Source organism: Pseudomonas sp. SJZ079, from assembly GCF_007993865.1.
Classification (GTDB): domain Bacteria; phylum Pseudomonadota; class Gammaproteobacteria; order Pseudomonadales; family Pseudomonadaceae; genus Aquipseudomonas.
The window spans coordinates 56,759-114,429 of the sequence record NZ_VIUH01000010.1; the positions used below are offsets into that span (position 1 = coordinate 56,759).

At 60.0% G+C, this 57,671-nt stretch carries 46 protein-coding genes and 1 pseudogene (2 of these 47 running past the window's edge); 32 read left to right on the forward strand and 15 right to left on the reverse strand.

What is annotated here, in order from left to right; genetic code table 11:
- The 4 genes and pseudogenes from FBY03_RS11305 to FBY03_RS23050 all read left to right on the forward strand — a co-directional run.
- A protein-coding gene (locus FBY03_RS11305) for a Fe2+-dependent dioxygenase (RefSeq protein ID WP_147172433.1) crosses the window boundary here: on the forward strand, positions 1-464 show its 3' portion. Its footprint begins 193 nt before the window's first position; only the last 464 of its 657 coding nucleotides appear in the window; its start codon lies beyond the left edge, outside the window; the stop codon is at positions 462-464.
- Between the two features lie 75 nt (positions 465-539).
- Positions 540-2,375, forward strand: a complete 1,836-nt coding sequence (locus FBY03_RS11310; protein WP_147172434.1) for a hypothetical protein — start codon at positions 540-542, stop codon at positions 2,373-2,375.
- A gap of 190 nt (positions 2,376-2,565) precedes the next feature.
- A pseudogene (locus FBY03_RS11315) lies at positions 2,566-2,718 on the forward strand (ZIP family metal transporter); the annotation flags it as partial.
- 285 nt (positions 2,719-3,003) lie between these two features.
- Positions 3,004-3,144, forward strand: coding sequence for a hypothetical protein (locus FBY03_RS23050; RefSeq protein WP_178090640.1), 141 nt, complete (start codon positions 3,004-3,006; stop codon positions 3,142-3,144).
- A 259-nt stretch (positions 3,145-3,403) separates the two neighbouring features.
- Here the strand turns inward: FBY03_RS23050 and FBY03_RS11320 are convergent, their stop codons facing one another.
- The 3 genes from FBY03_RS11320 to metH all read right to left on the reverse strand — a co-directional run bounded on the left by FBY03_RS11320 (position 3,404) and on the right by metH (position 8,464).
- Positions 3,404-3,844 carry a YtoQ family protein gene (locus FBY03_RS11320; RefSeq protein ID WP_147172435.1) on the reverse strand — a complete coding sequence of 147 codons (441 nt, stop codon included), beginning with the start codon at positions 3,842-3,844 and terminating at the stop codon, positions 3,404-3,406.
- Between the two features lie 90 nt (positions 3,845-3,934).
- Entirely contained in the window at positions 3,935-4,300 is a 366-nt protein-coding gene (locus FBY03_RS11325) for a RidA family protein (protein ID WP_147172436.1), read from the reverse strand.
- 447 nt (positions 4,301-4,747) lie between these two features.
- The gene (gene metH / locus FBY03_RS11330; RefSeq protein ID WP_147172437.1) at positions 4,748-8,464 is read right to left on the reverse strand and encodes a methionine synthase; all 3,717 of its coding nucleotides are present in this window, start codon (positions 8,462-8,464) and stop codon (positions 4,748-4,750) included.
- A 169-nt stretch (positions 8,465-8,633) separates the two neighbouring features.
- Between metH and FBY03_RS11335 the strand changes: the two genes are divergently transcribed.
- Positions 8,634-10,913, forward strand: coding sequence for a fatty acid cis/trans isomerase (locus tag FBY03_RS11335; RefSeq protein ID WP_147172438.1), 2,280 nt, complete (start codon positions 8,634-8,636; stop codon positions 10,911-10,913).
- A gap of 64 nt (positions 10,914-10,977) precedes the next feature.
- Here FBY03_RS11335 and FBY03_RS11340 read toward each other — a convergent pair whose 3' ends face one another.
- Both FBY03_RS11340 and FBY03_RS11345 read right to left on the reverse strand, forming a co-directional pair.
- Positions 10,978-11,394: a universal stress protein gene (locus tag FBY03_RS11340; RefSeq protein ID WP_147172439.1), complete on the reverse strand. Its 417-nt coding sequence runs from the start codon at positions 11,392-11,394 to the stop codon at positions 10,978-10,980.
- Positions 11,395-11,572: 178 nt separating this feature from the next.
- Positions 11,573-12,325 (reverse strand): DUF1223 domain-containing protein, encoded by a 753-nt coding sequence (locus tag FBY03_RS11345; protein WP_147172440.1) that lies wholly within the window; start codon positions 12,323-12,325, stop codon positions 11,573-11,575.
- Positions 12,326-12,467: 142 nt separating this feature from the next.
- On the opposite strand from FBY03_RS11345, the gene nfuA reads away from it, so the two are divergent.
- The gene (nfuA, locus tag FBY03_RS11350; RefSeq protein ID WP_147172441.1) at positions 12,468-13,052 is read left to right on the forward strand and encodes a Fe-S biogenesis protein NfuA; all 585 of its coding nucleotides are present in this window, start codon (positions 12,468-12,470) and stop codon (positions 13,050-13,052) included.
- Positions 13,053-13,139: 87 nt separating this feature from the next.
- Here the strand turns inward: nfuA and FBY03_RS11355 are convergent, their stop codons facing one another.
- Positions 13,140-14,729 carry an ABC-F family ATPase gene (locus tag FBY03_RS11355; RefSeq protein ID WP_147172442.1) on the reverse strand — a complete coding sequence of 530 codons (1,590 nt, stop codon included), beginning with the start codon at positions 14,727-14,729 and terminating at the stop codon, positions 13,140-13,142.
- A gap of 248 nt (positions 14,730-14,977) precedes the next feature.
- The gene (locus tag FBY03_RS11360; RefSeq protein WP_147172443.1) at positions 14,978-15,256 is read right to left on the reverse strand and encodes a peptidylprolyl isomerase; all 279 of its coding nucleotides are present in this window, start codon (positions 15,254-15,256) and stop codon (positions 14,978-14,980) included.
- Positions 15,257-15,402: 146 nt separating this feature from the next.
- On the opposite strand from FBY03_RS11360, the gene FBY03_RS11365 reads away from it, so the two are divergent.
- The 3 genes from FBY03_RS11365 (at position 15,403) to FBY03_RS11375 (ending at position 18,819) form a co-directional block, all read left to right on the forward strand.
- The gene (locus tag FBY03_RS11365) at positions 15,403-16,617 is read left to right on the forward strand and encodes a PilT/PilU family type 4a pilus ATPase (protein WP_178090642.1); all 1,215 of its coding nucleotides are present in this window, start codon (positions 15,403-15,405) and stop codon (positions 16,615-16,617) included.
- 127 nt (positions 16,618-16,744) lie between these two features.
- A complete protein-coding gene (locus tag FBY03_RS11370; RefSeq protein ID WP_147172444.1) occupies positions 16,745-18,121 on the forward strand; it encodes a GntP family permease in 1,377 nt (458 codons plus the stop codon).
- A 416-nt stretch (positions 18,122-18,537) separates the two neighbouring features.
- Complete coding sequence (locus FBY03_RS11375; protein WP_025165823.1) at positions 18,538-18,819, forward strand: GNAT family N-acetyltransferase; 282 nt, start codon at positions 18,538-18,540, stop codon at positions 18,817-18,819.
- Positions 18,820-19,141: 322 nt separating this feature from the next.
- Here FBY03_RS11375 and FBY03_RS11380 read toward each other — a convergent pair whose 3' ends face one another.
- Both FBY03_RS11380 and FBY03_RS11385 read right to left on the reverse strand, forming a co-directional pair.
- On the reverse strand, positions 19,142-20,218 hold the full coding sequence (locus FBY03_RS11380; protein ID WP_147172445.1) for a 3-deoxy-7-phosphoheptulonate synthase: 1,077 nt from the start codon (positions 20,216-20,218) through the stop codon (positions 19,142-19,144).
- Between the two features lie 172 nt (positions 20,219-20,390).
- A complete protein-coding gene (locus FBY03_RS11385) occupies positions 20,391-20,810 on the reverse strand; it encodes a PilZ domain-containing protein (protein ID WP_147172446.1) in 420 nt (139 codons plus the stop codon).
- Between FBY03_RS11385 and FBY03_RS11390 the strand changes: the two genes are divergently transcribed.
- From FBY03_RS11390 to cysB, 5 genes are all read left to right on the forward strand, one after another.
- Complete coding sequence (locus FBY03_RS11390; RefSeq protein WP_147172447.1) at positions 20,809-21,195, forward strand: co-chaperone YbbN; 387 nt, start codon at positions 20,809-20,811, stop codon at positions 21,193-21,195. The genes FBY03_RS11385 and FBY03_RS11390 overlap by 2 nt on opposite strands.
- The gene (locus FBY03_RS11395) at positions 21,195-22,154 is read left to right on the forward strand and encodes a putative 2-dehydropantoate 2-reductase (protein ID WP_147172448.1); all 960 of its coding nucleotides are present in this window, start codon (positions 21,195-21,197) and stop codon (positions 22,152-22,154) included. Before FBY03_RS11390 ends, FBY03_RS11395 begins: the two co-directional genes overlap by 1 nt.
- 7 nt (positions 22,155-22,161) lie before the next feature.
- Entirely contained in the window at positions 22,162-23,067 is a 906-nt protein-coding gene (locus tag FBY03_RS11400) for a 5'-nucleotidase (RefSeq protein WP_147172449.1), read from the forward strand.
- 117 nt (positions 23,068-23,184) lie between these two features.
- Entirely contained in the window at positions 23,185-23,685 is a 501-nt protein-coding gene (locus FBY03_RS11405) for a universal stress protein (protein WP_147172450.1), read from the forward strand.
- A 117-nt stretch (positions 23,686-23,802) separates the two neighbouring features.
- Positions 23,803-24,777 (forward strand): HTH-type transcriptional regulator CysB, encoded by a 975-nt coding sequence (cysB, locus tag FBY03_RS11410; RefSeq protein WP_147172451.1) that lies wholly within the window; start codon positions 23,803-23,805, stop codon positions 24,775-24,777.
- A gap of 197 nt (positions 24,778-24,974) precedes the next feature.
- Here cysB and FBY03_RS11415 read toward each other — a convergent pair whose 3' ends face one another.
- On the reverse strand, positions 24,975-25,709 hold the full coding sequence (locus FBY03_RS11415; protein WP_218570773.1) for a phosphoadenylyl-sulfate reductase: 735 nt from the start codon (positions 25,707-25,709) through the stop codon (positions 24,975-24,977).
- Positions 25,710-25,898: 189 nt separating this feature from the next.
- Here FBY03_RS11415 and thrH point away from each other — a divergent pair, with 189 nt between their 5' ends.
- Positions 25,899-26,516 carry a bifunctional phosphoserine phosphatase/homoserine phosphotransferase ThrH gene (gene thrH / locus FBY03_RS11420; RefSeq protein WP_147172453.1) on the forward strand — a complete coding sequence of 206 codons (618 nt, stop codon included), beginning with the start codon at positions 25,899-25,901 and terminating at the stop codon, positions 26,514-26,516.
- Positions 26,517-26,557: 41 nt separating this feature from the next.
- Here thrH and pabB read toward each other — a convergent pair whose 3' ends face one another.
- Positions 26,558-27,907 (reverse strand): aminodeoxychorismate synthase component I, encoded by a 1,350-nt coding sequence (gene pabB, locus FBY03_RS11425; protein ID WP_147172454.1) that lies wholly within the window; start codon positions 27,905-27,907, stop codon positions 26,558-26,560.
- 167 nt (positions 27,908-28,074) lie between these two features.
- Between pabB and FBY03_RS11430 the strand changes: the two genes are divergently transcribed.
- The 3 genes from FBY03_RS11430 (at position 28,075) to FBY03_RS11440 (ending at position 37,025) form a co-directional block, all read left to right on the forward strand.
- Positions 28,075-30,789, forward strand: coding sequence for a LuxR C-terminal-related transcriptional regulator (locus tag FBY03_RS11430; RefSeq protein ID WP_147172455.1), 2,715 nt, complete (start codon positions 28,075-28,077; stop codon positions 30,787-30,789).
- Positions 30,786-33,509, forward strand: a complete 2,724-nt coding sequence (locus FBY03_RS11435) for a LuxR C-terminal-related transcriptional regulator (protein ID WP_147172456.1) — start codon at positions 30,786-30,788, stop codon at positions 33,507-33,509. Before FBY03_RS11430 ends, FBY03_RS11435 begins: the two co-directional genes overlap by 4 nt.
- A 288-nt stretch (positions 33,510-33,797) precedes the next feature.
- The gene (locus FBY03_RS11440) at positions 33,798-37,025 is read left to right on the forward strand and encodes a DUF1631 family protein (RefSeq protein WP_147172457.1); all 3,228 of its coding nucleotides are present in this window, start codon (positions 33,798-33,800) and stop codon (positions 37,023-37,025) included.
- A 91-nt stretch (positions 37,026-37,116) separates the two neighbouring features.
- Here FBY03_RS11440 and FBY03_RS11445 read toward each other — a convergent pair whose 3' ends face one another.
- From FBY03_RS11445 to FBY03_RS11455, 3 genes are read right to left on the reverse strand one after another with little or no spacing between them, the layout of a single operon-like run.
- Positions 37,117-38,100 carry an alpha-L-glutamate ligase-like protein gene (locus tag FBY03_RS11445; protein WP_147172458.1) on the reverse strand — a complete coding sequence of 328 codons (984 nt, stop codon included), beginning with the start codon at positions 38,098-38,100 and terminating at the stop codon, positions 37,117-37,119.
- Between the two features lie 2 nt (positions 38,101-38,102).
- Positions 38,103-39,629, reverse strand: a complete 1,527-nt coding sequence (locus FBY03_RS11450) for an inactive transglutaminase family protein (RefSeq protein WP_147172459.1) — start codon at positions 39,627-39,629, stop codon at positions 38,103-38,105.
- 5 nt (positions 39,630-39,634) lie between these two features.
- On the reverse strand, positions 39,635-40,171 hold the full coding sequence (locus tag FBY03_RS11455) for an ATP-dependent zinc protease (RefSeq protein ID WP_147172460.1): 537 nt from the start codon (positions 40,169-40,171) through the stop codon (positions 39,635-39,637).
- 305 nt (positions 40,172-40,476) lie between these two features.
- Here FBY03_RS11455 and FBY03_RS11460 point away from each other — a divergent pair, with 305 nt between their 5' ends.
- The 6 genes from FBY03_RS11460 (at position 40,477) to prpD (ending at position 49,010) form a co-directional block, all read left to right on the forward strand.
- Entirely contained in the window at positions 40,477-41,199 is a 723-nt protein-coding gene (locus FBY03_RS11460; protein ID WP_147172507.1) for a GntR family transcriptional regulator, read from the forward strand.
- Positions 41,196-42,092 (forward strand): methylisocitrate lyase, encoded by an 897-nt coding sequence (gene prpB / locus FBY03_RS11465; protein ID WP_147172461.1) that lies wholly within the window; start codon positions 41,196-41,198, stop codon positions 42,090-42,092. Before FBY03_RS11460 ends, prpB begins: the two co-directional genes overlap by 4 nt.
- Positions 42,093-42,165: 73 nt before the next feature.
- Entirely contained in the window at positions 42,166-43,329 is a 1,164-nt protein-coding gene (prpC, locus tag FBY03_RS11470; protein WP_147172462.1) for a 2-methylcitrate synthase, read from the forward strand.
- Between the two features lie 11 nt (positions 43,330-43,340).
- Positions 43,341-45,950, forward strand: a complete 2,610-nt coding sequence (acnD, locus tag FBY03_RS11475; RefSeq protein WP_147172508.1) for a Fe/S-dependent 2-methylisocitrate dehydratase AcnD — start codon at positions 43,341-43,343, stop codon at positions 45,948-45,950.
- 194 nt (positions 45,951-46,144) lie between these two features.
- Positions 46,145-47,332, forward strand: coding sequence for a 2-methylaconitate cis-trans isomerase PrpF (gene prpF, locus FBY03_RS11480; RefSeq protein WP_147172463.1), 1,188 nt, complete (start codon positions 46,145-46,147; stop codon positions 47,330-47,332).
- A 193-nt stretch (positions 47,333-47,525) separates the two neighbouring features.
- Positions 47,526-49,010 (forward strand): 2-methylcitrate dehydratase, encoded by a 1,485-nt coding sequence (gene prpD / locus FBY03_RS11485; protein WP_147172464.1) that lies wholly within the window; start codon positions 47,526-47,528, stop codon positions 49,008-49,010.
- Positions 49,011-49,104: 94 nt separating this feature from the next.
- Here the strand turns inward: prpD and FBY03_RS11490 are convergent, their stop codons facing one another.
- Positions 49,105-49,923, reverse strand: coding sequence for a pyruvate, water dikinase regulatory protein (locus FBY03_RS11490; RefSeq protein ID WP_147172465.1), 819 nt, complete (start codon positions 49,921-49,923; stop codon positions 49,105-49,107).
- A gap of 178 nt (positions 49,924-50,101) precedes the next feature.
- On the opposite strand from FBY03_RS11490, the gene ppsA reads away from it, so the two are divergent.
- The 8 genes from ppsA to sigX all read left to right on the forward strand — a co-directional run.
- Entirely contained in the window at positions 50,102-52,474 is a 2,373-nt protein-coding gene (gene ppsA, locus FBY03_RS11495; protein ID WP_147172466.1) for a phosphoenolpyruvate synthase, read from the forward strand.
- Between the two features lie 139 nt (positions 52,475-52,613).
- The gene (locus tag FBY03_RS11500; RefSeq protein ID WP_147172467.1) at positions 52,614-53,633 is read left to right on the forward strand and encodes an alpha/beta fold hydrolase; all 1,020 of its coding nucleotides are present in this window, start codon (positions 52,614-52,616) and stop codon (positions 53,631-53,633) included.
- Positions 53,634-53,684: 51 nt separating this feature from the next.
- Complete coding sequence (locus FBY03_RS11505; RefSeq protein WP_147172468.1) at positions 53,685-53,984, forward strand: Rieske (2Fe-2S) protein; 300 nt, start codon at positions 53,685-53,687, stop codon at positions 53,982-53,984.
- 35 nt (positions 53,985-54,019) lie between these two features.
- Complete coding sequence (rraA, locus tag FBY03_RS11510; protein WP_147172469.1) at positions 54,020-54,508, forward strand: ribonuclease E activity regulator RraA; 489 nt, start codon at positions 54,020-54,022, stop codon at positions 54,506-54,508.
- 418 nt (positions 54,509-54,926) lie between these two features.
- On the forward strand, positions 54,927-55,922 hold the full coding sequence (locus tag FBY03_RS11515; protein WP_147172470.1) for a zinc transporter ZntB: 996 nt from the start codon (positions 54,927-54,929) through the stop codon (positions 55,920-55,922).
- Between the two features lie 53 nt (positions 55,923-55,975).
- Positions 55,976-56,221 (forward strand): hypothetical protein, encoded by a 246-nt coding sequence (locus FBY03_RS11520; protein WP_025165795.1) that lies wholly within the window; start codon positions 55,976-55,978, stop codon positions 56,219-56,221.
- 1 nt (position 56,222) lies between these two features.
- Positions 56,223-57,047 (forward strand): mechanosensitive ion channel domain-containing protein, encoded by an 825-nt coding sequence (locus FBY03_RS11525; RefSeq protein WP_147172471.1) that lies wholly within the window; start codon positions 56,223-56,225, stop codon positions 57,045-57,047.
- Positions 57,048-57,138: 91 nt separating this feature from the next.
- A protein-coding gene (sigX, locus tag FBY03_RS11530; RefSeq protein ID WP_147172472.1) for an RNA polymerase sigma factor SigX crosses the window boundary here: on the forward strand, positions 57,139-57,671 show its 5' portion. 58 nt of this gene lie beyond the right edge of the window; the window shows 533 of its 591 coding nt (coding positions 1-533); its start codon is at positions 57,139-57,141; its stop codon lies beyond the right edge, outside the window.

Here is a 57,671-nt window from a genome sequence, read left to right on the forward strand (position 1 = left end):
CGCACCCTGTTGTGCAGGCCTTCGCCATTCCTCGCCACATAGGGAGGCCAATCATCAATCGCTATGAGACGGGCATGGAATACGGCCTGCATTCCGATGGCGCCTACATTCATGACGTGCGCACCGATGTGGCCTTCACCCTGTTTCTCGATGAACCGGACTCTTACCAGGGGGGCGAGTTGGTCATCGCGACAACCGCGCAGACTTTTACCTTCAAGCTACCGGCGGGAAGCATGGTGCTTTATTCCGCCGGCGAACTGCACCGGGTAACGCCCGTGACCAGCGGGGGGCGTAACGCCGTAGTCGGTTGGGTGCAGAGCCGCATACGCGATGCTCACCAGCGCGAGATCATTGCCAAGCTCAGCCTTGTGCCTAGAGTCCTGAGTCAGGATGAAAAATATACGGAATTGGCGACCCAGTCAGGCCAGTGCATCCAGGACCTGATACGCATGTGGGGCGACTAATCGGCTTTCGAGCTCAACCCCTGTCTGGCTGGGTAGCCACTTTCTCATCGTTGTTAACCGGAACAGATGCCGCGCATGACACTGACCACTTTATCTGCAGCCGGCTTCCGTGGCCGCTTGCGCCAGCCTGAACAAACTCTGAAGTTGCAGCTCAGCCACTGCCCGGCGCTGATCGACTGGGTAGGGTTGGATGTCTGGTTGCGTGACAAGCTGGGGCTTGCGCTGCAATCGCAGCCGCAGGCTATGCCTTTCGCTGTAGGGCAGAGTTCGCTCAGCGCGGTTGACGCCTTGCTCTGGCGGATACTGCAAGTGGCGGCGGAGTTGCAGCGTGCGGCGCGCATCCCGGTCTTCGAGCCCGGGCGGATTCTCGCCCTGCAAGCAGATGAGACGCGGCCGGGCAGTTGGCAGTGTGAAGTGAGTGTCGCCCATATCGACTATGTGCCTGCGCAATCGACTCGTCTGGTCTACGACGCAGCCGTACTGCTGGTCCTGGGAGTGGCGGCTGACCCCGAAAGCTTCGCCACGGCCGAGCCGCTCTACCAGCAACTGGAGCTCAAGGTGCTGCAACCGCTGCGTTCTGTGATGCAGGTAGGGATGTCGGCCTTGCCGCTATTGGCCTGCGCCCATGAGCGCGGCATACCCTGGCGTCACCTTGGGGCCGGCGTGTTTCAGTTGGGCTGGGGTGCGCGTCGCGTGCAGATTCTGCACAGCAAGGTCGACTCCGATTCAGCATTAGGTGTCGCTGTGGCGCAGAACAAATGGGTGGCCTCCGAGTGGATGCGCCGCGCCGGCCTGCCTGCGCCGTTGCACCGGTTGGTCGGCAATGAAATGGAGGCCGTTGCAGCGCAGTCAACGTTCGGCTGGCCACTGGTAGTAAAACCGGCGGATCGTGACCGGGGCGAAGGGGTGACGGTGGATATCACCAGCGAAGCGGCACTTCGTAGTGCCTTTCGCCAGGCGAGTGGGCTGTCCTCACAGGTGCTGGTCGAGCGCCAGGTTAGCGGGGTGTGCCATCGTCTGCTGGTGGTGCGTGGGGAGGTTCTATACGCGGTGAAGCGACTGCCAATCGCCGTGCAAGGGGATGGGCAGCGTACGATCAGTGAACTGATTGCAGCCGCCAACGCCGTACAGCTGGCCTTGCCAAGTTGGGCGCGGGCGCCCCTTTATCCAAGCGATGATTTGGCCCTTGCCTGCTTGCAGCAGGCGGGCTGGAGTCTGGATAGCGTGCCACCAACGGGTATCTGGGCTGCGTTGCGGCGGATCGAGTCCACGCAGTGGGGTGGGCTGGATGAGGACTACTCGGCGAGCCTGCACCCTGACAATGCGGCTATTGCCTGTCAGGCGGCAGCAGTCTTCGGCCTCGACGTCGCGGGTGTCGACATTATCTCGCCCGACATCACTCGCGCCTGGCACGAAAACGGGGCCATTATCAACGAGGTCAATTCGGCGCCCGTACTGGGTCAAAGTGACAGTTCAAGGCGGAGCCTACCGCACGTGTTGACGCGCTTGCTGCCAGCCCAGGGGCGCATCAGTATCGAAGTCTGCGTCGGCGCCAGCCAGGCGCTGCAGATGGCGAGAGAGCGTCAGCAGACCTGGCGGGAGCAGGGCGTCGCCTGCTACCTGACGAGTCACTGCGTCACTATCGACGCTTGCGGAAGTGTGGTGCCCATGGCGCAGGATGGGCTTTCTGCCCGCTGTACAGCTCTCCTGGCGAATAAGGCGGTGGCTGCGCTGGTGCTGGTGGTGCAGACGGATGAGGTGCTCGACTATGGTTTGCCTGTGGACAGAGTGAATAGGTTCATGACTAGTGGTGAGCCATTGGCCACGTGGAATCAGGGTGAATCCACAGACGAAACGGCGCACATCGATGAGGTGCTGGCGTTCTTGAACAATCTATGCGACGAATCTTAGGTATTCAGTAATGCTCCGCACCATACCCGGCTGCAGGAAGTGGAGAGCCCGAGCATAGTCCCCTGAGTGATGCCAATCCGCACTTTCAGCTACTCTGACGGCCCTTGCGCGGCGCAGTAGCGTGCCTGCAGGTGACCGAAGTACCAGCCTCTGACGGCGACTGGGAGCATGGTGTAGAGCTCGATCCCTGGTCAGTCTGGGGCTTGCGGCCGGGGCGATGCTGTTTGTGGTCTTGCACGAAATCATTCCGGAAACCCACCGAAACGGCCATCAAACCCCCGCGACCCTGGGCTTGATGGGCGGTTTTGCGGTGATGATGTTCCTCGATACGGCGTCGGGTTGAATCTGGCTTGCCCCAAGACGCAGCCGTCACGGTAGCGCAATTGATCGGCGGTCGAGCAGTAGGTCAGGGCCGAACCGCATGAAGCCAGAGGTTCCAGGTTCCTTCCGCTGCAGGGCGTACTTGGTAAGCCCATTCAATGGTTGACGCCAGAAGGTGAAGCGGGCGCCCCCCCCTATATCTCTGCATTGCGTTGCGCAAATGCGAAAGTTCCGAAAATGTTCGTATGGTGAAACGGGCGGGTTGGTTATCATCTGCGTAACAACTTCTGAATGGGCGACCCAGGTTATGAAACCGAATTACCAGTTTGAAAAACGCCAAAGAGATCTGGAGAAAAAGAAAAAGAAGGCAGAAAAAGCAGAGAAGAAAACTGCTGCCGCCGAGGTGCCAGTGGTTGATGAAACCGTTGTCGTGCCTGAGGACAAGTAAACGCCGGGCGCCACTGGTTCGTTACTTTGTTCCGGCTGCAGGCCAGTCGTCAAAGGGCCCCGGGTCTTCTGTTCTGAGCCGCTCGGGTTCCCTTAGCTCCAGGTTGATGATTCTCGTAGGTTGGTGGTGAGCACCGCGATACCCAACAGATTTATGGCTGAGTGCCACTGACGGGTATTGCTGCGCTCGAACCATCCTACGGACTACTCGCTCGATTCAGCAGCTCAACTCGTGCGGCTCACCTGGGCGCGGAATCCGCTCAGTGCTGGCTGGTAACGTATTTCAGTACCTCGACCACCTGTTCAGGTGTTTGCGCCCAAGCCATCGCCGAGCCATCGACCTCTTTGAGCGGGTGGATGATGTCCTCGGCATGCAGGGTGATATACGGTTTGCCTAACGCCGCGCAGTAGCCGGCATCGAAGGCCGCATTCCACTGCTTGTATTGGTCGCCGAAACGGATGACGGCCACATCGCACTTCTCCAGTAGCGTCTTGGTGCGGATTGCATTTACCTTCGAGGACTTGTGATCGCGCCAGAACGGCTGGCTTTCCTTGCCCAGCACATCGCCGGCTGCATCGCTGGTCTCATGGTCGGTGACGGCCGAGGTGAGAGTGATCGGCAAGTCCAGCGCCTGTGCGCCGCGCATGATCTGTTGGCGCCAATCGGTATGGATTTCACCGGATAAGTACACGGCAAACATACGGGTGTCCTCTTTCTAGTGGTTGCTAATGGATTGATTTAAATAACCTCTACACCTTTAGTTCCGGGCAGAGAGTTTTCGTAGGATGAATTACTCTGTGAAGCCATCGCCAGCCGCAGCGACAAAGGTCATCTCGACTAAGTAATCGGGATTGGCCAGTTCTGCTTTGACACATGCACGACTGGGCGCTGTGCCTTCCTCAAACCAAGCGTCCCAGAGCTCGTTCAGCGCCGCCAGGTTGGCAAAGTCGGTGAGGTAAATGGTCGCCGATAAAATTCGCGTCTTGTCGCTGTTGATTTTTGCCAGGGACCGCTCGGCTTGAGCAAAAATCTGTTCAACTTGCCCCCTGATATCGGCTTTAGTGTCGGAGTCGGCAATTTCTACAAAGTGCGCGATACCGTTGAATACGGTGATATCAGACCAGCGTTTGGTTGGGTTGATACGATGGATTTTCATAAACATGACTCCTTTGATTATGTCGTTTGCCGTTAGCCTCTGCCGAGAAGCGTCGGTTGGCGAAATTTAGTTATATAAGATATTTAATTTACATATGGCAGCAGGGCTGGAAGGGCGTTTCTTAGCGCTTGGGCGAAGCGTCCATATACCGCTTGTTGTATGACAATTGCCCGCCGTTCCTGTCACTCAAGGGAACTCTTCTGCTTAAAGTAACGGGCGCATACGATCTTTTTAATATACGGTCGAGCTCTCACATTATTCATGAGCCGCCAGAACCAATGGCGTGGAACGTCATCAGGGCGTTGTACCGCACGCGCGGTAAGTCCTTTTCCTGCTGCCGGCGATGAGTAGCGGTCAACGACTATGCCTTTGCGCCGCGGCCCGTTCAACCCATAGTGAAACGACAAGGCCCGCATGCGCGGGCCTTGTCGTTTGGCAGGACTTAACTCAGTTGTCGTAGCCCAGATTCGGCGCCAGCCAGCGTTCGCTGACCGCCAGGTCTTGGCCCTTACGCTTGGTGTAGCTGTCGACCTGGTCCTTGTCGATTTTGCCGACTGCGAAGTACTGCGCCTGTGGGTGGGCGAAGTACCAGCCGCTGACCGAGGCGGCGGGGAACATGGCGTAGTGGTCGGTGAGGAACACGCCGCTGCGACCTGGCTTGCCTTCCTCGGCGGCCGGGTCGAGCAGGTCGAACAGGGTGCCTTTCTCGGTGTGATCCGGGCAGGCCGGGTAGCCAGGGGCAGGGCGGATGCCTTTGTACTGCTCCTTGATCAGCTCTTCGTTGCTCAGGGCTTCGTCCTTGTCATAACCCCAGTAGTTCGTACGCACCTGTTGGTGCAGCCATTCGGCGCAGGCCTCGGCGAGGCGGTCGGCCAGGGCCTTGACCATGATCGAGTTGTAGTCGTCGCCGGCGTTCTGGTAGGCCTTGGCCACTTCCTCGGCGCCGATGCCTGCGGTGGTGATGAAGCCGCCGACGTAGTCGGTCAGGCCGCTGCTTTTGGGTGCGACGAAGTCGGCCAGGGAGAAGTTCGGCTTGCCGTCGGGCTTGATGGTCTGCTGGCGCAGGTGGTGCAGCTTGGCCAGCGGCTGGCCGTCGGCGTCGTACAGCTGCAGGTCGTCGTCCTGCACCTGGTTGGCCGGCCAGAAGCCGAGCACGGCGCGGGCGCTGATGAGTTTTTCATCGATCAGCTTGGCGAGCATTTCCTGGGCATCGTTGAACAGCGAGGTCGCCGCTTCGCCGACCACTTCGTCGGTGAGGATGCGCGGGTATTTGCCAGCCAGGTCCCAGGAGATAAAGAAGGGCGTCCAGTCGATGAATTCGGCCAACACCTTGAGGTCGATATCCTCCAGCACCTTGGTCCCGGTAAAGGTCGGCACCGGCGGCTGGTAACTGGCCCAGTCGAATTTCGGCTTCTTGGCGACGGAGGCGGCGTAGCTCAAACGCTCGGTGCGGGCGCTGCGGTTGGCGGTGCGCTCACGCACTTCGATGTAGTCCAGGCGGGTCTTCTCGACGAAGCCGGCTTTCAGTTCCTTGGACAGCAGCTGGGTGGCCACGCCGACCGCGCGCGAGGCGTCGGTGACGTAGACCACCGCATCGTTCTGGTATTTCGGCTCGATCTTCACCGCGGTGTGGGCTTTCGAGGTGGTGGCGCCGCCGATCATCAACGGCAGGTTGAAACCCTGGCGCTGCATCTCGCGGGCAACATGCACCATTTCATCCAGCGACGGGGTGATCAGGCCGGACAGGCCGATGATGTCGCACTTCTCGGCGATAGCGGTCTGCAGGATCTTCTCGGCCGGCACCATCACGCCGAGGTCGACGATGTCGTAGCCGTTACAGCCCAGCACCACGCCGACGATATTCTTGCCGATGTCATGCACATCGCCCTTGACCGTGGCCATGAGGATTTTGCCCTTGGCCTCCGGCTTGTCGCCTTTCTCGGCTTCGATAAAGGGGATCAGGTGGGCAACGGCCTGCTTCATCACCCGGGCGGACTTGACCACCTGGGGCAGGAACATCTTGCCCGAGCCGAACAGGTCGCCGACCACGTTCATTCCAGCCATCAGCGGGCCTTCGATGACCTCAATGGGCCGCGCACACTGCTGACGGCATTCCTCGGTGTCTTCGACGATGTTGGTGGTGATGCCTTTGACCAGAGCGTGCTTGAGTCGCTCGACCACATCCCAGCCGCGCCACTCCTCGGTTTCGGCTTCCTTGACGCTGCCGTCGCCCTTGAATTCGTCGGCGATGGCCAGTAGTGCGTCTGTGCCGTTGGCGGTGCGGTTGAGCACCACATCCTCGACCGCGTCGCGCAGCTTTTTCGGAATCTCGTCGTAGATTTCCAGTTGGCCGGCGTTGACGATGCCCATGGTCAGGCCGTTCTGGATCGCGTAGTAGAGGAACACCGAGTGGATCGCCTCACGCACCGGGTTGTTGCCGCGGAAGGAGAACGACACGTTGGATACGCCGCCCGAGGTCAGGGCGTGGGGCAGGTTATCGCGGATATAGGCGCAGGCTTCGATGAAGTCCACGGCGTAGTTGTTGTGTTCCTCGATGCCGGTGGCGATGGCGAAGATGTTCGGGTCGAAGATGATGTCTTCCGGCGGGAAACCGACTTCGTCGACCAGGATGTCGTAGCTGCGCTGGCAGATCTCGCGCTTGCGCGCTGCGGTGTCGGCCTGGCCGGCTTCGTCGAAGGCCATCACCACCACGGCGGCGCCGTAGCGCTTGCACAGCTTGGCATGGTGCTTGAACTGCTCGACCCCTTCCTTCATCGAGATCGAGTTGACGATGCCCTTGCCCTGGATGCACTTGAGGCCGGCTTCGATCACCTCCCACTTGGAGGAGTCGATCATGATCGGCACGCGGGAAATGTCCGGCTCGCCGGCGATCAGATTCAAGAAGGTGACCATGGCCTTCTGCGAATCCAGCATGCCCTCGTCCATGTTGATGTCGATCACCTGGGCACCGGCTTCGACCTGTTGCAGGGCGACTTCCAGGGCTTCGGTGTAGTTGTCCTCGCGGATCAGCCGGGCGAACTTGGCCGAACCGGTGATGTTGGTGCGCTCGCCGACGTTGATGAACAACGAGTTGCGGTCGATGGTGAAGGGCTCCAGGCCGGACAGGCGGCAGGCCTTGGGGATGTCCGGAATGGCGCGCGGCGGGTACTTGGCCACGGCCTCGGCGATCGCCTGGATATGCGCTGGGGTGGTGCCGCAGCAACCTCCGACTATGTTGAGGAAGCCCGAGGCGGCGAACTCTTCGACCACCTCGGCCATCTCCGCCGGAGTTTCGTCGTACTCGCCGAAGGCGTTCGGCAGGCCGGCGTTGGGGTGGGCAGAAACGTGGGTCTCGGCCTTGCCCGACAGTTCTTCCAGGTACGGGCGCAGGTCCTTGGCGCCGAGGGCGCAGTTGAGACCCACGGAAATCGGCTTGGCGTGGCGCACCGAGTTCCAGAACGCCTCGGTGGTCTGCCCGGACAGGGTACGGCCGGAGGCGTCGGTGATGGTGCCGGAGATCATGATCGGCAATTCGACGCCGAGCTGCTCGAAGACTTCCTGCACGGCGAAGATCGCCGCCTTGGCGTTGAGCGTATCGAAGATGGTCTCGATCAGGATCAGGTCCGCGCCGCCCTCGATCAGGCCACGGGTCGCCTCGGTGTAGTTCTCCACCAGCACGTCGAAGGTGACGTTGCGGTAGCCGGGGTTGTTGACGTCCGGGGAGATCGAGCAGGTGCGGCTGGTCGGGCCCAGTACGCCGGCGACGAAGCGCGGACGATCGGGAGTCTCGGCGGTCTTGGCGTCGGCCACCTGGCGCGCCTGGCGTGCGCCTTCGACGTTCAGCTCATAGGCCAGCTCTTCCATGCCGTAGTCGGCCTGGGATACGCGGGTGGCGTTGAAGGTGTTGGTCTCGAGGATGTCGGCGCCGGCATCCAGGTAGGCCTTCTCGATGGCGCCGATCACATCCGGGCGGCTGAGAATCAGCAGGTCGTTGTTGCCTTTGACATCACTCGGCCAGTCGGCGAAGCGCGCGCCGCGGTAATCCTCTTCCTCCAGCCGGTAGCTCTGGATCATGGTGCCCATGCCACCATCGAGGATCAGAATACGTTCCTGAAGGGCTTGCTGGAGAGCATGGAGGCGGGCACTGCGATCGGAAAGCGACATGGACGGAACTACCTGAGCAAAGCTGAAACAGAGAGTGGGCCATGATAACAAAGCTGCGTGGATTTGTAGCAGGTAGGGTGTTTACATGAATTTGTCTCATGTTGCTGCGGTTCGCTTTCGTCCATGCTCGCCAGTTAGACTTCAGGCTTACTTATCAGGACAAAGGCTCATGCCGCATCGCGCATTGCTTGGCGCTTGCTTGTTGTTGATCGGCCCGCTGCTGGCGGCCGAGCCGGTGTCCTACAGTCGCGAGATACAGCCGATCTTTACCCAGCATTGCGTGGCCTGTCATGCCTGCTATGACTCGCCTTGCCAGCTCAACCTGGGCAGTGGCGAAGGCGTCGAGCGTGGCGCCAACAAACTGCCTGTGTACGACGGCATCCGCACCGAGGCGCAGGCGACCACGCGCCTGTTTCTCGATGCCCATGGCGCAGCTGCCTGGCGCCGCAAGGACTTTTTCTCGGTGCTGGATCGGCCGGGCGGCCAGGCGGCGTTGATGGCACGCATGCTCGAACTGGGCCATGACACACCGCTGGCCGCCAATGCCAAGCTGCCGGACGACCTGGCTGTCGGTATCCGCCGCAGTAACCAATGTCCGCTGCCGGAAGAGTTCGACGCTTATGCGAAGAAGACCCCGCAAGCCGGCATGCCCTTCGCCGTCACCGGTCTGAGTGAGCAGGCCTACCAGACCCTGCAGCGCTGGCTGGCCGAGGGCGCGCCGGTGGATCAGCCCGCGTTGCAGGCGAGTGCGGTCGAGGCCCAACAAGTCGCCGCCTGGGAACACATGTTAAATGCCCCGGGGGCTCGTCAGGCGCTGGTTTCACGCTGGTTGTTCGAGCACCTGTTTCTTGCGCACTTCTACTTCAAGGGCGGCGAGCCTGGGCACTTCTTCCAGTTACAGCGCTCGCGCACGCCGAGTGGCCAGGCGGTCGACCCAATTGCCACGCGCAGGCCCAACGACGACCCCGGCACCGAGTTCTATTACCGCCTGGCGCCTGTTCAGGGCGTCATCGTGCACAAGACCCACATCACCTATCCGCTCAGCGAGCGCAAGCTGGCACGGGTCTACGAGTTGTTCTTCGCGGATAATTGGCAAGTTGATGCGGTGCCGGGCTATGGCGCTCATCGCCGTGCCAACCCCTTCGAGACCTTTGCCACGATTCCGCCGCAGGCGCGCTACCAGTTCATGTTGGATGACGCCGAATACTTCGTGCGCACCTTTATTCGTGGGCCAGTGTGCCGTGGGCAGATCGCTACCGACGTGATTCGCGACAACTTCTGGGTGCTGTTCCAGGACCCGCAACATGATCTCTATCTAAAGGATGCCGAGTACCGTGCCGAGGCCACGCCACTGCTGGCCATGCCGGGGCAGTTCGATGATATTGGTGACCTGCTTGGCCTCTGGCTCAGCTACCGCGACAAGCGCAACGACTACGAGGCGCTGCGCATGCACAGCTATGCCGAGGCGCCAGCGCCGAGTTGGTCGCATATCTGGGCCGGCAACGACAATGCGCTGCTGTCGATCTTCCGCCAACACGACAGCGCCTCGGTACGCAAAGGCTTGATCGGTGAGATCCCGCAGACCCTCTGGTGGATGGACTACCCGCTGCTGGAGCGTACCTACTACCAACTGGTGGTGAATTTCGATGTGTACGGCAATGTGTCCCATCAGGCGCAAACTCGCCTGTATTTCGACCTGATCCGCAACGGCGCCGAGCAGAACTTTCTGCGCCTGATGCCGGCCGACTCGCGCCAGGCCATACTCGATGACTGGTACCAGAACAGCGGCAAGCTGAAGATGTGGCTGGATTACCAGGGCATCGACCGCGACAGTCCGAGCGCGCTGAAGCTGGCCGGGCCAGACCCGAAGCGCAGTTTTGTCGAGGCGTTGCTGGCGCGCTATGCCGCGCTCAATGCACGGCCCGATCCGATCAACCGTTGCCGCGGCGCTCAGTGTCAGCGCGATGGCCTGGCCCCCGAGCTGCAAATAGCCGAACAGGCATTGAGTCGCCTGGCCAATAAGCCGGCGGGCGCGCTCAAGGTGATCGAGCAGTTGCCTGAGGCCACGCTGCTACGCGTCGAACTGGCCGATGGCCGGCGTGAGGTCTACAGCCTGCTGCGTAATCGCGCGCACAGCAACGTGGCCTTTATGCTCGGTGAGGCGCTGCGCTATCAGCCGGAGTTGGACACCCTGACGGTCTACCCGGGGGTATTGAGCAGTTACCCTAACTTCATCTTCAGCCTTGCCGCAGCCGAGGTGCCCGAGTTTGTCGACAGGCTGGGCCGGGCGCGCGACGCCAAGGCTTTCGAGAAAATCGTCGAGCGTTGGGGGATCCGTCGCAGCCATCCCGAGTTTTGGCGCTACTTCCACGACCTGTCCGCCTACATCCGCGAGACCGAACCCAGCGAGGCCGGTGTGCTGGATATGAACCGCTACGAGAACCTCTAGAGGTCGACGTTGCTTGCAGCAGCATTGGCTGGGTCGTGTGGTGGCGTCTAGCAGGCCCGTCCGTTTAGCGCACGACCAGCACAGAGGCTGCGGAGTTGGCGGCGAAAGCCCCGGCATTGGAGGCGAACAGGTGTTCGGCCAGACCGGGTACATGGGAGGCCATCACCACCAGGTCCGCAGCGTGCTCCTTCGCCGCTTTCAGCAGAGTATCGTCCAGGTCTATAGCCGGGTCATGGCTGAAATAGGCGGCGGTGCTGGCTTTTTTCAGGCCGTACTTGTCAGCCTGGGCCATACCGAACTGCTGCAATTTTGCGGTGAATTCGCTCGGGTTATGCGCAACCTCGCTGGGCGTGTTGCTCGATACACCGATGTAGCAGACCGGTATGTCATACAGCTTGGCCAGGTCTGCGCCGATTTTCAGGGCCTTTTCCAGGCGCTCGACATGGGCCAGATCAACAGGAATCATGATTTGCTGGTACATCAGGACGCCTCCTTGTATCGGATGGTCGGCGGGGCTAAAGCCTCGGTTCTCCTGAAAGTATTGCAGAGCTTCGCGCGACCTGTGGCGGCGCTCGGGTTTCGCTGACAGCTGGCTGAAGACTAGGTTTGCCGCGTAAACGACTATTGCTACCGGTTGGAATTACCGCCAGTTGTCTGCTTCAGTCTTCGGCGGCGACTGTTGGCAACCATCCGCCTACCGCCTGATAGGGCTGCGGCTGACCTGGGCTGCTCAGCCAGGCGACCAGTGCCTGGCGCTCACCGCGCGAGTCGGCCTGCAAGTGCGTCTGCCACTGATTGGCCGAGCTGGTGCCGATTTGCTGCAGGCTTAGTACGACGAAGTCATGTTCGAGGATGCGCCCGGCATTTTCGCCACGGGTCACGTCGCTGCGCAGGCCGAAGCCGAGGCGGGCGACATAGGCAGTCATGCCCGCGGGCAGGGGCTGATTGGCTGCGAAAGACAGGCTCAGGCTGTTGCCGTCCAGTTGCAGGGTCAGTTTGCCCACCGCAGGGGTGCTCGGCAGCTTGAGCGGCTCTCGTTGAAACCAACCGCGCCACTCGCGCCCGGCCAGGATGAATCCAGGGGTGTACACCGCACGACTGGCGCCGATCTGGTTGTACGCGCGCTGGCGTGCACTGTAGCCAGGGTTGGCGAAGGGGTCCGGCCAGCCCAGGCTGTCCCAGTAGTCGACATGGAAGGCGAGGGGAATGAGACCTGTCCACAGCGCGGGGTGGTTCTTCAGCCCAGACATCCAGCGTTCGGCAGGCGGGCATGAGCTGCAGCCTTGCGAGGTGAAGAGCTCGAGCACCGGGGTGGCCGTGACGCTGCTGCTGACGCTCATGCTGCTCTGCGCCTGGGCTAGCGGGCTGCCAAGCAACAGCGCTGCGATCCAAGCCGACACCATGACTTTCATCTGCAGCCACTCCTCAGGTACCTACGCAGTGGACTCGCTATGCCGACACTTGTTACACGCCGCTTTACTTGAGTGAAACACTCAAGCTTTATCGCAGCGGTGAGGTTGGCGTACACTTGGCCAATGTTTGCGAGGAGTTGCCATGAGCACAATCACCATTACCGACGCTGCCCACGACTATCTGGCTGATCTGCTGAGCAAGCAGAACACCAGCGGCATCGGCATTCGCGTTTTCATCACCCAGCCGGGCACCCAGTACGCCGAGACCTGCATCGCCTACTGCAAGCCGGGCGAGCAGAAGCCCGAAGACACCCCGTTGGCCCTGGCCAGTTTTACCGCTTATATCGACGCGGTCAGCGAGCCGTTTCTGGACGACGCGGTAGTCGACTACGCCACCGACCGCATGGGCGGTCAGCTGACTATCAAGGCGCCGAATGCCAAGGTGCCGATGGTCAACGAAGACAGCCCGCTCAACGAGCGTATCAGCTACTACCTGCAGACCGAGATCAATCCCGGGCTGGCCAGCCACGGCGGTGAGGTCAGCCTGATCGACGTGGTCGATGACGGTATCGCGGTACTCAAGTTCGGCGGCGGCTGCCAGGGCTGTGGCCAGGTCGACCTGACCCTCAAGGAAGGCATCGAGAAAACCTTGCTGGAGCGCATCCCCGAGCTGAAAGGCGTGCGCGACGTGACCGATCACACCAACAAGGAAAATGCCTACTACTGAGGCAGGTGAACTGAAACGAAAAAAGCCGACGCATGCGTCGGCTTTTTCGTTCTGTTGGCCCTATGTCAGGCCACTGCTAGCGGTGTTTCAGACCACCACGCCCTGGCTACGCAGGTAGTCGTCGTAAGAGCCGCTGAAGTCGATCACGCCGCTGGCGGACAGCTCGATGATGCGGGTAGCGAGCGAGGAGACAAACTCGCGGTCATGGCTGACAAAGATCAGCGTGCCCGGATAGTTCTCCAACGCCAGGTTGAGCGCCTCGATGGATTCCATGTCCAAGTGGTTGGTCGGTTCGTCCATGATCAGCACGTTGGGCTTCTGCAGGATCAGCTTGCCGAACAGCATGCGCCCTTGCTCGCCACCGGAAATCACCTTGACCGACTTGAGGATTTCGTCGTTGGAAAACAGCATGCGCCCCAGGGTGCCGCGTACCAGCTGCTCGCCGCCTTGGGTCCAGCGGCCCATCCATTCGAACAGGGTGGCTTCGTCTTCGAAGTCCGACGCGTGGTCCTGGGCGTAGTAGCCGATTTCTGCGGCGTCGGTCCATTTAACCGTACCTGCGTCCGGGCTCAGTTCATTGACCAGGGTGCGCAGCAGGGTGGTCTTGCCGATGCCGTTGGGGCCGATGATCGCCACGCGCTCGCCGGCTTCCACGTTGAAGCTGAAGTCCTTGAACAGCGGCTTGCCGTCGAAGCCTTTGGCCATGCCTTCGACGATAACGGCCTGACGGTGCAGCTTCTTGGTTTGCTCGAAGCGGATAAACGGGCTGACCCGGCTGGATGGCTTGACTTCGGCCAGCTGGATCTTGTCGATCTGCTTGGCGCGCGAGGTGGCCTGCTTGGCCTTTGAGGCGTTGGCCGAGAAGCGGCTGACGAACGATTGCAGTTCGCTGATCTGCGCCTTCTTCTTGGCGTTGTCCGAGAGCAGCTGCTCGCGTGACTGGGTGGCGACCGTCATGTACTCGTCATAGTTGCCCGGGAACAGGCGCAGTTCGCCGTAATCCAGGTCAGCCATGTGGGTGCAGACGCTGTTGAGGAAGTGTCTATCGTGGGAAATGATGATCATCAGGCTGTTGCGCTGAGTCAGCACGTTTTCCAGCCAGCGGATGGTGTTGATGTCCAGGTGGTTGGTCGGCTCATCCAGCAGCAGCACTTCCGGATCGGAGAACAACGCCTGGGCCAGCAATACGCGTAGTTTCCAGCCGGGGGAGACTTCGCTCATCGGGCCGAAATGCTGCTCGATACCAATACCCAGGCCGAGCAGCAGTTCACCGGCGCGGGATTCGGCCGTGTAACCGTCCATTTCCGCGAACTCGGTTTCCAGCTCGGCCACCGCCATGCCGTCTTCCTCGGTCATCTCCGGCAGCGAGTAGATGCGGTCGCGCTCGGCTTTAACCTTCCACAGTTCTTCATGGCCCATGATCACGGTGTCGATCACGTTGAATTCTTCGTAGGCGAACTGATCCTGGCGCAACTTACCCAGGCGCACGTTCGGCTCCAGCATCACCTGCCCGCCGGAGGGCTCCAGGTCGTCGCCGAGGATCTTCATGAAGGTCGACTTGCCGCAGCCGTTAGCGCCGATCAGGCCATAACGGTTGCCGGCGCCAAACTTGACGGAAACGTTCTCGAACAGCGGCTTGGCGCCGAACTGCATGGTGATGTTAGCGGTAGAAATCAAGACGGATATCCCGGAACGCAGAGGCGCTTTCGCGCAAAAGGGCGCGATTGTAGCGGTTTAGCGGGCGCAAGGGCAGTTCCCGAGATGGGCGGACGTGTACCGGTGCTTTTAAAGCGTGAGTTGAGCACCCGACGCCAAAGAGTGGAGCCAGATGAAACAGATAAAGACGCGGATGACTATTATCGGCAAGCCGCCCGACTAAAGCGGGAGATGGCGCTGCAGGCTGGCCGAGCGCAGTAATGATGGGCTCAGTCGCGGTAGAACACCTGCACCAAGTGATAGCCGAACTTGCTTTTTACCGGGCCATGTACCTCGCGTAGCGGCTTCTTGAAGATTACCTGGTCGATTACTCCCACCATCTGCCCAGGCCGCACCTCGCCCAGGTCGCCGCCGCGCTTAACGGATGGGCAGGTGGAAAACTTGCGCGCCAGCACGTCGAAGGCTTCGCCAGCGGCGATACGTTTCTTCAAGGCAGCGGCTTCGGCTTCGGTTTTCACCAGAATATGGCGTGCCATTGCTTTGGCCATGGGCGGTTCCTCACAGGAGCGGGACGCGCATTGTGCCAGTATTAGCGCACTCGTTGAAAACTCGCGGACTACTGCGGTCAACTACTGCACGCTGACAGTAAGATTGGCCTAACGTCATACACCATTGTCTTACGGGATTATGCTCGATGGATATTCAACCCATGCTGAAAGTCCTGGCCAGCCAGGACGGTTCCGATCTTTACCTGTCTACCGGTGCACCGCCCTGCGCCAAGTTCAATGGCGTGCTCAAGGCCCTCAGCGCCGAGCCGCTTAAAGCCGGCGAGGTGGCAGCCGTCGCCGAGGCGATCATGGATAGCGCGCAGCGCGAAGAGTTCGAGCGGGAGCTGGAGATGAATCTGGCGATATCCGTGGCGGGCGTTGGGCGCTTTCGTATCAATATCTTCAAGCAACGCAATGAGGTCTCCATTGTCGCGCGCAACATCAAGCTGGATATCCCCAAGTTCGAAGATTTGAAACTGCCCGAAGTGCTACTCAAGACGGTGATGGAAAAACGCGGTCTGGTGTTGTTCGTCGGCGGCACCGGCTCGGGCAAGTCCACCTCTCTGGCTGCCTTGATCGACTACCGTAACCGCAACAGCGGTGGCCATATCATCACCATTGAAGACCCGGTGGAGTACGTGCATCGGCACAAGAAATCGATCATCAATCAGCGTGAGGTGGGGGTGGACACCCGCAGTTTTCACGCTGCATTGAAAAACACCCTGCGTCAGGCGCCGGACGTGATTTTGATCGGCGAAATCCGCGACCGCGAGACCATGGAACACGCCCTGGCCTTCGCCGACACCGGCCACCTGGCGATCTCCACGTTGCACGCCAATAACGCCAACCAGGCATTGGACCGCATCATCAACTTCTTCCCGGAAGACCGCCGGCCGCAGTTGCTCAACGACCTGGGCAACAACCTCAAGGCCTTTGTCTCCCAGCGCCTGGTAAAAACCACCGACGGCAAGCGTCGCGCCGCAGTGGAGGTGTTATTGGGTACGCCGACCATCCGTGATTTGATCAAACGCAACGAGTTTTCCGAGATCAAGGAAATCATGGAGAAGTCCAAGAACCTTGGCATGCAGACCTTCGACCAGGCGCTTATCGACTTGGTCCACGAAGGCGCCATCGATGAAGAGGAAGCGGTGAAAAACGCCGACTCGGCGAACAATGTTCGTCTCAAACTCAAGCTATACAAGGACAGCCCGGCTGTTCCTGCGCCAGCCGCTCAAGTCAGCTCCGCGCCAAGGCCAGCCCCAGAGCCTGCTGCGGTCGCGCCTGGTTGGGGAGGGGAGTTGACGCTGGAGGACATCGCTGAAGAGGAGATTTCTGAGAATCCGGGCCGCACGGGGATCTGATCAGGTAATGGCCCGGAGAGTTGCCGCTCCCCGGGTTTCTGCTTTCAGGGTGAACGAGCCCGAGAATGCCGCTAGGCTGGCGCGCTTGAAATAGAGCAGTCCATACGACAATAACTAAGGAATCACTATGCTAGGGAATGTGGGGTTGTTGGCCGGCTTGGCCTTGTTGATTTTCATGGCTTTACGCGGCGCCAATATCTTTATTGCCGCTTTGGTGTGCGCCTCGGTGGTGGCGCTGACTAACGGTTTATCGCTTCCTCAGGCGCTGCTCGAGTATTTCCCTTTCGGCCCGTTGGGGGCTTTCACCTTCGCCGGCAAGTTCTTCGTCCTGTTCCTCTGTGGCGCCATATTTGGCAAGGTCATGGCGGCCAGCCAGGCGGCCGGCAGCATTGCCCAGGCGATTACCCGCGGCCTGGGCACCCGCCGCACGTTGTGGGTGACCATGCTGGTGTGTGCCGTGCTGACCTATGGTGGCGTGGTGGTGTTTGTGGTGATTTTCACCATGTATCCACTGGGCATCTCCTTGATGCGCGAGGCCAACCTGCCCAAACGCCTGTTCTGCGCCGCCACCGCTTTGGGCGCCGGTACGTTCACCATGACTGCGCTGCCCGGCACCCCGTCGATTCACAATGTGATCGCCGCCAGTGCCCTGGGGAGCGATCTGTTCGCCGGAGCCTGGATCGGTTTGCTGGCCAGCGCGCTGATGATTGCCCTGGGTATGGTCTATGTGCAGCGCGAGTGGCGCCAGGCCACGCAACGCGGCGAGGGTTTTGAAGCCAATGCGCAGGACCTGCGCATGGAGCAAATGGCGGGTGCGCCGGGCTCTGGCCCGCATTGGGGGCTGGCCCTGGTGCCGATTCTGGTGGTGCTGGGCACTATCATGCTGCCGCGTCTGCTGTTGTTAAGCGGACTGACCCCCTCAGGACCGGGGCTGGTGGGACAGTTGGTGGGCTTTAGTCAGCAACAACCCATTCTCTGGCCGAGCCTGGCATTGGTGGTGGCCACAGGTGTGGCGGTGTTGCTGTTTCCCGGTTTGCGGCGCAATACGGGCATGGTGCTGGGGCAGGGCGCCGACGATGCGATCATGCCGTTGCTGAACACCGCCGCGGTGATCGGGTTTGGCGGGGTGGTGACGCAGACTGCAGGCTTCAGCCAATTCTCTCAGTGGATACTGACGGTGGATTTGCCACCCCTGCTGTCGATTTTTGTCTCGGTCAGCGTGGTGTCGGGGATCGTCGGCTCGGCCTCGGGCGGCTTGCAGATATTCATGCAAACCCTGGCGCCTAAATACCTGGACATGGGGGTTGAGCCTGAAGTGCTGCACCGGATTGCCAATATCGCCGCGGGCGGGCTGGACTCGCTGCCGCATTGTGGCGCGGTGATAGCCATGCTGATGATCATGGGGCTGACTCACAGGCAGGCGTACAAGGATATGTTCGTGGTGACGGTGTTGATCCCGGTTATCGCCGTGTTGTGCTGCATAGCTGTCTTGAGCGTGATCTGAATTATCCTGCGGCGTGGGCGAAGTGCAGGTGTTCGCGCCCCGCGTATTCAGGCCATGGTGCAACCACCTGGGGTGTGCAATCGACAGGTGGCGGCCCCTCTAGTAGGTTGCCTGGATTGGCCGGAAGGGCGGCTCGTCGACACCGGCCGCAGGCGAGCGGTCAAGGCATAATCAGCCTGGTTAGGCAGAGTCGCGGGTAGACGGTATTTGTCAGCGAGGCCTGTTTGGTCGATCATGTTGCTAAGTATTTACCTTTGCTCACCTACAGTTGCCTGTACTATCAGGGTGTTTTGCCCCAAATTGCCAACGGCAAAGCCTCTACCGGGTTTCAGCGTGGTAACACTACGCATGTCGCTTGGCCTGGAAGTGATCAATCAGGCGCGGGTGCAGTTTTAGGATTCATTAGAGGAGTTGAGATGAGCGAGATGTTGTCCATTCACCATGACTTGGCCGGTCATCAATTCGAGACCACAGTAGATGGTGATCGTGCTTACCTGGCCTACATGGACCTGGGGAAGCAGACCTTGGACATTTATCGCACGTTCGTTCCGAACACCTTGCGTGGTCGTGGAATCGCGGCGGCCTTGACTGAGCATGCCTTGCAGTACTCCGAGCGCATGGGTTACACGGTGATCCCTTCGTGCTCTTATGTGGAGCGCTATATGGAGCGGCGGCAGCGGCATACTGCCAAAGGTTGAGATCGCTTGAATAAAAACGCCGGGCAATGCCCGGCGTTTTTATTGGCTATGTCCCAATATTGTGTTGCATGGCATGGCGCCCCACCTCCTCCTGCTTTAAGTCGATCCGTAGGGTGGGTTAGGCGCCAAACACAAGGCTATTGGCTGTAACTCGATCAGTGGCGCCGTAACCCGCCATGATCAGCACGCCGACCGCCACTTGGTGGGTTACGCGGCGCGCCAATGCCGCAGTTGATTTCAGCTACCCGACCTGCGCTGCCCACCCTACAAAAGCTGCGGCCAACACATTGCTGAGACATAGCCTTTTTGTTGGCCTCGACACCTAAGCGCGATGGCGTTGCGGCAGCACGTCCTTGAGTTTGGCGTGCATGCCGCGCAGGGTTTTCTCGGTGCTGTCCCAGTCGATGCAGGCATCGGTGATAGACACCCCGTATTTCATCTGGGCGAGATCCTTGGGGATCGACTGATTGCCCCAGCCCAGGTGGCTTTCTACCATCAGGCCGACGATCGACTGGTTGCCTTCGAGGATCTGGTTGGCGACGTTGTCCATCACCAGCGGTTGCAGGGCCGGGTCCTTATTCGAGTTGGCGTGGCTGCAATCGACCATGATGTTCGGCCGAATGCCAGCTTTGGTCAGTTCCTGCTCGCAGACTGCCACGCTGACCGAATCATAGTTGGGTTTGCCGTTGCCGCCGCGCAGTACCACGTGACCGTAGGCATTGCCCTTGGTGGTGACGATGGAGACGCCACCTTCCTGGTTGATACCCAGGAAACGGTGGGGGCTGGACACTGACTGCAGCGCGTTGATCGCCACGGTCAGGCCGCCATCGGTGCCGTTCTTGAAGCCAACCGCCGAGGACAGGCCTGAGGCCATTTCGCGGTGGGTCTGCGATTCGGTGGTGCGTGCGCCGATGGCCGACCAACTGATCAGATCCTGCAGGTACTGCGGGGAAATCGGGTCGAGTGCTTCGGTGGCGGTCGGCAGGCCCATTTCGGCCAGATCGCGCAACAGTTGACGACCGATATGCAGGCCATCCTGGATCTTGAACGAGTCATCCAGATAGGGGTCGTTGATCAAGCCTTTCCAGCCGACCGTGGTGCGCGGCTTCTCGAAGTACACGCGCATGACCAGGTACAGGGTGTCCGACACTTCGGCCGCGAGCACTTTCAGGCGCTCGGCATACTCGTGGGCAGCCTTGATATCGTGAATGGAGCAGGGGCCCACCACCACGAATAAACGATGGTCTTTGCCATCGAGGATGTCGCGAATCACCTGACGCCCGGAGGCGACGGTGTGCAGCGCCGCATCGGACAGCGGAATCTCGCGTTTGAGTTGCTCGGGGGTGATCAGGGTTTCGTTGGAGGCAACGTTAAGGTCATCGATCGGTAAATCAGCCATCGTGCTTTTCATCAGGTCAGTGTCGTCAGGTCACGGGTGCCGGCCGCCAGCGATCCCCGTGTGGCGGAGCACAGCATTATGAGCACAGCGGGGAAGCTGAACCTTAGCGCGTTACTGGTTGGCTCGACAATGGGGCAGGGGTTGTTAAATCGGCAATGAATGCGCGAAATGGCTAGTTCAGGCTGGCATTGGAGAACTCGCTGGCATGTTGTTTGATCCACTCTTGGGCGACTGCCTCGACTGAGAGCCGTTCGCCTAGTTCTTGTTCGCGCTGCTGGCGGTAATTTTCAATCTGGCAGACTTGTTCGACCATGCGCGCGCGAAACAGTGTGTCCTCGTCGATAAAGGCGATGCCGACCACATAGTGGTCGGGTAGTTTGCGGCACCAGGCAACCACGCCTGGATAGCGGGCCCGATCGCCGAACAATGGGATGCGCAGTTCAACCGCAGTGCCGCGGCGAAAGCCACGGTTTGAATTGCACGCTACGCCACCGAGGCTGATATTGTTCAGCCGTTGCTTGGACACCGGGGGCTGTCGACTAAGTACCAGCTCCACGGGCATATCGCTGGGATGACGTAGAAAACGACGCATGCAGATCGACCTTAAATGCAATCAAATTGACATTATGCCGGGCAGTATAGCGGTTGAACTGGAGTTGACCGATTTCGATGCCGATCGACGTTTGCTCGATTTTCCTGGTACGTCCCTGGTGATTTTCACCAGCATAGGCTGTGGCAATTGCCGCTGGTTGCGGCGCGAACTGCCAAGGCTGAGTCTGCCTCTCGAGCGTTTGGCGTGGATCGATGCGGCTGATAATGCCGGGCTGGTCGAGCGCTATGAGGTATTTCATTTGCCGGCACTGTTTGTCGTGCGTGACGGCCAGTTCCATGGCGCGTTGCACAGCCATTTACGCGCGGCCGATTTAATTGCTGCGTTGGGCGCAGCCTTGTCCCGCCCAGCTGAGGAGCTCCCTTGATGTCTGTAACCCAACGTCCGCGTATCGGCATTATCGGTACTGGAGCTATCGGTGGTTTCTATGGCGTGATGCTGGCGCGTGCCGGTTTTGACGTGCATTTCCTGTTACGCAGCGAGTTCGCTTTGGTGGCCGAGCAGGGGTTGCAGCTGAATAGCGCGGTGCACGGCGCCATCAACGCCAATCCGCTGCAGGCATATTGCAGTGCGGCGGATATGCCGCCTTGTGATTGGCTGCTGGTCGGGGCCAAGACCACCAGCAATACCGAGTTAGTGCCGGCTATTACCCAAGCGGCAGCCGAGGGGGCCAAAGTGGTGCTGCTGCAAAATGGCTTGGCGGTGGAGGACGAATTACGACCGCGGTTACCGGCTTCGCTGCACTTGCTCGCGGGTCTGTGTTTCATCTGCGTGCACCGCTCGGCGCCAGGGGTTGTCGAGCATCAGGCAATGGGCGGGGTAAACCTCGCTTATCACTCAGGGCCTGTGGCTGAGGATGCCCAGCGTCAGCAGGTGGTCGAGGCGGGCGTTGCATTGTTCAAAACCGCAGGGCTGGACTCCGCGGCCATGTCTGAGTTGGGGCAGGCGCGCTGGCAGAAGCTGGTATGGAACGTCCCGTACAACGGTCTCTCGGTGTTGCTCAACTCAGGCACCCGGGGCTTGATGGCCGACGCCAATAGTCGTGCGTTGATTGAGGCGATCATGCAGGAAGTGGTCGACGCTGCTATGGCCTGCGGACATCGATTGCCGGAAGGCTACCCCGGCAAGTTGCTGGCGGCGACCGATCGCATGCCGGATTACTGGCCGAGCATGTACCACGATTTCGCGCTGCAGCGAACGCTGGAGCTGCAGGCGATTTACGCCGCGCCCCTGGCTGCTGCTGCGCAGGCTGGCTATGACATGCCGCGGGTTAGGGCGCTGTATCAGACGCTGTGTTTTCTCGCTCAACGCAACCAACAAGGCTGAGGTGGTTATGGGCAAGGGGCTGGGGGACAAGTTGGTATTGGCAATCTCCTCGCGGGCGCTGTTTGACCTGCGTGAGAGCCACCGGGTGTATGAAAGCGAAGGTGTCGAAGCCTATCGCCAGTATCAGATCGAGCATGAGGACGAGATTCTTATGCCCGGCGATGCCTTCCCATTGGTCGAAAAGCTGCTGGGCTTGAACAGCGCACTGGGTCAGTCGCAGGTCGAGGTGATTCTGGTGTCGCGCAACAGTGCCGACACGGGCTTGCGTGCCTTCAACTCGATCCAGCACTACGGCCTGGGCATATCGCGGGCGGCCTTTGTCGGCGGGCGCAGCCCCGATCCATATCTGGCGGCGTTCGGCTGCCAGTTGTTTCTCTCCACCCACGCCGAGGATGTGCGCAGCGCACTGCGCTCAGGTTTTGGCGCGGCCACCATTCTCTCGGGTGGGGCGCGGCGCTCGGCGAGCAACGAGTTGCGCATCGCTTTCGACGGCGACGCCGTGTTGTTCTCCGACGAGTCCGAGCGGGTCTATCAGCAGGGCGGTCTGGAGGCCTTCCAGAGCCACGAGCGCGAGTCTGCGCGTGAGCTGCTGGGCGGCGGGCCGTTCAAGCCTTTTCTGGCTGCTCTGCATCGTTTGCAGCAGGCGTTTCCCGAGGAAGCCTGCCCGATTCGCACGGCGCTGGTCACCGCCCGTTCGGCGCCGGCACACGAGCGCGTGATCCGCACCCTGCGCGAGTGGAATATTCGCCTGGATGAGTCGTACTTCCTCGGCGGCCTGGAGAAGGCTGCGATTCTCGAAACCTTTGGCGCCGATGTGTTCTTCGACGACCAGCCCGGGCACTGTGAGAAAACCCGCGAAGTAGTGGCGACCGGGCACGTGCCGCATGGTGTGAGCAATGAGCCGCAGTTGTAACCCTCATCCCTGCCGCGCATATAGCCATTCGTCCTAAATGATTGCGCTTTTGTTGACTTGCGGATGGCGCTGCTAAGCTCAAGCTAGACCCGCCGCGCGGGCAGGCGAGGAGGCCGCATGATTCGTTCGATTCTTTACGCCACCGATCTTGGTCTGTACGCCCCCTATGTCTTACAGCATGCCCTGGCGCTGACTCGCGCGTTCAATGCCAGTCTGTATGTCGTGCATGCGGTGGAGCCTATGGGGTTGTTTGCCGAGTCGGTATTGCAGACCTATTTGGATGAGGAACGCCTCAAGGAACTGCGCAGCAATGGGTTGAGTACAGTAATGGCGAGCATTGAACAGCGCGTATTAGAAGGCTTTCGGGATGAGGTGGGCGAGGCCCAGCATGAACTCGAAGTGATCCGGGCGGTGCGGGTGGTGCAGGGTGATCCGCCCTTGGTGATCCTCGAAGAGGCACAGAAACTTGAGGTGGATCTGCTGGTCGTAGGCAGTCACAGTCATGGCACGGAACTGGACATTCCGCTTGGGCGTACGGCGGCACGTCTGGTGCAGTTGTCCGAGGTTCCAGTGTATTTGGTGCCTATGTTGCAGCATCGCAGCCATACCGAGCTTTGATCCGATGAAAACTAGCGAGTCTAATTAAACGGTCTAGATTTAACGGTTAAACCAATAATATGGTTATATAACGTTGCCGGCACCTGTGCGGCCGTTCTTCTGCTTTGAGGGATTTTTATGAAGCTCCAGCAATTGCGCTACATCTGGGAAGTCGCGCATCACGACCTCAACGTTTCGGCCACCGCACAAAGCCTCTACACCTCACAGCCGGGGATCAGCAAACAAATTCGTTTACTGGAGGACGAACTGGGGGTCGAGGTATTCGCCCGCAGCGGCAAACACCTGACCCGTGTGACGCCTGCGGGTGAGCGAATCATCACCACGGCCGGGGAAATTCTGCGCAAGGTCGAGAGCATCAAGCAGATCGCTCAAGAGTTCTCCAACGAGAAGAAAGGCACGCTGACCATCGCCACCACTCACACCCAAGCGCGCTACGCCCTGCCCGCGGTGATCAGTGGTTTTATCAAACAATATCCGGATGTCGCCCTGCACATGCATCAGGGCACGCCGATGCAAATCGCCGAAATGGCGGCCGACGGTACGGTGGATTTCGCCATCGCCACCGAGGGTCTGGAGCTGTTCAACGACCTGATCATGATGCCGTGCTACCGCTGGAACCGCTGTGTGGTGGTGCCGCAGGGCCATCCTTTGGCCAAGCTACCGAAACTGACCCTGGAGGCCTTGGCCGAACATTCGATCGTCACCTACGTGTTCGGCTTCACTGGCCGCTCCAAGCTGGATGAGGCCTTCAGTCATCGTGGCCTGACGCCGAAAGTGGTGTTCACAGCCGCCGACGCGGACGTGATCAAAACCTATGTGCGTCTGGGGCTGGGGGTCGGCATCGTGGCCAAGATGGCGGTGGATGCGACTTTGGACCCGGACTTGGTGGTACTGGACGCCAGCGAGTTGTTCGAAGCCAGCGTGACTAAGATCGGCTTTCGTCGCGGTACATTTCTGCGCGGATTCATGTGCGACTTCATCGAGAAGTTCGCCCCGCACCTGACCCGTGATGTGTTGGCCAAGGCGGTGCAGTGTCACAACAAGTCCGAACTGGAAGAGTTGTTTCACGATGTGGAACTACCCACCTATTGAGTTCCCTTCACTCACAAAAGGTCCGGCCAGCGCCGTAATGCCGTTTACTTAAACGACAAGACGAACAGTGTTTACTATCGCTCATGCAGTAAGAACATGAAAAATGCCGCTTTCCCATAAGGGATAAGCGGCATTTTTCCTTAACCGAACAGCATTACGGCCCGTGCCGGGTTTTTTCGTACTGCCGGTTCGGTCGGTCAGTTCTTTGCGATCAGATTGCCGGCGTGTAGCCCACATTCTTTCTGGGTGGCTTCCTCCCACCACCAGCGACCCTCGCGCTCATGCTGGTTAGGCAGTACCGGGCGAGTGCAGGGCTCGCAGCCGATGCTGATGAAACCGCGCTCATGCAGGGCGTTATAGGGCAGCTCGAGCATGCGGATATAGGCCCAGACATCCTCACTGCTCATCTGCGCCAAGGGGTTGAATTTGTACAGGGGCTTATCGGCGGTGGAGAAGGCGCCATCCACTTCCACTGCAGCGACCTGACTGCGGGTGCCCGGGCTCTGGTCGCGCCGTTGGCCAGTGGCCCAGGCCTTGACCGTCGCCAGCTTGCGGCGCAGCGGCGCGATTTTGCGGATGCCGCAGCACTCCTCATGGCCATCCTTGTAGAAACTGAATAAGCCCTTGTCTTTGACCAGTGCTTGGAGCGCAGTCGCATCGGGGGACAGCACTTCAATGGCGATACCGTAATGCTCGCGCACCTGATCGATAAAGCGATAGGTTTCCGGGTGCAGGCGGCCGGTGTCCAGGCTGAAAACCTTGACGTTTTTATTCAGCTTCCAGGCCATGTCCACCAGCACCACGTCTTCGGCGCCGCTGAAGGAAATCCACAGCTCGTCACCGAAATGCTCGAAGGCAAGCTTGAGGATGTCCTGGGGGGATTTGTTGGCGTAAGTCGCGGCCAGTTCGGCTACAGCGAAGGGGTGGCTCATCGGGCTGGTGTCCTCATGTATAGGCTGGCGCTGAGCGCTCTGTGGACGGATGGTAGCAAAAAGGAGTTATACGACTAAATATCCAAACAGCAGGGTAACCCCGTACTTTGGATATAAGCACTGCGTTGCGCAGCGTTGGTTGAAGGGCTAGAGTGCCGCCTCTTCTCAAGCCCAATCTAGGAGTGTCCTGTGGAAATTGCCTGTCTCGACCTGGAAGGTGTGTTGGTTCCGGAAATCTGGATTGCCTTCGCGGAAAAAACTGGCATCGAATCGCTGAAAGCGACCACCCGGGATATTCCGGACTACGACGTGCTGATGCAGCAGCGCCTGCGCATCCTCGATGAGCACGGTCTGAAATTGAGCGACATCCAGGAAGTGATCGCCACCCTCGAGCCGCTGGAAGGCGCGGTGGAGTTCGTCGACTGGCTGCGCGAGCGTTTCCAGGTGGTGATCCTCTCCGACACCTTCTACGAGTTCTCTCAGCCGCTGATGCGTCAGCTGGGCTTTCCGACACTGCTCTGTCACAAGCTGATCACCGACGAAAATGACCGTGTGGTGAGCTACCAGTTACGTCAGAAAGACCCCAAGCGCCAGTCGGTCCTCGCCTTCAAGAGCCTCTACTATCGGGTGATCGCGGCGGGCGACTCGTACAACGACACCACCATGCTCAGCGAAGCCCATGCCGGCATCCTGTTCCATGCGCCGGATAATGTGATTCGTGAATTTCCGCAATTCCCTGCGGTGCACAGCTATGAAGACCTCAAGCGCGAGTTTCTCAAGGCTTCCAATCGTCAGCTGAGTCTGTAATTCCCGGCAGTCCTAAAGGCCCCCAAGCGGGGGCCTCTGGTTTAGCCGCAGAAGCGCTCCAGGGTCTCCAGCAGGACCTTCACCTTGGTCAGGGATTCCTGGTATTCAGCCTGCCAGTCGGAGTCCGCGACTATTCCGCCACCACCCCAGCAACTGAGCTGGCCATCCTTGGCCAGCAGGCTGCGGATGGCGATCGAGCTGTCCATCCCGCCGCGTACGTCCAAATAGAGCAGTGAACCGCAGTAGAGTGCGCGGCGGGTCGGTTCCAGTTCATCGATGATCTGCATGGCGCGGATCTTCGGCGCGCCGGTGATCGAGCCGCCGGGGAAGCTGCCGGCGATGAGGTCCAGCGCATCCTTGCCCTCGGCCAGTTCGCCGGTTACCGCGCTGACCAGGTGGTGCACGTTGGGATAGCTCTCCAGGGCAAACAGCTCCGGTACGCGCACCGAGCCGATGCGGCAACTGCGACCCAGGTCGTTGCGCAGCAGGTCGACAATCATCAGGTTTTCGGCGCGATCCTTCAGGCTGGCCATTAGCGCGTCGGCTTGGGCGACATCTTCCACTGGGTCGTCCGCGCGTGGCCGAGTGCCTTTGATCGGCCGGGTCTCGACCTGGCCTTGGCTAAGCCGCAGGAAGCGCTCTGGCGACAGGCTGATGATCGCGCCGTTGTCCGGCAAGGCCTGATAGCCGGCGAACGGTGTCGGGCAGGCGGCGCGCAGAGCCTGATAAGCGGTCCAGGGATCCCCCAGGTAGCGCGCGCGAAAGCGTTGCGCGAAGTTTACCTGGTAACAGTCACCGGCCTGGATATAGGCCTGGATGCGCTCGATGGCCTGGCGGTAGGTGGTTTCATCGAGATCGGCCTGGAAGGTCTCGAGCAGCTTGAAGGGCTGCGCGGGCTCGGCGTCGATGGCGTCGAACAGTGCGAGCAAGCGCGCCTGTTCGGCTACGGCCAGTGCCGGATGAAACACCAACTGACTCGTGCCCAGTTGGTGATCGCTGATCATGGCCCAGGCATACAACCCCAAGCGCGCATCGCTCAAACCGAGGTCGTCGACGGCTTGTGCGGGCAGGGTTTCCAGGCGGCGACCGAAGTCATAAGCCAGATAGCCGATCAGCCCGCCGGTGAATGGCAACGGGCATCCGGTCGGGGCATCGGCGGCACCGAGGGTCGCAAGGGCATCGCGCAGGCGCTGGAGGAAGTCGCTGGCCGATTCGTCGGGGGTTGCCGACAGTTCTGCCAGCGGCCAGGCGCTGATGAGGTCGTAGCGTCCGCGCTGGGCGGCGGGGCGGCCAGCGTCGAGCAAGACTGCACCAGGGGCATGGCAGACGGCGCCGAAGTAAAAGGAGGGGTCAGCACGATACGGCAGGGCGTGTACGAAACAGGTAGGCATGCGAGGTTTTCAGGGAAGCGCGGAGGCTGATTGTAGAACGCCGGCAGCATTCATCCTAGCGCTTCGCGCTTGTTGGTTTACTCGGTAGGTACGAGCTGATTAGTATGCAAAGCGCTCTGGATGTTGAACTTCAGTACCAAAACAATAATTTTTCAGGGGTCAAGGCCATGGGTGACGTGCTGGATCCAGCTGCGGGTAGCCTGCTTCGCTCTAAACTCAGGCCGCCACTGGCGTCTGCTGACCACCTGGCTCGCCCACAGATCGAGGCCGTGTTGGCTGCCCATCCACAGGCCCGGCTTCTGCTGTTTTCGGCGCCGGCGGGTTTCGGCAAGACCAGTGCCCTGGTGGCACTGGCCCAGTCACGCCTTGAGGCGGGTTGTGCGGTTGCCTGGTTATCGATTGATCCCGACGACAGCGAGCCCTCGCGGTTCTTTCAGCACTTGATCGAAGCCCTGGATCGGGCCCTGCCAGGTCTCGGCCAAGAGGCCCTGGCCTATTTGCAGAACACCCTGCGCGTCCCGGTGGCGGCGCTGATGGAAAACTTGCTGGTGGAGTTGGCCGCGCTGGAGCAGCCGTTACTCCTGGTGCTCGATGACCTGCACCTGGTGCAGGATGCCGAGGTGCTGGTGGCGCTCAATCGTCTGGTCAAATTCGCGCCCAATGGTTTCGTCCTGGCGATCGGTAGCCGCTCGCAGCCCGCTCTGAGTCTGGCGACCTTGCGGGCGAAGGGGATGCTGGTGGAAATCACCGAGCAAGATCTTCGCCTGAGTAAGACGCAAACCCACGATTACTTGACGCGCAGAGGTCTGCAGCTGGATGCAGCCGCATTCGCTGCCTTGTACCGGCACACCGAGGGCTGGATGGTCGGCGTTCACCTGGCGAGTCTCTGGTTGCGGCATCAGCCACAGGCCTGTCCGCAAATAGCCAGCATGGGCGGCGATCAGTCGGCGGTCGGCACCTATTTGCTCGGTTCGGTGTTCGAGCAACTAGCGCCGGACAGGCAGGAACAGCTGCTTGCCTTGGGCGTGGCGCAGCAGCTCAGTGGTGATCTGGCCCACACCTTGGCCGGCTGCAAGGACGGTCAGCGGCTGCTGGAGGAGCTGGAGGCCATGCAGTTGTTCCTGTTGCCGATGGACCGTGAGCGGCAGTGGTACCGCTTTCACAACCTGTTTGCTGAATTTCTCCGCGCGCGCTTGAAACAGCGCGATCCAGAACGCTTCAAGCAACTGCATTTCAAGGCCAGTCTGTGGTTCGCCAACCATCACATGCAGAACCTGGCGATCGAGCATGCCTGCTTGGCCGAAGACCCGGAAATGCTGGCGGCACTGGTAGATGGCTGTGGCCTGGAACTGATCAATCGGGGGCAGTTGCACTTGATCTACAGGTGGCGTCAACAGCTGCCCGACGATGTCGTCGAGCGCTTCCCGATATTGCAGCTTGTCGATGTCTGGACGCGTGCCGCGGAGTTGGGGTTGACCGAGGCCAACCGCATCCTCGACGAGTTGCTGGTGCGTTGGGGGGATGCGCAAGCCGCTGGGCCGCACAGCGACAAGCTGCTGGCAACCTTGACGATCAAGGCGGTGATTGCCTTGCAGAAAGACGATCTGCAGACCTGTGTCAGCCTGGCTCAGCGGGTCGAGGGGCAGCTCGGGCGGCACGCGGCATTTCTCGAAGTGGCCATATTGATCGTCGGCGCCCTGGCTTGCGTGATGTTGAGCCAGCCTGAGCAGGCCAGGCGGCTGCTGGCTTTGGCTCAGCAACGCAATCATTTTCTCGAAGGCCGTTATCTGGATATGCAGTTGGCCAATATCGAGATTCTGCTGTGCCTGGAACAGGGAGGGATCAAGCAGGCCGAGCTGTTGTTCGGCCAGTTACGCACACGAATTATTCCCTGGTTCACGGAAAAATCACGGGCTTTGGCCCTGCCGACGATCAGCGAAGCGTTGATTGCCTATCAACAGGGTCGCACGCAGGGGCTGGAAGAACGTCTGCGCTGGGCGCTGGCGACTGTCGATGTGATTAATCCGATTGATCTGTATGCCCAGGGCATGCTGTGCATGGCTCATATTCAACGGATGCGAGGCGCGCCCAAAGAAGCCTTGGCCACCTTGCTGCTGCTGCAGGATCTGGCTGCGCGTGAGCAGTCATGGCGCTTCTATGTGCAGGCTGTGGCCGATGAGGTCGCGTTGATCCTGCAGGAGCCGTCAGCTGACCGGCTCAAGCGCGCCGAGCAGCGTGCTAACGCTGTGGACTGGCCCCGACTGGCCGGCCGCTACCAGTACATGCGCTGCAATCCGGTGCTCTGGGTGCACGGTTTGACCCGTATTCGCCTGCACCAGGCGCGTGGTCATTACAGCGAAGCACTGCATGAGATTACTCAGTTGCGCGGCTTACTGCTCGACGACTGGCACGGCCTGCAACGCTTGCGTCTGGATCTGCTTGCAGCGCTCAGCTATCAGCGTCTGGGCTACCAGGAGCGTGCGCAAAGTTTGCTGGTGCAGTGTTTGATTGGTGCCGAGCGCGAAGCTGTGCGCAGCCTGTTCGTCGAAGAGGGGCAGGCCATTCGCCTGCTTTTGCAGCAGCTTGTGGCAGCAGGACGGCAACCGGCGCTACAAGGCTTTATTCAAGCGCTGCTGGCCACTTGGCCGGGGCAGGGCGAGCGCCATGCGCTTGAACTCAGCGACGAAGGATTGACTGAGCGCGAGCGCGAAGTGATCGGCCTGGCGGCGCAGGGTATGTCCAACGATCAGATCGGTCAGCAGTTGTTGTTGGCCATGGGCACCGTCAAATGGCATCTGCACAACATTTACGAGAAGCTCAGGGTGCGCAACAGAACGCAAGCCATCCGTCGTGTTCGCGAGATGAGGCTGCTTGAATCATGAGCGATCAACTCGCCTCCCGGCAAAACTGCCTGCCACTGCTGCGTACCAAGTTATTCCCGACGGATTCGGGCGTCGCGCCGTTACTCGCGCGCGATGCCTTGGTCGAGCGTCTATTGAGTGCCTGCGGCCAGCGCTTGATCATCCTCAGTGCGCCTGCCGGGTTTGGCAAAAGCACGCTGCTCGGCCGGTTTCGCCTGCGCTTGCTGGAGGCCGGCAAGCAAGTGGCCTGGCTCTCATGTGATGAGTCGGACAGCGAGCCACTGCGTCTGCTGCAGTACCTGATCGCGGCCATCGATGCACAACTACCTGGCTTCGGCACGAGCACGACACGTCTGCTTCAGGGCGATGTGAAGCTACCTGGTGAGGTGCTGATCGATGCGTTCGTCGCTGACCTCAAACAGCTGAAGGGCGAGTTGTACCTGATGCTGGATGACTTCCATCTGATTCGACATGCGGCACTGGGGCCGTTGGTGGATTATCTGGTCGAGCAGATCCCTGCGAATATTCGCCTGGTCAGCAGTACCCGTCACCAGCCGCGCTTCGTCGACGGGCGCTTCGGGTCGCGCCCGGTGGTCTTCTGGGTCAAAGCCGAGGATTTGCGTCTGACGCGCGCAGAGACCGCAGAGTATTTTAGCGAGATCAAGCAGTTGCAACTATGTGGCGTTGAAGTCGAGCTGCTGCATGCGCGAACCGAGGGCTGGATTACGGCGTTGCATCTGACGGCCCTGGCCCTGGTTCGCCACCCGGACCGCGAGGTGTTTCTCGCTGGGTTGTCTGGAACGGAGCGCAATATCGCCGATTATCTGGCCGAGGATGTGCTGGGTCGGCTGCCCGTGACGATGCAGCAGTTCCTCGAGCAGACCTCGGTGCTCGATGAGCTCAATGGCGAGCTGTGCAACGCCCTGACCGGTCGTAGCGATAGCCGCGAGATGTTGCAGTGCTTGCAACACGAACAGCTGTTTATCACTGCGCTGGACACCCAGGGTGAGTGGTTTCGTTATCACCATTTGTTCGCCGAGTTTCTTCAGGGGCGCTTGGCCAGGCGGGGTGATTCGACGCATTTGTTGCACGCGGCGGCGTGCTGGTGCGAGAGCCGGGACCTCGCCGACAAGTCGATCAAGTATGCGCTGCGTGCCCGCGATTTCGGGTTTGCTGCACAACTGCTGGAGCGCCAGAGCGCGTGGTTGATTGCGGCTAATCGCGTGTACGGCATTCTCTCAATTGTTAAAGAGGTGCCGAGCGAGGTGATCCGCGAGCACCCGGTGTTGCAGATTTTCTATGCGTGGCAATTAGCCTTCGAGCAGAAGTATGCGGACGCCGAGGCCCTGATCGAGGATGTCAGCACGCGCTTGCTTCACGAGCGTGGCCAGGCGCTGCAATTGCAATTCGCGGAGCTATTGGTCGCGGCGCAAGTGCTCAAGGCGTTGGTCCTGCTCTATCAGGATAAGTTGCCGAGCTGTCTCGACGTAGCCCGGCACTGGCTCAGCCTGGTGCCGGAAAATCAGCCGGTGTTGCGGGCCGTTCTGTCCTGCGTGCAGGCTGCTGCGCATGCCTTGCTCGGTGATTTTGGCGACGCGTCCGCATCGCTTGCCAGGGTGCGCGACACATTACGCGCGACCGAAAGCGAATACTTGCAGGTCGTTGTCGCCTTGATCGAAGCGTTGATTTGCAAGGGTCGGGGCGAGCTGGAGCGCGGCCGCGTACTGGCCGAAAACGCCCGGACCCGAGTCGATCAAGTGTTCGGCCCGCGCAGCCGTGTCGCTGGGCCGCTGGCACTGGCATATGCCGATTTGCTCTACGAGCAGGATAGTCACGCCGTGATTCTCGCTGAGTTGCCGCTGGCCACAACCTGGCGCGATGTTGCCACACCGATCGAGTTGATCAGCCGTGGCAAGTTGGTGATGGCGCGGGGGCGGTTCTTCGCTGGCGAGGCAGAGCAAGCGCTGGGTCAGCTCGATGAGTGGCTGCAGGGCTTGTACGGCTCAGGCTATGAGCGAGTCTATGCGCTGGGCCTGAGCTGCAAGGTGCACTTTCTCTTGTGGCTGCGTCGGCCCAATGACGCCGAGCGTATGTGCTTACAGCTGCAGCGCCATCTGGCCATGCTGCCGGACGGACGTTACGGCGATGCGAGTACAGCGCTGGTGCTTGCCGAAGCCCGCTTGGCTTTGTCCGAGCGGCGGGCCGATAAGGCGCAAGCGGCGCTGGAGAGCTGTCTGGCCAAGCTGACGGCCGATCATCAGCGGGATAGTCGTTTACGCTTGTCTTTATTGTTGTGCGTGGCCTACTGGCGCCGAGGTAACGGTAAAAAAGCCTTTGCGTTGTTTCAACCGACCCTGGAAAGCGCCTGGAGCAGCGGTTATCGCCGCGTATTTCTGGATGATGCGTTGTGGCTGTTGCCACTGTGGAATGCCTGGGCTGCAGCGGAGCCGGAGCGCGCCAGTGCGTGGCAGGGCGTAGCGGAGCAGTTGCGCGAGCAGTGCCGCCGCCTGGCTATAGATCCACAAACCTTCGATGGCAGTCAGGATGTAAGTCAGCGGGAGAGAGAAATTTTGCGTTTCGTTGCGGCTGGGTTGTCCAACCGTGAGATTGCCCGGACGCTGCACCTCTCGGAGGCCACTATCAAATGGTACTTGCACAACCTGTTCGCCAAGTTTGCGGTGCGCAGCCGCACTCAGGCGGTGCTTAAGGGGAAAAGCTTAGGGCTGTTGAGTGAGGCCTGAGCTCATGGCGCTTAACTTGAGAGGGGGCTGTTCCAGTCCTTGGATGTGCAAGCTCGAGCCGTCCAAGCGCCACGCTAGGTTCCTGGGCTAGGATTTTCGCGCATTGCAGGTTGACGGCAGGTATCCCAGATTCGAGTGCGGTCGAACGTTGTTGTAGGTGCCAGCAACGTCAATCGCTGACGTCGCCGGAGTCGATCCCTTACTCTTGAAATTCGTCCATCCACCGATGGTCTTCGCGTCTATAGTTCAGAGGCGACAGCTGAGATCCGAGGCGTTAGGGGGAAGGGGATGAAGACGCTACAGCGCGCACCGATAATGGATGCTTTGCATCAGGCGGTCAGCGCACATTTGACTCCGTGCCTGGAGCATCTGCTCGATGTCACCGTTCTGGCATTGCAAACGCATAAGCAGGAGACTCACAGCAGCATAAAGCTACAGCCTGGCGATGGTTTTGCGCGTCTGTGCAATGCTTCGCGCGAAAAGATCATCGCCGAAACGCTTGCGGCTATCCGTAAGCACTTGCCAGTGGGTGTCGTCGAGCAGGTGGCAGGCCCAACTAATGCGTCTGAGTGGAATCTGGTGGACGATGCCGAGATCGAGGAGATGCTGGCGGCGCGTAGGCTGGTGCGAAAGTTACGCGAGGTCTGCGGCGCGCTCGAATGGCGGACTTGCGCTCAATTGAACAGCGCCACTGGTGCTCACGCTAAGGGTGGGGAAAGTCCGCTCTCGTTGGATTTTCTAGTACGCACGTTGCAGGTAAAGCTGCAGCTACGTCAGCAAGCGGCCATCGTGCGTGAAGTGTTCTATTCGGCGGCGGTCGAGGCCCTTGAGCGCGCCCTGCAGGAATATTTCAAGCAACTGGAGCGGATCTTTGTCCAATTCCAGATTGAGCCGCGGAGTACCCCGATCACACGGTTATCAGGAGAGAGAAACAGGGATAAAGCCAACATAGCATCGCCCGCGCCGTACCAGGCGATTAGGCATTTGTCGGCAGCCAAGGCGAACGCCAGTAATGAAGTTATGGTGTCGGTAGCAGCGGACACCGCATCGCTGCACCAAGCCTTGGCCAGCTTGCTGGCATCCAGTTCGTTGGCCCATGGATGGACGGCGGACACCTTTCTGCGGGGGTTGGGCTCTGCCGGCGTCACCTTGTCGGGCCGGCAGCGGGATGACGTGGCGTTGGTCGCCGAACTCTTCCAGTCTGTCGATCAAGAAGCTGTCATCGCCGAGGGTCTCAAGCCAGCATTGCGTCGCCTGATGTTTCCCATTGCCCAAGCCGCTGCACTCAATCCGCAGGCATTTGCCGACCCCGAGCACCCGGTGCGCGCCACGCTGGACAAGTTGATGCGGCTCTGCGACTTGTCTGAACCGCCCAACCGTGCTCTGGAAAACCGCGTACAACAATTGATCGATGGAATCGTCAACGATTATCGCGGTGATCACAGCGTGTTTACCCGCTACGACCAAGAGCTGGAGGAGTTGCTCGCGGTGCAACAACGCGCGTATCGAAACAATGCCGAACGTGTTCTGCAATTTCACCGCGCTCGAGATAAGTTGGAGCAAGCGCGGGGACGGGTCGGTTGCGAGCTTTCGGCGTTGTTCGGGACCCATGTGCCGAAAGTACTACTCGACTGGCTGGATGTGGGATGGCGTGAACTGCTGGTTCTCGAACTGATCAGGCAGGGGGAGTGGGGGCGTGAGTGGTTAGAAGGGTTAGGTCTACTGCGTCAGCTCAACGCTTGGTTGCAGGCCCAAACCAGGTCGGGCAGTAATGGCGGTCTTGTCGACCGCGTCGAGCGAGCCTACGAAGTGGGCCCGGTATTGGAGCTGTTGCGCACGCGTATAGAGAGCCTGCTCCCCGGGCAGTATCGGCACACGCCGGTATTGCAGCAATTGCAGCAGCAACTTCTCGGCGATCAGTTGGTTGAGATGACCGAGTTACCTGACCTTGTAGCCGATATCCCGCCACTCGATCCCGATCCAGCTCAGCAACGTTGGCGCCAGCGGGTCGAGCAATTGCAAGCGGGCGACTGGCTGATGACCGACAAAGGTCAGCATCTTCAGTTGATTTGGGCGAGCCCAGCTACCGATCATTATGTCTTGGCTGATCGCCAGGGGCGTGAAGCCGGCAGCTTCAAAGGAGAAGAGCTGGTGAGTCAGCTTGCCAGGGGGTGGATTGGTGTGCCAGCCCCAGGTGAGAGCGGTGTGGTGCAGGACAAGCTGGAAGGCATAGTCGGCAAGCTTTACCGTGATATTGCTCATGTGCGCAGCCATGACGAGCTGACTGGCTTGCTCAACCGGCGCAGTTTTGAAACGACGGTGGCGCAGAGCCTGGCATCCAGTGAGTGTTTTGCCTTTATCTATGGGCATATCGACCAGTTCAGTTTATTGAACTCCAGCAGTGGCCCCTTGGCCGGTGATGCCTATCTCAAGCACGTCGCCACGGAGCTGGGGAGTCGATTGCCGCGCACCGCGACATTGGCCCGGATTGGCGGGGCGGATTTCGCAGTGGCGCTACCCAGCACAGATGAGTTGCAGGCCTATGCGCAGGCTGAGCGTTTGCGTGCGGCCGTCGACGCGAATGCCTTCGAGTGGCAGGGGCATTCGCACAACATCACCATGAGTTTTGGCATTGTGCTCAAGCGTGAGCAGCACGATGTCGTCAATGTTTTTTGCGATCTACAAACGGCCTGCAACAGCGCAAAGGAGTCAGGCCGAAACCGCATCCATGTCTACCAGGATGCCATCGATGGTGCGCGCACCGGGCTGATGGCCATCGCCGGGCGTGTGGATGGCATAGTGGAACGTGGTGAGCTCAGTTTGCGCGTCCAGCAAATCGCGCCGGCCCAGTTACAGCATGATCAGCTGCCTCATTATGAAGTGCTGCTGGTGATGCAGAACGAACTCAATTTGTTGGACTTTATCACTGCCGCAGAACGTTATAACCGCATGGTTAAAGTCGATCGCTGGGTGCTCAAGCGGGTGTTCACAGAGCTGGAACGTTATCCAGACTTTTGGGCGCGTTGCAGCGGCGTGTCGATCAATCTCTCAGGCAGTAGTCTTAACGACGACAAGTTGCTGGACTTTATTGAGGCCTTGTTCGAGCAGCACGTGGTTCCCCCGGAGAAAATATGCTTTGAGCTCACCGAAACTGCGGCGGTTGCCAATCTGACTAAAACCGCCGATATGGTGCGCTACCTGCAGAGGCTGGGCTGCACTTTCTCGATCGATGATTTCGGCACGGGATTCTCGTCCTACGAATACCTCAAACAGTTGCCGGTGGACTACGTGAAAATAGACGGGAGTTTCGTCAAGGAGATCGAACGCTCGCCCAGCGATCTGGCCATGGTCAAATCGATCAACGAGATCGCCCATGTCCTGGGTCGAAAAACTATCGCCGAGTACGTGGAAACCCCGAGTATCCGGGCGCGTCTAGCCGAGCTGGGTGTCGACTACGTGCAGGGCTATGGCGTGGAGCATCCGCGCTCTTTGAGTGGATGTCTGGCTGCGAGTTAGCCGGCGGGACGATGGAGTTTCATGTGTGGAGCGTTATGAGTGGCACTGCTAGGCCCGACTTAAGTCGGGCCTAGCAGTGGTCAACTGTTCATCATCCAGCCGGATGCGCGTGGCCGAACAGCTCTTGGGTGAAGCGTACGCGCGCTTCGGCATCTTCTTGCACACCTTTTGCCTCAAGTTCGGCTATGCGTGCTTCCACCGCATGAGCCCGATGGGTGAGCCCGCAATCGTTGGCGATCTGGATGTTCAAACCGGGACGCGCATTGAGTTCGAGAATCAGCGGGCCTTTTTCCTGGTCAAGCACCATGTCCACGCCGATATAGCCGAGGCCGCAGAGCTCATAGCACCCGGCTGCCAGTTTCATGAAGCCGTGCCAGTTAGGCAGTTGCACGCCATCCACCGCGTTAGTGGTATCAGGGTGCTTCTTGATCTTGTTGTTCAGCCAGGTACCGCTCAGGGTCACGCCGGTGGCCAGGTCGACACCGACGCCGATGGCGCCCTGGTGCAGGTTGGCCTTGCCGCCGGACTGACGGGTCGGCAAACGCAGCATGGCCATCACCGGGTAGCCCTTGAGCACGATGATGCGGATATCCGGCACCCCTTCGTAGCTGATGCTTTTGAAGATCTGATCGGGGGTAACGCGATACTCGATCAGCGCCCGGTCACGGTGCCCGCCGAGGGAGTACAGGCCGGTCAGGATACTGGAAATCTGATGCTCGATTTCTTCATGGCTGATGATCTTGCCGGATACGGTTTTGTAGCGATCCTCGAAGCGATCGGCAATCACCAGAATGCCGTCACCGCCGGCACCTTGCGCCGGTTTGACGACGAAATCGGTGCGTCCACCGATAATCTCGTGGAGCTTGTCGATTTCCTTCTCGGTGCTGATCACGCCATACATTTCCGGTACATGAATGCCGGCTTCGATGGCGCGCTCCTTGGTGATGATCTTGTCATCGACAATCGGGTAGAGGTGCCGTTTGTTGTACTTCAGCACATAGTCCGCGTTTCGCCGATTGATGCCCATGATGCCTTTGGCTTCAAGGGCCTTCCAGGTTTTCCAGAGACCTAGCATGCTCAATCCTTAAGGAAGGCTTTGAAACGGAACAGTTCGGTCAGACGGTAGCCGCGGTAGCGCCCCATCGCCAGCATGAAGCCCACCATGATCATCAGTATTGCTGGGAATGTGAAGACGAAATACACCACCTCAGGAATGCTCATCAGCAGGTGAGCCAGGGTTGCCGCTACCAGCGTACCGATGGCGACTTTAAAGGCATGGCCGCCGCCACGCTCTTCCCAGGTGATCGACAGGCGTTCGATGGTCATGGTCAAAATCACCATCGGAAACAGCGCCACCGACAGGCCGCGTTCCAAGCCAAGCTTGTGACTGAACAGGCTGATGACGGCAATCAGCACCACTACAAAGGTCAGCACCACCGATAGCCTGGGCAGCATCTGTAGTTTCAAATGCTCGAGGTAGGAGCGCAGTGACAGCCCCAGAGTGGTAATCACCGTGAACAGTATGATGCCGAAGCCCAGTTGGGTTTCGCGGAAGGCTAGGGCAATCAGTACCGGGGTGAAGGTGCCGAGGGTCTGCAAACCACCGAGGTTGCGCAGGATCAGAATCACCAGTACACCAATCGGGATCACCACCATGATCTGGAAGGTTTTCTGAGTGGAGAGCGGCAGACCGTACAGGGAGTACTCGAGGAAGCCGGCGTCGGTGTTTTCGTCTGTCAGCTTGGCCAGGCGGATGGCATTCATCTCGCTGTTGCTCAGGCTGAAGTTGACTTGCGCTTGCTTGCCACCTTCGAGCTTGACCAGGTCGTTGTCGCCAATCCACCAGACCAGACGGTCGGCCGGCAAACCTTGCTCACCGTTCTCCAGGTTGAAATACAGCCATTTTTCGCCGTTGAAGCTGCGCATCCACAATTCGGGGCTTTGCTGAACATCGGCCGCCAAACGAATGGTGTGCACACGCTCCATCGGCACGTGAGCGATGGACAGCAGCAGTTCTATGGCCTTGGCTTTGTTGGCGGTCGTGGCGTCGCCGCCGAGCAGCAGTTTGACATTGTCGTCATTGCTGTTGTTGATTCGTTTGACGGTCTCGCTGATGAAGGTTTCAACGTCCGCCGAGTGTTGGCGGATCGGTGCGAGCAAAGCGTCGGCGGCAATCTTCTCAGCGCCTTCGACCGGGATGCTGTCGCGGAAAATCGGCCCTTTGGCTTTGCTTTGCTCACCGCTATAGCGCTTGGTCAAGACCAGGCGGTAATAGAGCGTTTGCTTACCGCTGGCGCGCCGCGCTGACCAGGTGACTCTGCGGTTGCCGTCGGCGCGGTTGATGCTCACGCCGTAGTTGTTCGAGATAAAGCTCTCGTTGAGGCTGACATAGTCCTGGTTCAGCGGCGGCACAAACATCTGCAGCTTGACCGGCTCGCGTGGGTTGGCCTGGAACTCGACTTTGGCGTCAATATTCCACAGGTCATCCGTTTCGTCTTCGGTTACGGGGATGCCGAGAATGAAGATTTGATAAGCCGTAATCAGAATGCCCAGGCTCACCAGGAGCGTGATCAGGACTTTCAGATGCAGGTTAAGAGAGCGCATGGGCATTACTCGCCAAGGTTTGCGTCAGTGGCACAGCCAGGTTTCCCTGCTGCGTATTTAAGGCTTGGATCGACCAGTGCACTGAAACGTTTGAGCGCCTCGGAGCCAATCAACAGCGGGTATTGGAATGCACTGCGGTCAGTCAAGTTCACTTCGATCGTGCGTAGAGCCTGCCCCATGCACACATCCAGTTCGATGACAGGGCGTGCAGTGTAGGTTTTCTCTTCATCCGGATCATAGTCACCGGAGCGACGTTTGATTTTGCTGATTCGCGCCAGTGGGCGCTCGATCGGGCTTGCATGGGCTTCGTCTATGGCCAGGTAGAACTTCACCCAGGGTTCTCCGTCGCGTTTAAAACGTTGGATATCTCGGGCACTCAGGGAAGCCGTCTTGGCGCCGGTGTCGAGTTTGGCGGCGACCTCTAGTTTGAGGTTGGACAGATTCGCGTATTCATTAAGACCATAGACGGTCTTCTCCGCAGCGAGGCTTAAGCCGGGCAAAAGCAATAGGCAAAGCAGAGGGGAGAAGGGCTTGAGTCTCATAAGTCCTATCGGATGTGTCGCATTAATTGGATCAAAAAAGATCGGCGGGCGTGGTGCTACAGATCCCTGTACCTGGCTTGGAGTTCAGCAAGCATGCTGGAAACGCTCGGCCAAGTAAAAGCGGGCGGCATTCTACCATGCCGCTTTTCCGCTGCGACAGGCACTTACGGCCTTTCTATTAGCTGGATCGTTAAGTGGTGAGTGATCTCATGTTGTGATAATTGTCGACAGTGTTGCGTGATCGTTTGACAAGAAAGGCTTTTAGGCGTAATTTTTTCGAAAATTATCCGATGAGTGTCGACAGTATGCCGGAAGTGATAGAAGTACCTCACGCGGCTTCAGATGACTCGGGGACACTCTCCGAACATGTTTTTCGGCGTATTCAGGCAGCCATAGTTGGAGGGGAAATCGCCCCGGGCAGCAAGATTTCAGAGCCAGAGCTGGCGCGTACCTACGGCATCAGTCGCGGACCGCTGCGTGAGGCGATCCATCGGCTGGAGGGCCAGCGCTTGCTGGTGCGTGTGCCGCATGTGGGCGCGCGGGTGGTGGAGCTCAATCAGGCTGAGCTGATCGAGCTGTACGAAATTCGCGAATCCCTCGAGGGCATGGCCTGCCGCCTGGCAGCCGAGCGCATGAGCCAAATGGAGATCGACGACTTGCGCCGGGTGCTCGACCTGCATGAACAGGACGCAGCCTTCAAGGCCGGCGTCGGCTATTACCAGCAGGAGGGCGACTTCGACTTCCATTACCGAATCATTCAGGGCAGCGGCAACAAAACCCTGAGTCAAATGCTCTGCGGTGAGCTGTACCAGTTGGTGCGCATGTACCGCCTGCAGTTTTCCGCCACCCCCAATCGGCCACGCCAGGCATTTGCCGAGCACCACCGCATTCTCGATGCCATCGCCGATCGTGATGGCGAACTGGCCGAGTTGTTGATGCGCCGTCACATCGGCGCTTCCAAACGCAATATCGAGCGTCATTATCAGGGCGCGAAAACCAAGACAGCTAAACCCAGAGGTGAGTCATGAGTCCGCTTTCCAAACAGAGCAGTCCCGGCCAGCGTTTTCGCGATGCGGTTGCCGCCGAACATCCCCTGCAGGTGGTCGGCGCGATCAACGCCAACCATGCGTTGCTGGCCCAGCGTGCCGGTTTCAAGGCCATCTACCTGTCCGGCGGCGGTGTCGCGGCTGGCTCCCTTGGCCTGCCGGACCTGGGCATCACCGGGTTGGATGACGTGCTCACCGATGTGCGGCGGATCACCGATGTGTGCGACCTGCCATTGCTGGTGGATGTCGACACCGGCTTCGGCAGCTCGGCGTTCAATGTGGCGCGCACGGTCAAGTCGATGATCAAGTTCGGCGCCGCGGCGATTCATATCGAGGATCAGGTCGGCGCCAAGCGCTGCGGTCATCGTCCTAATAAGGAGATCGTCACCCAGCAGGAGATGGTTGACCGGATCAAGGCGGCGGTGGATGCGCGCACCGACGACAGCTTCGTGATCATGGCGCGCACCGACGCGCTGGCGGTCGAAGGCCTGAACTCGGCGCTGGACCGCGCCGAGGCCTGCATCGAAGCGGGCGCGGACATGATCTTCCCCGAGGCGATCACCGAGCTGGCGATGTACAAGACCTTCGCCGAGCGCATCAAGGCCCCGATCCTGGCCAATATCACCGAGTTCGGCGCCACGCCGCTGTACACCACCGAAGAGCTGGCAGCGGTCGACGTATCCCTGGTGCTCTATCCGCTGTCGGCCTTCCGCGCCATGAACAAGGCGGCCGAGAATGTCTACACCGCGCTGCGCCGCGACGGCACCCAGAAGAACGTGATCGACACCATGCAGACCCGCATGGAGCTGTACGAACGCATCAACTACCACGCCTTCGAGCAGCACCTCGACGCGCTGTTCGCCGCGAAGAAGTAACCGGCACGCCGGCCGTCGAGCCGGCGAAAACAACACGTATGACCGAACCGGATTGCATGAGGAGACAGACCCGATGAGCGCGACCCCAGAATCGACCACCCCCGGCTTCAAGCCAAAGAAATCCGTGGCCCTGAGCGGCACCGCCGCCGGCAACACCGCGTTGTGCACCGTCGGCCGCACCGGCAACGATTTGCATTACCGCGGCTATGACATCCTCGACTTCGCCACCAGCTGTGAGTTCGAGGAAATCGCTCACCTGTTGGTGCATGGCAAGCTGCCCAATGTCGCCGAGCTGGCTGGCTACAAGGCTAAGCTCAAGGCATTGCGCGGCCTGCCCGCCGCCTTGAAGGCCGCATTGGAACAACTGCCGCCGTCCGCTCACCCGATGGACGTGATGCGCACCGGCGTGTCCGTGCTGGGCTGCCTGTCGCCCGAGAAGGACGACCACAATCATCCCGGTGCCCGCGACATCGCCGACAAGCTGATGGCTTCGCTGGGCTCCATGCTGCTGTACTGGTACCACTTCAGTCACAACGGCAAGCGCATCGAGCTGGACACCGATGACGACTCCATCGGCGGCCACTTCCTCCACCTGCTGCACGGCGAGAAGCCGCGCGACAGCTGGGTGCGCGCCATGCACTGCTCGTTGATCCTGTATGCCGAGCACGAATTCAATGCATCCACCTTTGCTTCGCGCGTGGTGGCTGGCACCGGTTCCGACATGTACTCCGCGATTGCCGCAGGCATCGGTGCGCTGCGCGGGCCCAAGCATGGCGGCGCCAACGAGGTGGCCTTCGAGATCCAGAAGCGCTATGACAACCCGGATGAGGCCGAAGCCGATATCCGTGCCCGTGTCGAGAAGAAGGAAGTGGTGATTGGCTTCGGTCATCCGGTCTACACCGTTGCCGATCCGCGCAACAAGGTGATCAAGGAAGTGGCCCGAGAGCTCAGCGCCGAGCAGGGCAGCAGCAAGATGTTCGACATCGCCGAACGCCTGGAAACTGTGATGTGGGATGCCAAGAAGATGTTCCCCAATCTCGACTGGTTCAGCGCCGTCAGCTACCACATGATGGGTGTGCCCACCGCCATGTTCACCCCGCTGTTCGTCATCGCGCGCACCTCGGGCTGGTCGAGCCACGTCATCGAGCAGCGCATCGACGGCAAGATCATCCGCCCGAGCGCCAACTACGTCGGTCCAGAGGACCTCAAGTTCGTGCCGCTCAAGGATCGCCCATGAGCATGAACAGCATAAACACTCAATACCGCAAGCACCTGGCCGGTACCTCGCTGGACTACTTCGACACCCGCGAGGCGGTCGATGCCATCGCCCCCGGTGCCTACGCCAAGCTGCCCTATACCTCCCGCGTGCTGGCCGAGCAACTGGTGCGCCGCTGCGAGCCGGACGCGCTGACCGATGCGCTCAAGCAGCTGATTGAGCGCAAGCGCGATCTGGACTTCCCCTGGTACCCGGCTCGCGTGGTCTGCCACGACATCCTCGGTCAGACCGCGCTGGTCGACCTGGCCGGCCTGCGCGACGCCATCGCCGAGAAGGGCGGTGATCCGTCCAAGGTCAACCCGGTGGTGCCGACCCAGCTGATCGTCGACCACTCGCTGGCCGTGGAAGCGGCGGGCTTCGATCCGGATGCCTTCGCCAAGAACCGCGCCATCGAAGACCGTCGCAACGAGGACCGCTTCCACTTCATCGAGTGGACCAAGACCGCGTTCAAGAACGTCGACGTGATCCCGGCCGGCAACGGCATCATGCACCAGATCAACCTGGAGAAAATGAGCCCGGTGATCCAGGCCCGCGACGGCGTGGCTTTCCCGGACACTTGCGTGGGTACCGACTCGCACACCCCGCACGTCGATGCCTTGGGCGTGATCGCCATCGGCGTCGGTGGCCTGGAAGCGGAAACAGTGATGTTGGGCCTGCCGTCGATGATGCGCCTGCCCGACATTGTCGGCGTCAGGCTGATCGGCAAGCGCCAGCCCGGCATCACCGCCACCGACATCGTGCTGGCCATCACCGAGTTCCTGCGCAAGGAGCGCGTGGTGGGTGCCTGGGTCGAGTTCTTCGGCGAGGGTGCCGACAGCCTGACCATCGGCGACCGCGCGACCATCTCCAATATGTGCCCGGAATACGGCGCCACCGCCTCGATGTTCTATATCGACCAGCAGACCATCGACTACCTCAAGCTCACCGGGCGCGAGCCGGAACAGGTAGCGCTGGTGGAAAACTACGCCAAGACCACCGGTCTGTGGGCCGATGCTCTGCTCACCGCCGAGTACGAGCGTGTGCTCGAATTCGACTTGTCCACCGTGGTGCGCAATATGGCGGGCCCGAGCAACCCGCATCGCCGTTTGCCGACCTCGGCGCTGCATGAGCGCGGTATTGCCGACGAAGGCAAGCTGGCGGCTGGCAAAATTGAAGAAAGTGAAGGCTTGATGCCCGACGGCGCGGTGATCATCGCCGCCATCACCAGCTGCACCAACACCTCCAACCCGCGCAACGTGGTCGCCGCTGGCCTGGTGGCGAAAAAGGCCAATGCCCTGGGTCTGGTGCGCAAGCCGTGGGTCAAGACCTCGTTTGCCCCGGGCTCCAAGGTCGCCAAGCTGTACCTGGAAGACGCCGGCTTGCTGTCGGAGCTGGAGCAGCTCGGCTTCGGTATCGTCGGTTACGCCTGCACCACGTGCAACGGCATGTCCGGCGCACTGGACCCGGTGATCCAGCAGGAAATCATCGACCGCGACCTGTACGCCACCGCGGTACTGTCCGGCAATCGCAACTTCGACGGGCGTATCCATCCCTACGCCAAGCAGGCCTTCCTGGCCTCGCCGCCGCTGGTGGTGGCTTACGCTATCGCCGGTACCGTGCGCTTCGACATCGAGCAGGATGTGTTGGGTGCCGACAAGGCCGGCAATCCCGTTACCCTGAAGGACCTGTGGCCTAGCGACGAGGAGATCGACGCGATTGTCGCAGCCAGCGTGAAGCCGGAGCAGTTCAAGCAGATCTACATCCCGATGTTCGATCTGGGCACGATTCAGGAAGCCGAAAGCCCGCTGTACGACTGGCGTCCGATGAGCACCTATATTCGCCGTCCACCTTACTGGGAAGGCGCCCTGGCCGGCGAGCGCTCCCTCAAGGGCATGCGCCCGCTGGCGATCCTGCCGGACAACATCACCACCGACCATCTGTCGCCGTCCAACGCCATCCTGCTGGACAGCGCCGCCGGTGAATACCTGCACCAGATGGGCTTGCCGGAGGAGGACTTCAACTCCTACGCGACTCATAGGGGTGACCATTTGACTGCGCAGCGTGCCACCTTCGCCAACCCGCAGTTGGTCAACGAAATGGCCGTGGTCGACGGCCAGGTGAAGAAAGGTTCGCTGGCCCGCGTCGAGCCGGAAGGCAAGGTCATGCGTATGTGGGAAGCGATCGAAACCTACATGAAGCGCAAGCAGAACCTGATCATCGTCGCCGGCGCCGATTACGGTCAGGGCTCGTCCCGTGACTGGGCAGCCAAGGGCGTGCGCCTGGCGGGTGTGGAAGTGATCGTGGCGGAAGGCTTCGAGCGCATTCACCGCACCAACCTGGTTGGCATGGGTGTGCTGCCGGTCGAGTTCAAACCGGGCACCACCAGGCTGACCCTCGGCCTCGACGGCACCGAGACCTATGACATCCAGGGCGAGTTGTCGCCGCGCGGCGAGCTGACCCTGGTCATCCAGCGCAAGAACGGCGAAGTGACCCGGGTGCCGGTGATCTGCCGCCTGGATACCGCCGCCGAAGTCAAGGTCTACAACGCTGGCGGCGTGCTGCAGCGCTTCGCTCAGGACTTCCTCGAAGGCGCCGTCGCCTGAACCCCTAGGGTGGACATGCCGAAGGCTTGTCCGCCGTTACGCCGTTGGCATGCCGCGGCACTGCGGTGGACAAGGTATTGCCATGTCCACCCTAGGGATTACGACAAAACTTGTAGCCCGGATGTAATCCGGGGATGACGTTGATCGGTTCGCCCCGGATTGCATCCGGGCTACTTTTTTTCAGGACAGCATCCATGACCCATTTGCCCCAAGTGAAAATCCCCGCCACCTATATCCGTGGCGGCACCAGCAAGGGCGTGTTCTTCCGTCTGCAGGACCTGCCCGAACGCTGCCAGCTACCGGGCGAGGCGCGTGACCAGCTGTTCATGCGCGTGATCGGCAGCCCCGATCCCTATGCGGCGCATATCGACGGCATGGGCGGGGCCACCTCCAGTACCAGCAAGTGCGTGATCCTGTCCAAGAGCAGCCAGCCCGCTCACGACGTGGACTACCTCTATGGCCAGGTCTCGATCGACAAGGCCTTCGTCGATTGGTCCGGCAACTGCGGCAATCTGTCCACCGCCGCCGGCGCCTTTGCCATCCATGCCGGGCTGGTCGATCCGGCGCGTATTCCGCAGGATGGCACCTGTGTGGTGCGCATCTGGCAGGCCAACATCAACAAGACCATCATCGCCCATGTGCCGGTGACCAATGGCCAGGTGCAGGAAACCGGTGACTTCGAGCTGGACGGGGTGACCTTTCCGGCTGCGGAGATCGTGCTGGAATTCCTCGATCCGTCCGATGACGGCGAGGAGGGCGGTTCGATGTTCCCCACCGGCAACCTGGTCGACGATCTCGAGGTGCCCGGCATCGGCACCCTCAAGGCGACCATGATCAGCGCCGGCATCCCGACCGTGTTCGTCAATGCCGAGGACATCGGTTATGCGGGCACCGAATTGCGCGAGCAGATCAACGGCAATCCCGAGGCCCTGGCCCGCTTCGAGGCCATCCGGGTCGCTGGCGCCCTGCGCATGGGCTTGATCAAGACGCCCGAGGAGGCGGCCACCCGCCAGCACACACCGAAGATCGCCTTCGTCACGGGGGCCAAGGACTACGTCGCCTCCAGCGGCAAGACGATCGCCGCCGACGAAGTGGACTTGCTGGTGCGCGCGCTGTCCATGGGTAAGCTGCACCACGCCATGATGGGCACGGCTGCGGTGGCCATCGGCGCAGCTGCCGCGATTCCCGGCACGCTGGTGAATCTTGCCGCTGGCGGCATTGCGCGTAATGCGGTGCGTTTCGGTCACCCCTCCGGCACCCTGCGCGTGGGCGCCGAGGCCAGCCAGGTCAACGGCGAGTGGACGGTGACCAAGGCGATCATGAGCCGCAGCGCGCGGGTGCTGATGGAAGGCTGGGTGCGCGTGCCGGACGATGCGTTCTGAGCCTGACTGCTTGTTCGCCGCACCGGGCAATGCCCGCGCAAGTGGGCAGTGCCATCTTGGCGTCGTGAAAGCCTGTAGGAGCACGGCATGCGTGCGATTCGCTGGCATGGCCCACTCCTAGACTGGATACGAGGCCACGAAAGAAGCATGCCGTGACCAGTCCCATCAACCTGCCATCCAGGGAGATCGAAGCATGAGCGCCAATGTCGACCCGAACACCCGACCAGACTATGACCAGGTCCTGCAGGACATCGCCGACTACGTCCTGGGCTACCGGGTCGAGTCCACCGAGGCCCTGGACACTGCCCGCAACTGCCTGATGGATAGCCTCGGCTGTGGCCTGTTGGCGCTGCGTTTTCCCGAGTGCACCAAGCACCTGGGACCCATAGTTGAAGGCACTGTCGTGCCGCATGGCGCACGGGTGCCCGGTACGTCCTGGCGTCTCGATCCGCTCAAGGCGGCCTGGGACATCGGTTGCATCGTCCGTTGGCTGGACTACAACGACACCTGGTTGGCGGCTGAATGGGGGCATCCGTCGGACAACCTGGGAGGCATCCTCGCGGTAGCCGACCACCTGTCACAGAAGCGTCTGGCCCAGGGGGAAGTGCCGTTGCTCATGCGCGCGGTGCTCGAGGCGATGATCATGGCTCACGAGATCCAGGGGGTGTTCGGCTTGGAAAACGCCTTCAATCGGGTCGGCCTGGATCACGTCATGCTGGTGAAGGTCGCGTCCACCGCGGTCTGTGCCAAGCTGATGGGCGCCAACCGCGAGCAGCTGTTGTCGGCGCTGTCGCATGCCTTCGTCGACGGTCAGGCGCTACGCACCTACCGCCACGCGCCGAACGCCGGCTCGCGTAAGTCCTGGGCCGCCGGCGATGCTTCGAGCCGTGGTGTGCGTTTGGCCGACATCGCCCTGCGTGGCGAGATGGGCATCCCCGCTGTATTGACCGCGCCGCAGTGGGGCTTCTATGACGTGTTGTTCAGCCACACTAACAAGGATCTGGCGCTGAAACCGGACGGCCAGCGCCAGTTCAGCTTCCCGCAGGGCTTTGCCAGCTACGTGATGGAGAACGTGCTGTTCAAGATCAGCTTTCCGGCCGAATTCCACGCGCAGACTGCCTGTGAGGCGGCTGTGACCCTGCATCCGCAGGTCAAGGGGCGCCTGCACGAGATCGCCAAGATCGTCATCACCACCCAGGAGTCGGCAATTCGTATTATTTCCAAGCTCGGTAAGCTGGCCAATCCGGCCGATCGCGATCACTGCATCCAGTACATGGTCGCGGTACCGCTGGCATTCGGTAACCTGGTTGCCGAGCAATACGAAGACGACTTCCACGCCGCCCACCCGATCATCGACGAGCTGCGCGCGAAGATGCAGGTCGTCGAAGACCCGCGTTACAGCCGCGAGTACCTGGAAGCCGACAAGCGTTCGATTGCCAACGCCATTCAAGTGTTCTTCAAGGATGGTTCGAGTACCGAGCAGGTCGCGGTCGAGTACCCGGTTGGCCACCGTCGGCGTCGCGCCGAGGGCATCCCGCTGCTTGAAGACAAGTTCAAGGCCAACCTGGCGACCCGCTTCACTGGCCAGCGCAGTGCCGAGATATTCGCGCTGTGCAAGGATCAAGCGCGGCTGGAAGCCACGCCGGTCAACCGTTTCATGGAGATGTGGATGATCTGAGCGCAGGTGAGAAATGCCTCTCAATCCTCATCCGGGGTGGCTTGAGGTCAATAGCAAACCGCTGTAAGCGGTTTGCTATTTTAGGACTGTAGGCTTACTTCAAGCGCCGCTCGACGCCTTTCTCCACCAGGATCTTCGCGGAGATTTCCTCCACCGAGAAGTGCGTGGAATTGATCGAGGTGATGTTCTCGCGGCGGAACAGGCTTTCCACTTCGCGCACCTCGAACTCACACTGCGCATAGCTGGCGTAGCGGCTGTTGGGTTTGCGCTCGTTGCGGATCGCAGTCAGGCGATCCGGGTCGATGGTCAGGCCGAACAGCTTGTCTTTGTATTTCTTCAGCGCGGCCGGTAGTTGCAGGCGCTCCATGTCGTCTTCGGTCAAAGGGTAGTTGGCCGCGCGGATACCGTATTGCATGGCCATATACAGGCAGGTCGGCGTCTTGCCGCAGCGCGAGACGCCGACCAGGATCAAGTCGGCCTTGTCGTAGTAATGGGTGCGCGCGCCGTCGTCGTTGTCCAGGGCGAAGTTGACCGCCTCGATTCGCTCCATGTAATTGGAGTTGTGCCCAATAGAGTGGGATTTGCCCACCGAATAGGACGAGTGCGAGCTTAGCTCCTGTTCCAGGGGGGAAAGGAAGGAGGAAAATATGTCGATCATGAAACCGTCGGACTCGGCGAGGATCTCACGAATGTCCTGATTGACGATGGTGTCGAAGATGATCGGTCGCGCGCCGTCTTTCTCGGCAGAGCTATTGATTTGTTGTACCATTGCGCGCGCTTTTTCCACGCTATCGATGTAGGGTCGCGTGAGTTTGGTAAAGTTGATAGTTTCGAACTGCGCCAACAGGCTTTGACCCAGGGTTTCGGCCGTGATGCCGGTGCCGTCGGAGATAAAAAAAGCGGTTCGTTTCATTTGCGCCATGGGCCTTAAGCTGAGGACGATTCTTGGCTATCATGGGCCCGATTTTGCAGGCCCTAACTAGGCGGCATTGTTACTTATTTTCCAGGGCCCGGCCACAGGCGTGCGGATTCGCTCCGCCGAACCTTCCCAGCCCCTTGAGCTTTTCCAACACCTTAGTGGAGAGATCACCTTGGTAGAGTACGTAGTTTCCCTCGATAAGCTCGGCGTCCACGATGTTGAGCATGTAGGGGGCAAAAACGCCTCCCTGGGCGAGATGATTAGCAACCTTGCAGGCGCCGGCGTCTCGGTTCCTGGCGGTTTCGCCACTACTGCGCAGGCTTACCGGGACTTCCTCGAGCAGAGCGGCCTGAACGCGCAGATCCATGCAGCGCTCGATGCGCTGGATGTCGATGACGTCAATGCGCTGGCCAAAACAGGTGCGCAGATCCGTCAGTGGGTGATGGATGCCCCGTTTCCGGAGCGTTTGAACGCGGAAATCCGCGAAGCCTTCGCCGCCATGGCCGATGGCAACGACAACATGGCGGTCGCCGTGCGCTCTTCGGCCACTGCCGAAGACCTGCCGGACGCGTCCTTTGCCGGCCAGCAGGAAACCTTCCTGAACATCCGTGGCGTGGACAATGTCATTCGCGCGGCTAAAGAGGTGTTCGCCTCGCTGTTCAACGATCGCGCCATTTCCTACCGCGTGCACCAGGGCTTCGACCACAAGCTGGTGGCCCTGTCTGCCGGTGTGCAGCGCATGGTGCGTTCGGAAACCGGTACCGCCGGGGTGATGTTCACCCTCGATACCGAATCGGGCTTCCGCGACGTGGTATTCATTACCGGTGCCTATGGCCTCGGTGAGACCGTGGTTCAGGGTGCGGTGAACCCGGACGAATTTTACGTCCACAAGCACACGCTGGAAGCCGGTCGTCCGGCCATCCTGCGTCGTAACCTGGGCAGCAAAGCGATCAAGATGATCTACGGTGACGAAGCCAAGGCCGGTAAGTCGGTCAAGGTCGTCGACGTTGAGCGCGCCGAGCGCGCGCGTTTCTGCCTGAGTGACGCCGAAGTCAGCGAGTTGGCCAAGCAGGCGATGATCATCGAGAAGCACTACAAGTGCCCGATGGATATCGAATGGGCTAAAGACGGCGATGACGGCAAGCTGTACATCGTCCAGGCTCGTCCGGAAACCGTGAAGAGCCGCGCGAACGCCACGGTGATGGAGCGTTACTTGCTCAAGGAAACCGGCACCGTGCTGGTGGAAGGACGCGCTATTGGTCAGAAGATCGGCGCCGGCAAGGTGCGGGTGATCAACGACGTCTCCGAAATGGATAAGGTCCAGCCCGGCGACGTGCTGGTTTCCGACATGACTGACCCGGACTGGGAGCCGGTCATGAAGCGCGCCAGCGCCATCGTCACCAACCGCGGCGGGCGCACCTGTCACGCGGCGATCATCGCCCGCGAGCTGGGTGTTCCGGCGGTGGTCGGTTGCGGCAATGCCACTCAGATGCTGAAAGATGGCCAGGGCGTGACTGTGTCCTGCGCCGAAGGCGACACCGGTTTCATCTTCGAAGGCGAACTGGGCTTCGACGTACGTAAGAACTCGGTCGATGCCATGCCGGAATTGCCGTTCAAGATCATGATGAACGTCGGCAACCCGGACCGTGCCTTTGACTTCGCCCAGCTGCCGAATGCTGGGGTGGGCCTGGCGCGGCTGGAGTTCATCATCAACCGCATGATCGGTGTGCACCCGAAAGCGCTGCTGAACTTCGCCGGCTTGCCGGCCGAGATCAAGGACAGTGTGGAGAAGCGCATTGCCGGTTACGACGATCCGGTCAATTTCTATGTCGAGAAGCTGGTCGAGGGAATCAGTACCCTGGCGGCGGCCTTCTGGCCGAAGAAAGTCATCGTGCGCCTGTCCGACTTCAAGTCCAACGAGTATGCCAACCTGATCGGCGGCAAGCTCTACGAGCCGGAAGAAGAGAACCCCATGCTCGGCTTCCGCGGGGCTTCGCGCTACATCAGCGAGTCGTTCCGTGACTGCTTCGAACTGGAGTGCCGCGCACTGAAGAAGGTGCGTAACGAGATGGGCCTGACCAATGTCGAGATCATGGTGCCGTTCGTGCGTACGCTCGGCGAAGCCAGCCAGGTCATCGAGTTATTGGCCAACAACGGCCTGGCGCGCGGTAAGGATGGTCTGAAGATCATCATGATGTGCGAGTTGCCGTCCAACGCGATCCTCGCCGAGGAATTCCTCGAATACTTCGATGGTTTCTCGATCGGCTCCAACGACCTGACTCAGCTCACCCTGGGACTGGATCGTGACTCCGGTATCGTCGCCCACTTGTTCGATGAGCGTAATCCGGCGGTGAAGAAGCTGCTGGCCAATGCCATTCAGGCGTGTAACAAGGCGGGTAAGTACATTGGTATCTGTGGCCAGGGGCCGTCGGATCACCCGGATCTGGCCAAGTGGCTGATGGAACAGGGCATCGAAAGCGTGTCGTTGAACCCCGACTCGGTGCTCGATACCTGGTTCTTCCTGGCGGAAGCTCAGCCTGCCTGACCGACCGTTAACCTATTGATCGAGGGCGGGTTATCCCGCCCTTTTTTGTGGCTTGCCATCCATGGCAGCCACCCTTCGGGCCGTCGCTAGGCGACGTGAAAAATTGCTCCCGGCAATTTTTTGTACCAGAGCGAAGAAGATGCAAAGCAGCAGTGAGCTTTTTCCCGTCGCCTTGATCAGCGCGGAGTTTCGTGGCGATCTGAGTGAAGACGTCTATCGTCTGAAGCCAGGTAATAGCCCAGATTTCAGCGTGGAGCTGGCATTGACCCGTCTCGGGCGCGCCGGTCACGCGGACGAGCGCGGCGTGCCGGTTATTTTGTTGCCCGGCAGCTTTTCCAATCGGCGTTTCTGGTATTCGCCCAAGGGCATTGGTCTCGGGCCATACCTGGCGCGTGCCGGGTTCGATGTGTGGATCGCGGAAATGCGCGGACATGGTTTATCGCCGCGCAACCAGGCGTATAAGCACAATCGCGTCAGCGATTATGTGCGCTATGACTTGCCGGCCATTGCCGATTTCGTCCACGAGCAAAACCCGCAGCCGGCCCACTGGCTGGGGCATTCATTGGGTGGCATCACCTTGGCCGGTGCGCTTGGTGGGCACTACCTGGATCAGCGCAGGGTGGGGTCGGCGACTCTGTTCGGCAGTCAGGTCAGTCGGGTGTACTGGCCGCTGAAGGTGCCGCCGGTGGAGTGGGGCGGGCGCTTGTTGCTTAAGCGTTTCACCGTATTGTCCGGTTCGCGGCTCAAGCGCGGGCCGGAAGATGAGCCCATCGGTCTGGCGCTGGAAAGCCTGCGCTGGCATGGTCTGTTCGGCCGCTTTGGCGACGCAGAGCGTGATTGGTGGCGCGGTTTGGCCGAGGTGCGGGTGCCGGTCATGGCGGTCAGTGCGGTGGGCGATACGCAGGACCCGGCCTGGGCGTGCCGCAAGTTGCTCGATCAGTTCGGCTCTGCCACACGCGAGTTCCTCTGTCTGGGCAAGAAAAACGGCTTTTCCAGTGATTTCGGGCATGTGGAGATGCTGGTCAGCAAAGAGGCGCAGCGTGAAGTCTGGCCACTGGCGGAGCAGTGGCTGCGCAAGGCGCCGCTACTGGCCGCTGAGTCTGAAGTAGGCAGCTTCGAACAGGGTCCTGGCATTCCGTCAGAGCGGTCATCCAGTTAAGATGTGACGCAAGGCAGGTTTGCAGTCATTCCCTGCTGCTGCGGAGGTGAGATGTTCATTGCTCTGGAGCGGTTGCTGAACCTGGAGGAAGGCTACCGGCAGGTCTTCCAGGTGCAGGGGCGTGATGTGCTGTTGATGGTGGTCGAGGGGCGCACGCTGCTGCTGGAGAACCATTGTCCACATCAGGGGGCGTCCTTGCACAATGCCACGCTCGTCGGAGGTGTGCTGCGTTGCGCGCGCCACGGCGTAGAGTTCGATCTGATAACCGGACGTGCGTTGAATGCCGGCTGTGCCGACCTCGTGCAGCTGCCTTTGGCTTACGAGGGTGATCGTGTCGGAGTCGACCTGTGAAATCTTGTTTTCAACGTTAGAAAAGGAGCTTTGCCATGCACTACATCACCCCTGATCTGTGTGACGCCTACCCTGAGCTGGTGCAGGTCGTTGAGCCGATGTTCAGCAATTTCGGTGGCCGCGACTCCTTCGGTGGCGAGATCGTCACGATCAAGTGCTTCGAGGACAACTCACGGGTCAAGGAGCAGGTCGAGCAGCCTGGTAAAGGCAAGGTGATGGTGGTCGATGGTGGTGCCTCGATGCGTTGCGCCCTGCTCGGTGACATGCTCGCCGAAAAGGCGGCAAAGAATGGCTGGGAAGGCATCGTGGTCTATGGCTGTGTGCGCGATGTCGACGTGCTTGCGCAGACCGATCTTGGGGTGCAGGCACTGGCCAGTCATCCGATGAAGACCGACAAGCGCGGTATCGGTGACCTTGATGTGGCTGTGACCTTCGCTGGTGTGACTTTTCGCCCGGGCGAATATGTCTATGCCGACAATAACGGCATCATCGTTTCACCCACTGCGCTAAAAATGCCTGAGTAAGCAAGACGCCTGATGTCGCCTGGAAGCGGTCGGTCGAGAACGGCTAGGAGCCTGTCGGACTTGACCGTCCGTAGCGGGGGAAAGTCCGGTTTGCGTCGTTTGCTGATCTTTCGCGGCGAATAGCCAGCTATTTAACGAGAAAGATCAGCATAAATGGGTAATTCTGGCTTTTTTCGCAGTAGGGCAGCGTTCAGTCCACCAGGACTCCTGGATCTGCCTGCAGACGTCAATCTACTCAGCGCGTGAACACCCTCGGCAAGGTGTTTCTCTGTACCAACTCTCCTGACGATGCAGCCCGCTATAGGTGCCGTGCTTTTGCTCTGGCGCAAGCTGGCGCTGACATGTCGCCGATACACAGTATTGAGTGCTATTTCCGCTGGTGCTGCGCGCCGGTGACTTTTTCAGATAGGGGGCGAACGTGGTTGAGGAGCGCAACGCGGAACAGGGGCTGGTGCATGCCTTCGTTCTGGATGGTCAAGGCGGTGCTAGAGCGGTCACCCGAGAGCAGCTGGGCGACCTTGAGCTGGCCGAGTCGGAAAGCCTGTGGCTGCACTGGGATCGAAGTCATCTCGAGACTCAGGCTTGGCTGCGCCATGAGAGCGGCCTGAGTGAGTTCGCCTGCGACTTGCTGCTCGAGGAAAACACCCGGCCGCGCATGTTGCCTCTGCCCAATCATGAGTTGTTGCTGTTCCTGCGCGGCGTCAATCTCAATCCAGGGGCCGAGCCCGAGGACATGGTCTCGGTGCGCATTTTTGCCGATGCGCGCCGGGTCATTTCCTTGCGCTTGCGGCCGCTGCGTGCGAGCGAGGATCTGATCCGCGACCTGCAGGCAGGCCGGGGGCCGAAAACCTCTTCCGAACTGATCCTGAGCTTGGCCGATTACCTGACCGATAAGGTCGATGCCCTGGTCAACGAGCTATCCGATCAGGTCGATGAGCAGGAAGAGCAGATAGATGCCGATGAGCGCCTGTTGCCGGATCATGATCTGTTGCTGCAGATGCGCCGACGTGCGGCCAGCTTGCGCCGTTTCCTGGCGCCGCAGCGTGATATCTATGCGCAACTGACGCGCAACCAGCAACCCTGGTTCGTGGCGGACGATAGCGATTACTGGAACGAACTGAACAACCGCCTGACCCGTTATCTGGAGGAGTTGGAACTCAGCCGCGAGCGGGTCAGCCTGGTGCTGGATGCCGAGAATCGGCGTATGGACGAGCGGATGAATCGCATCATGTACCGCTTCAGCATCATCACCATGGTGTTTCTGCCCATGAGTTTCCTCACCGGCCTGCTGGGTATCAACGTCGGCGGCATGCCGGGGGCGGATAGCTCTTTAGGCTTCCTCTTCGCGTGCCTGATCATGTTCGTCATCGGCCTCGGTCAGTGGTGGCTGTTCCGCCGTTGGCGCTGGCTCTGATGTGACTATTCGGCAATCCATCTCGTCTAGCGACACATGCTGTGAGGAGTGTTATGCACGATCCCTTTGAAGAATCCCTGCGCGATTTGCTCAAATCGCCGTCGTCGACTCATGACGACGACGCGTGTTTGCATCGCGTATTGAAAACCGCCAACCGCCAAGTCGGTGCCGGCGATCTGTTCGGTTTGATGGGGCATTGGCTCGGCGCGCTGATGATTGCTCTAAATAACGGCTCGGCGCACGTTTCGCCGGTTTCTCGCCGGCATCCTTCTGTACGCTCTACTGATAAGGCTGACTGAAATGGAACTCGATCCCTGGACTCAAAGCCTGATTGCCGCGATGACTGCGCTCTGGACTAAGGTCGCTGGCTTTATTCCAAACCTGTTCGTGGCGCTGATCCTGGTGCTGCTCGGTTTTGTCGTGGCCAAACTGCTCGATACGCTGCTGTCCAAGCTGCTTGGCAAGGTCGGCCTGGATCGACTCATGGCCGGTACCGGCCTGACCAAGCTGCTCAGTCGAGCGGGTATCCAGGTGCCGGTATCGACCCTGATCGGCAAGATCATCTATTGGTTCGTACTGCTTGTTTTTCTGGTGTCGGCGGCCGAGTCGCTGGGTCTGGAGCGGGTTTCCGCAACGCTCGACGTGCTCGCCCTGTATCTGCCTAAGGTCTTTGGCGCTGCCCTGGTGTTGCTCGCCGGGGTGCTCTTGGCTCATCTGCTCAGCGGCTTAGTACGCGGTGCGGCGGAGGGCGTCGGGCTCGACTACGCCCACGGTCTGGGGCGCATCGCTCAAGTCCTGATAATTATCATCAGCATTTCGGTGGCCATCGGCCAGCTTGAAGTCAAGACCGATCTGTTGAACAACGTCATCGGCATCGTGTTGATTTCGGTGGGTTTGGCTGTGGCGCTCGCGTTGGGGTTGGGCAGCCGGGAAATCGCCGGACAGATTCTGGCCGGTATCTATGTACGTGAGCTGTATCAAGTCGGGCAACAAGTTCAGGTTGGCGATGTCGAAGGGCAGATCGAGGAGATTGGCACGGTCAAGACGACCCTGTTGACCGATGCAGGCGAGTTGGTCTCTGTGGCCAATCGGACCTTGCTCGAGCAGCGGGTAAGCAGTCGCTAACGCGCCATTCCTGCTAATGTATGCCGCCGACCCAGCTGCCTGATTCGTCAGGCGCTGGCGGACTGTGTTTTGACTGCCGGCCCGACTCGTTTTGAATAAAGCCCAATCACTGTCGATGCGTTATGACCCCCGCGAGCTCTCGGATGAAGAGCTGGTGGCGCGTGCGCATGACGAGTTGTTTCACATCACTCGAGCTTATGAAGAGCTGATGCGTCGTTACCAGCGCACATTATTTAATGTCTGTGCGCGCTATTTGGGGAACGAACGCGACGCTGATGATGTCTGTCAGGAGGTCATGCTTAAAGTTCTCTATGGTTTGAAGAACTTTGAAGGCAAGTCCAAGTTCAAAACCTGGCTGTACAGCATTACCTACAACGAGTGCATTACCCAGTACCGTAAAGAGCGACGTAAGCGCCGCTTGATGGACGCTTTAAGTCTGGACCCATTGGAAGAGGCGTCGGAAGAAAAGGCGCCCAATATTGAAAGTCCTGCCGGCCTGGATCGCTGGTTAGTTCATGTCAATCCAATCGATCGGGAAATTCTGGTGCTACGTTTTGTCGCAGAGCTGGAGTTTCAAGAGATCGCCGACATCATGCACATGGGCCTGAGCGCCACGAAGATGCG

What these genes read in the sequence shown, in the direction of transcription:
- FBY03_RS11360 (WP_147172443.1), bottom strand. Translation starts at nt 15,256, where the DNA reads ATGGCCAAAGCAATGGCACGCCATATTCTGGTGAAAACCGAAGCCGAA.
- FBY03_RS11345 (WP_147172440.1), bottom strand. Translation starts at nt 12,325, where the DNA reads ATGAAAGTCATGGTGTCGGCTTGGATCGCAGCGCTGTTGCTTGGCAGC.
- FBY03_RS11375 (WP_025165823.1), top strand. Translation starts at nt 18,538, where the DNA reads ATGAGCGAGATGTTGTCCATTCACCATGACTTGGCCGGTCATCAATTC.
- FBY03_RS11340 (WP_147172439.1), bottom strand. Translation starts at nt 11,394, where the DNA reads ATGTACCAGCAAATCATGATTCCTGTTGATCTGGCCCATGTCGAGCGC.
- prpB (WP_147172461.1), top strand. Translation starts at nt 41,196, where the DNA reads ATGAGTCCGCTTTCCAAACAGAGCAGTCCCGGCCAGCGTTTTCGCGAT.
- FBY03_RS11440 (WP_147172457.1), top strand. Translation starts at nt 33,798, where the DNA reads ATGAAGACGCTACAGCGCGCACCGATAATGGATGCTTTGCATCAGGCG.
- FBY03_RS11320 (WP_147172435.1), bottom strand. Translation starts at nt 3,844, where the DNA reads ATGTTTGCCGTGTACTTATCCGGTGAAATCCATACCGATTGGCGCCAA.
- FBY03_RS11490 (WP_147172465.1), bottom strand. Translation starts at nt 49,923, where the DNA reads ATGAAACGAACCGCTTTTTTTATCTCCGACGGCACCGGCATCACGGCC.
- FBY03_RS11525 (WP_147172471.1), top strand. Translation starts at nt 56,223, where the DNA reads ATGGAACTCGATCCCTGGACTCAAAGCCTGATTGCCGCGATGACTGCG.
- FBY03_RS11310 (WP_147172434.1), top strand. Translation starts at nt 540, where the DNA reads ATGACACTGACCACTTTATCTGCAGCCGGCTTCCGTGGCCGCTTGCGC.
- FBY03_RS11415 (WP_218570773.1), bottom strand. Translation starts at nt 25,709, where the DNA reads ATGAGCCACCCCTTCGCTGTAGCCGAACTGGCCGCGACTTACGCCAAC.
- FBY03_RS11450 (WP_147172459.1), bottom strand. Translation starts at nt 39,629, where the DNA reads ATGCGCTCTCTTAACCTGCATCTGAAAGTCCTGATCACGCTCCTGGTG.
- FBY03_RS11385 (WP_147172446.1), bottom strand. Translation starts at nt 20,810, where the DNA reads ATGCGTCGTTTTCTACGTCATCCCAGCGATATGCCCGTGGAGCTGGTA.
- FBY03_RS11325 (WP_147172436.1), bottom strand. Translation starts at nt 4,300, where the DNA reads ATGAAAATCCATCGTATCAACCCAACCAAACGCTGGTCTGATATCACC.
- prpC (WP_147172462.1), top strand. Translation starts at nt 42,166, where the DNA reads ATGAGCGCGACCCCAGAATCGACCACCCCCGGCTTCAAGCCAAAGAAA.
- FBY03_RS11395 (WP_147172448.1), top strand. Translation starts at nt 21,195, where the DNA reads ATGTCTGTAACCCAACGTCCGCGTATCGGCATTATCGGTACTGGAGCT.
- FBY03_RS11430 (WP_147172455.1), top strand. Translation starts at nt 28,075, where the DNA reads ATGGGTGACGTGCTGGATCCAGCTGCGGGTAGCCTGCTTCGCTCTAAA.
- rraA (WP_147172469.1), top strand. Translation starts at nt 54,020, where the DNA reads ATGCACTACATCACCCCTGATCTGTGTGACGCCTACCCTGAGCTGGTG.
- pabB (WP_147172454.1), bottom strand. Translation starts at nt 27,907, where the DNA reads ATGCCTACCTGTTTCGTACACGCCCTGCCGTATCGTGCTGACCCCTCC.
- FBY03_RS11380 (WP_147172445.1), bottom strand. Translation starts at nt 20,218, where the DNA reads ATGGCTGATTTACCGATCGATGACCTTAACGTTGCCTCCAACGAAACC.
- prpD (WP_147172464.1), top strand. Translation starts at nt 47,526, where the DNA reads ATGAGCGCCAATGTCGACCCGAACACCCGACCAGACTATGACCAGGTC.
- FBY03_RS11405 (WP_147172450.1), top strand. Translation starts at nt 23,185, where the DNA reads ATGATTCGTTCGATTCTTTACGCCACCGATCTTGGTCTGTACGCCCCC.
- nfuA (WP_147172441.1), top strand. Translation starts at nt 12,468, where the DNA reads ATGAGCACAATCACCATTACCGACGCTGCCCACGACTATCTGGCTGAT.
- FBY03_RS11460 (WP_147172507.1), top strand. Translation starts at nt 40,477, where the DNA reads ATGCCGGAAGTGATAGAAGTACCTCACGCGGCTTCAGATGACTCGGGG.
- metH (WP_147172437.1), bottom strand. Translation starts at nt 8,464, where the DNA reads ATGTCGCTTTCCGATCGCAGTGCCCGCCTCCATGCTCTCCAGCAAGCC.
- FBY03_RS11400 (WP_147172449.1), top strand. Translation starts at nt 22,162, where the DNA reads ATGGGCAAGGGGCTGGGGGACAAGTTGGTATTGGCAATCTCCTCGCGG.
- FBY03_RS11435 (WP_147172456.1), top strand. Translation starts at nt 30,786, where the DNA reads ATGAGCGATCAACTCGCCTCCCGGCAAAACTGCCTGCCACTGCTGCGT.
- FBY03_RS11390 (WP_147172447.1), top strand. Translation starts at nt 20,809, where the DNA reads ATGCAGATCGACCTTAAATGCAATCAAATTGACATTATGCCGGGCAGT.
- FBY03_RS11370 (WP_147172444.1), top strand. Translation starts at nt 16,745, where the DNA reads ATGCTAGGGAATGTGGGGTTGTTGGCCGGCTTGGCCTTGTTGATTTTC.
- FBY03_RS11500 (WP_147172467.1), top strand. Translation starts at nt 52,614, where the DNA reads ATGCAAAGCAGCAGTGAGCTTTTTCCCGTCGCCTTGATCAGCGCGGAG.
- cysB (WP_147172451.1), top strand. Translation starts at nt 23,803, where the DNA reads ATGAAGCTCCAGCAATTGCGCTACATCTGGGAAGTCGCGCATCACGAC.
- FBY03_RS11520 (WP_025165795.1), top strand. Translation starts at nt 55,976, where the DNA reads ATGCACGATCCCTTTGAAGAATCCCTGCGCGATTTGCTCAAATCGCCG.
- FBY03_RS23050 (WP_178090640.1), top strand. Translation starts at nt 3,004, where the DNA reads ATGAAACCGAATTACCAGTTTGAAAAACGCCAAAGAGATCTGGAGAAA.
- FBY03_RS11455 (WP_147172460.1), bottom strand. Translation starts at nt 40,171, where the DNA reads ATGAGACTCAAGCCCTTCTCCCCTCTGCTTTGCCTATTGCTTTTGCCC.
- FBY03_RS11445 (WP_147172458.1), bottom strand. Translation starts at nt 38,100, where the DNA reads ATGCTAGGTCTCTGGAAAACCTGGAAGGCCCTTGAAGCCAAAGGCATC.
- FBY03_RS11505 (WP_147172468.1), top strand. Translation starts at nt 53,685, where the DNA reads ATGTTCATTGCTCTGGAGCGGTTGCTGAACCTGGAGGAAGGCTACCGG.
- FBY03_RS11365 (WP_178090642.1), top strand. Translation starts at nt 15,403, where the DNA reads ATGGATATTCAACCCATGCTGAAAGTCCTGGCCAGCCAGGACGGTTCC.
- prpF (WP_147172463.1), top strand. Translation starts at nt 46,145, where the DNA reads ATGACCCATTTGCCCCAAGTGAAAATCCCCGCCACCTATATCCGTGGC.
- FBY03_RS11335 (WP_147172438.1), top strand. Translation starts at nt 8,634, where the DNA reads ATGCCGCATCGCGCATTGCTTGGCGCTTGCTTGTTGTTGATCGGCCCG.